The 54963-nt window shown below is 68.4% G+C and carries 59 protein-coding genes and 2 tRNA genes (1 of these 61 cut by a window edge); 23 read left to right on the forward strand and 38 right to left on the reverse strand.

The features are described from left to right. Nucleotides 1–57: 57 nt before the first annotated feature. Nucleotides 58–1179, reverse strand: a complete 1122-nt coding sequence (locus tag DEU35_RS06595; RefSeq protein ID WP_147301837.1) for an SIR2 family protein — start codon at nt 1177–1179, stop codon at nt 58–60. Between the two features lie 791 nt (nt 1180–1970). Here DEU35_RS06595 and DEU35_RS06600 point away from each other — a divergent pair. After that, nucleotides 1971–2786 (forward strand): hypothetical protein, encoded by an 816-nt coding sequence (locus DEU35_RS06600; protein WP_116239009.1) that lies wholly within the window; start codon nt 1971–1973, stop codon nt 2784–2786. A 28-nt stretch (nt 2787–2814) separates the two neighbouring features. On the opposite strand, the gene DEU35_RS06605 is transcribed toward DEU35_RS06600, so the two are convergent. Continuing rightward, a complete protein-coding gene (locus DEU35_RS06605) occupies nt 2815–3123 on the reverse strand; it encodes a hypothetical protein (RefSeq protein ID WP_147301838.1) in 309 nt (102 codons plus the stop codon). An 881-nt stretch (nt 3124–4004) separates the two neighbouring features. Here DEU35_RS06605 and DEU35_RS06610 point away from each other — a divergent pair. Genes DEU35_RS06610 through DEU35_RS06625 form a run of 4 tightly spaced genes read left to right on the forward strand, consistent with a single transcriptional unit; the run spans nt 4005 to nt 6590 of the window. After that, the gene (locus DEU35_RS06610) at nt 4005–4400 is read left to right on the forward strand and encodes a hypothetical protein (RefSeq protein ID WP_116239011.1); all 396 of its coding nucleotides are present in this window, start codon (nt 4005–4007) and stop codon (nt 4398–4400) included. After that, complete coding sequence (locus DEU35_RS06615; RefSeq protein WP_116239012.1) at nt 4397–4717, forward strand: type VII secretion target; 321 nt, start codon at nt 4397–4399, stop codon at nt 4715–4717. The genes DEU35_RS06610 and DEU35_RS06615 overlap by 4 nt, the downstream gene beginning before the upstream one ends. Further along, nucleotides 4717–5994, forward strand: coding sequence for a GH-E family nuclease (locus tag DEU35_RS06620; RefSeq protein WP_116239013.1), 1278 nt, complete (start codon nt 4717–4719; stop codon nt 5992–5994). The genes DEU35_RS06615 and DEU35_RS06620 overlap by 1 nt, the downstream gene beginning before the upstream one ends. Nucleotides 5995–6011: 17 nt before the next feature. After that, nucleotides 6012–6590 (forward strand): suppressor of fused domain protein, encoded by a 579-nt coding sequence (locus DEU35_RS06625; protein WP_116239014.1) that lies wholly within the window; start codon nt 6012–6014, stop codon nt 6588–6590. A 132-nt stretch (nt 6591–6722) separates the two neighbouring features. Here DEU35_RS06625 and DEU35_RS06630 read toward each other — a convergent pair whose 3' ends face one another. Beyond that, the gene (locus tag DEU35_RS06630; protein ID WP_116239015.1) at nt 6723–7070 is read right to left on the reverse strand and encodes an Lsr2 family protein; all 348 of its coding nucleotides are present in this window, start codon (nt 7068–7070) and stop codon (nt 6723–6725) included. A gap of 747 nt (nt 7071–7817) precedes the next feature. On the opposite strand from DEU35_RS06630, the gene DEU35_RS06640 reads away from it, so the two are divergent. The 4 genes from DEU35_RS06640 to DEU35_RS06655 all read left to right on the forward strand — a co-directional run bounded on the left by DEU35_RS06640 (nt 7818) and on the right by DEU35_RS06655 (nt 10843). Beyond that, the gene (locus DEU35_RS06640; protein WP_116239016.1) at nt 7818–8648 is read left to right on the forward strand and encodes a replication-relaxation family protein; all 831 of its coding nucleotides are present in this window, start codon (nt 7818–7820) and stop codon (nt 8646–8648) included. Then, entirely contained in the window at nt 8645–9094 is a 450-nt protein-coding gene (locus DEU35_RS06645; RefSeq protein ID WP_116239017.1) for a hypothetical protein, read from the forward strand. Before DEU35_RS06640 ends, DEU35_RS06645 begins: the two co-directional genes overlap by 4 nt. A 149-nt stretch (nt 9095–9243) precedes the next feature. Beyond that, nucleotides 9244–9639, forward strand: coding sequence for a hypothetical protein (locus DEU35_RS06650; RefSeq protein ID WP_116239018.1), 396 nt, complete (start codon nt 9244–9246; stop codon nt 9637–9639). A 199-nt stretch (nt 9640–9838) separates the two neighbouring features. Continuing rightward, entirely contained in the window at nt 9839–10843 is a 1005-nt protein-coding gene (locus tag DEU35_RS06655; RefSeq protein WP_116239019.1) for a recombinase family protein, read from the forward strand. Nucleotides 10844–10879: 36 nt separating this feature from the next. Here the strand turns inward: DEU35_RS06655 and DEU35_RS06660 are convergent, their stop codons facing one another. The 5 genes from DEU35_RS06660 to galU form a co-directional block, all read right to left on the reverse strand. After that, nucleotides 10880–11086: a hypothetical protein gene (locus tag DEU35_RS06660; protein WP_116239020.1), complete on the reverse strand. Its 207-nt coding sequence runs from the start codon at nt 11084–11086 to the stop codon at nt 10880–10882. Nucleotides 11087–11465: 379 nt separating this feature from the next. Beyond that, nucleotides 11466–11541: transfer RNA gene (locus DEU35_RS06665), tRNA-Ala, on the reverse strand. 150 nt (nt 11542–11691) lie between these two features. Continuing rightward, nucleotides 11692–12753 (reverse strand): large exoprotein, encoded by a 1062-nt coding sequence (locus DEU35_RS06670; protein ID WP_116239021.1) that lies wholly within the window; start codon nt 12751–12753, stop codon nt 11692–11694. 100 nt (nt 12754–12853) lie between these two features. Beyond that, nucleotides 12854–13477, reverse strand: coding sequence for a GNAT family N-acetyltransferase (locus tag DEU35_RS06675; protein WP_103206281.1), 624 nt, complete (start codon nt 13475–13477; stop codon nt 12854–12856). A gap of 14 nt (nt 13478–13491) precedes the next feature. Next, complete coding sequence (gene galU / locus DEU35_RS06680; protein ID WP_103206460.1) at nt 13492–14385, reverse strand: UTP--glucose-1-phosphate uridylyltransferase GalU; 894 nt, start codon at nt 14383–14385, stop codon at nt 13492–13494. A gap of 62 nt (nt 14386–14447) precedes the next feature. Here galU and DEU35_RS06685 point away from each other — a divergent pair, with 62 nt between their 5' ends. From DEU35_RS06685 to mscL, 3 genes are read left to right on the forward strand one after another with little or no spacing between them, the layout of a single operon-like run. Then, nucleotides 14448–15044, forward strand: coding sequence for a 5-formyltetrahydrofolate cyclo-ligase (locus DEU35_RS06685; RefSeq protein WP_103206280.1), 597 nt, complete (start codon nt 14448–14450; stop codon nt 15042–15044). A gap of 17 nt (nt 15045–15061) precedes the next feature. Further along, the gene (locus tag DEU35_RS06690; protein WP_103206279.1) at nt 15062–15331 is read left to right on the forward strand and encodes an FmdB family zinc ribbon protein; all 270 of its coding nucleotides are present in this window, start codon (nt 15062–15064) and stop codon (nt 15329–15331) included. Nucleotides 15332–15365: 34 nt separating this feature from the next. Continuing rightward, nucleotides 15366–15785, forward strand: coding sequence for a large conductance mechanosensitive channel protein MscL (mscL, locus tag DEU35_RS06695; RefSeq protein WP_103206278.1), 420 nt, complete (start codon nt 15366–15368; stop codon nt 15783–15785). 81 nt (nt 15786–15866) lie between these two features. Here mscL and DEU35_RS06700 read toward each other — a convergent pair whose 3' ends face one another. Together DEU35_RS06700 and DEU35_RS06705 are read right to left on the reverse strand one after the other, a co-directional pair. Continuing rightward, nucleotides 15867–16112 carry a hypothetical protein gene (locus DEU35_RS06700; RefSeq protein WP_258873378.1) on the reverse strand — a complete coding sequence of 82 codons (246 nt, stop codon included), beginning with the start codon at nt 16110–16112 and terminating at the stop codon, nt 15867–15869. Between the two features lie 7 nt (nt 16113–16119). Next, entirely contained in the window at nt 16120–19824 is a 3705-nt protein-coding gene (locus DEU35_RS06705; RefSeq protein WP_116239022.1) for an AAA family ATPase, read from the reverse strand. Between the two features lie 202 nt (nt 19825–20026). Here DEU35_RS06705 and DEU35_RS06710 point away from each other — a divergent pair, with 202 nt between their 5' ends. After that, complete coding sequence (locus DEU35_RS06710) at nt 20027–20560, forward strand: methylated-DNA--[protein]-cysteine S-methyltransferase (RefSeq protein ID WP_116239023.1); 534 nt, start codon at nt 20027–20029, stop codon at nt 20558–20560. Between the two features lie 70 nt (nt 20561–20630). On the opposite strand, the gene DEU35_RS06715 is transcribed toward DEU35_RS06710, so the two are convergent. After that, complete coding sequence (locus tag DEU35_RS06715; protein ID WP_180993346.1) at nt 20631–22247, reverse strand: cation acetate symporter; 1617 nt, start codon at nt 22245–22247, stop codon at nt 20631–20633. After that, nucleotides 22244–22597 carry a DUF485 domain-containing protein gene (locus DEU35_RS06720; RefSeq protein ID WP_103206275.1) on the reverse strand — a complete coding sequence of 118 codons (354 nt, stop codon included), beginning with the start codon at nt 22595–22597 and terminating at the stop codon, nt 22244–22246. Before DEU35_RS06720 ends, DEU35_RS06715 begins: the two co-directional genes overlap by 4 nt. A 140-nt stretch (nt 22598–22737) precedes the next feature. Between DEU35_RS06720 and DEU35_RS06725 the strand changes: the two genes are divergently transcribed. Together DEU35_RS06725 and DEU35_RS06730 are read left to right on the forward strand one after the other, a co-directional pair. After that, nucleotides 22738–23589, forward strand: a complete 852-nt coding sequence (locus DEU35_RS06725) for a LuxR C-terminal-related transcriptional regulator (RefSeq protein WP_103206274.1) — start codon at nt 22738–22740, stop codon at nt 23587–23589. A gap of 114 nt (nt 23590–23703) precedes the next feature. After that, the gene (locus tag DEU35_RS06730; RefSeq protein ID WP_116239024.1) at nt 23704–23988 is read left to right on the forward strand and encodes a Fe-S cluster assembly protein HesB; all 285 of its coding nucleotides are present in this window, start codon (nt 23704–23706) and stop codon (nt 23986–23988) included. Nucleotides 23989–24165: 177 nt separating this feature from the next. On the opposite strand, the gene DEU35_RS06735 is transcribed toward DEU35_RS06730, so the two are convergent. Beyond that, a complete protein-coding gene (locus tag DEU35_RS06735; RefSeq protein ID WP_116239025.1) occupies nt 24166–24891 on the reverse strand; it encodes a hypothetical protein in 726 nt (241 codons plus the stop codon). A gap of 131 nt (nt 24892–25022) precedes the next feature. On the opposite strand from DEU35_RS06735, the gene DEU35_RS06740 reads away from it, so the two are divergent. After that, the gene (locus tag DEU35_RS06740) at nt 25023–25835 is read left to right on the forward strand and encodes a hypothetical protein (protein WP_116239026.1); all 813 of its coding nucleotides are present in this window, start codon (nt 25023–25025) and stop codon (nt 25833–25835) included. 40 nt (nt 25836–25875) lie between these two features. Here the strand turns inward: DEU35_RS06740 and DEU35_RS06745 are convergent, their stop codons facing one another. From DEU35_RS06745 to paaA, 6 genes are read right to left on the reverse strand one after another with little or no spacing between them, the layout of a single operon-like run. Further along, nucleotides 25876–26646 (reverse strand): enoyl-CoA hydratase/isomerase family protein, encoded by a 771-nt coding sequence (locus DEU35_RS06745; RefSeq protein ID WP_116239027.1) that lies wholly within the window; start codon nt 26644–26646, stop codon nt 25876–25878. 5 nt (nt 26647–26651) lie between these two features. Beyond that, nucleotides 26652–27776: a 1,2-phenylacetyl-CoA epoxidase subunit PaaE gene (gene paaE / locus DEU35_RS06750; protein ID WP_116239028.1), complete on the reverse strand. Its 1125-nt coding sequence runs from the start codon at nt 27774–27776 to the stop codon at nt 26652–26654. Further along, complete coding sequence (gene paaD, locus DEU35_RS06755; RefSeq protein WP_116239029.1) at nt 27776–28261, reverse strand: 1,2-phenylacetyl-CoA epoxidase subunit PaaD; 486 nt, start codon at nt 28259–28261, stop codon at nt 27776–27778. The genes paaE and paaD overlap by 1 nt, the downstream gene beginning before the upstream one ends. Then, the gene (gene paaC / locus DEU35_RS06760; protein ID WP_116239030.1) at nt 28255–29088 is read right to left on the reverse strand and encodes a 1,2-phenylacetyl-CoA epoxidase subunit PaaC; all 834 of its coding nucleotides are present in this window, start codon (nt 29086–29088) and stop codon (nt 28255–28257) included. The genes paaD and paaC overlap by 7 nt, the downstream gene beginning before the upstream one ends. Beyond that, nucleotides 29085–29390, reverse strand: coding sequence for a 1,2-phenylacetyl-CoA epoxidase subunit PaaB (paaB, locus tag DEU35_RS06765; protein WP_055838158.1), 306 nt, complete (start codon nt 29388–29390; stop codon nt 29085–29087). Before paaB ends, paaC begins: the two co-directional genes overlap by 4 nt. Then, a complete protein-coding gene (gene paaA / locus DEU35_RS06770) occupies nt 29390–30361 on the reverse strand; it encodes a 1,2-phenylacetyl-CoA epoxidase subunit PaaA (protein ID WP_103206267.1) in 972 nt (323 codons plus the stop codon). The genes paaB and paaA overlap by 1 nt, the downstream gene beginning before the upstream one ends. Before the next feature lie 104 nt (nt 30362–30465). Between paaA and DEU35_RS06775 the strand changes: the two genes are divergently transcribed. Further along, a complete protein-coding gene (locus DEU35_RS06775) occupies nt 30466–31128 on the forward strand; it encodes an HAD family hydrolase (RefSeq protein ID WP_103206266.1) in 663 nt (220 codons plus the stop codon). A 106-nt stretch (nt 31129–31234) separates the two neighbouring features. On the opposite strand, the gene paaK is transcribed toward DEU35_RS06775, so the two are convergent. The 6 genes from paaK to DEU35_RS06805 are packed head-to-tail and all read right to left on the reverse strand — an operon-like array spanning nt 31235 to nt 37936. Continuing rightward, nucleotides 31235–32545, reverse strand: a complete 1311-nt coding sequence (gene paaK, locus DEU35_RS06780; protein ID WP_116239031.1) for a phenylacetate--CoA ligase PaaK — start codon at nt 32543–32545, stop codon at nt 31235–31237. After that, nucleotides 32542–33036, reverse strand: coding sequence for a hydroxyphenylacetyl-CoA thioesterase PaaI (paaI, locus tag DEU35_RS06785; protein WP_103206264.1), 495 nt, complete (start codon nt 33034–33036; stop codon nt 32542–32544). The genes paaK and paaI overlap by 4 nt, the downstream gene beginning before the upstream one ends. After that, nucleotides 33033–35081: a phenylacetic acid degradation bifunctional protein PaaZ gene (paaZ, locus tag DEU35_RS06790; RefSeq protein ID WP_181904592.1), complete on the reverse strand. Its 2049-nt coding sequence runs from the start codon at nt 35079–35081 to the stop codon at nt 33033–33035. Before paaZ ends, paaI begins: the two co-directional genes overlap by 4 nt. Next, nucleotides 35078–35953 (reverse strand): 3-hydroxyacyl-CoA dehydrogenase family protein, encoded by an 876-nt coding sequence (locus DEU35_RS06795; protein WP_116239033.1) that lies wholly within the window; start codon nt 35951–35953, stop codon nt 35078–35080. Before DEU35_RS06795 ends, paaZ begins: the two co-directional genes overlap by 4 nt. Beyond that, nucleotides 35950–36753, reverse strand: a complete 804-nt coding sequence (locus tag DEU35_RS06800; protein WP_258873379.1) for an enoyl-CoA hydratase/isomerase family protein — start codon at nt 36751–36753, stop codon at nt 35950–35952. Before DEU35_RS06800 ends, DEU35_RS06795 begins: the two co-directional genes overlap by 4 nt. Then, nucleotides 36746–37936, reverse strand: coding sequence for an acetyl-CoA C-acyltransferase (locus DEU35_RS06805; RefSeq protein WP_116239034.1), 1191 nt, complete (start codon nt 37934–37936; stop codon nt 36746–36748). The genes DEU35_RS06800 and DEU35_RS06805 overlap by 8 nt, the downstream gene beginning before the upstream one ends. 183 nt (nt 37937–38119) lie before the next feature. Between DEU35_RS06805 and DEU35_RS17070 the strand changes: the two genes are divergently transcribed. Continuing rightward, nucleotides 38120–38272, forward strand: coding sequence for a hypothetical protein (locus tag DEU35_RS17070; RefSeq protein ID WP_170210612.1), 153 nt, complete (start codon nt 38120–38122; stop codon nt 38270–38272). Between the two features lie 147 nt (nt 38273–38419). Beyond that, a complete protein-coding gene (locus DEU35_RS06810) occupies nt 38420–38692 on the forward strand; it encodes a hypothetical protein (protein ID WP_116239035.1) in 273 nt (90 codons plus the stop codon). A gap of 70 nt (nt 38693–38762) precedes the next feature. Here DEU35_RS06810 and DEU35_RS06815 read toward each other — a convergent pair. Together DEU35_RS06815 and DEU35_RS06820 are read right to left on the reverse strand one after the other, a co-directional pair. Beyond that, nucleotides 38763–38835 (reverse strand) — tRNA-Arg (locus DEU35_RS06815). 14 nt (nt 38836–38849) lie between these two features. Continuing rightward, nucleotides 38850–39614, reverse strand: a complete 765-nt coding sequence (locus tag DEU35_RS06820) for an NRDE family protein (protein ID WP_116239344.1) — start codon at nt 39612–39614, stop codon at nt 38850–38852. A gap of 184 nt (nt 39615–39798) precedes the next feature. On the opposite strand from DEU35_RS06820, the gene coaBC reads away from it, so the two are divergent. Further along, complete coding sequence (gene coaBC / locus DEU35_RS06825) at nt 39799–41001, forward strand: bifunctional phosphopantothenoylcysteine decarboxylase/phosphopantothenate--cysteine ligase CoaBC (protein ID WP_181904593.1); 1203 nt, start codon at nt 39799–39801, stop codon at nt 40999–41001. Nucleotides 41002–41055: 54 nt separating this feature from the next. Here the strand turns inward: coaBC and DEU35_RS06830 are convergent, their stop codons facing one another. The 9 genes from DEU35_RS06830 to DEU35_RS06870 form a co-directional block, all read right to left on the reverse strand. Beyond that, nucleotides 41056–41721 carry a peroxiredoxin-like family protein gene (locus DEU35_RS06830; protein ID WP_116239037.1) on the reverse strand — a complete coding sequence of 222 codons (666 nt, stop codon included), beginning with the start codon at nt 41719–41721 and terminating at the stop codon, nt 41056–41058. Between the two features lie 166 nt (nt 41722–41887). Further along, nucleotides 41888–43030 (reverse strand): DUF2510 domain-containing protein, encoded by a 1143-nt coding sequence (locus tag DEU35_RS06835; RefSeq protein ID WP_116239038.1) that lies wholly within the window; start codon nt 43028–43030, stop codon nt 41888–41890. A gap of 64 nt (nt 43031–43094) precedes the next feature. Next, nucleotides 43095–46580, reverse strand: coding sequence for an error-prone DNA polymerase (locus tag DEU35_RS06840; RefSeq protein WP_116239039.1), 3486 nt, complete (start codon nt 46578–46580; stop codon nt 43095–43097). A 33-nt stretch (nt 46581–46613) separates the two neighbouring features. Further along, the gene (locus tag DEU35_RS06845; protein WP_116239040.1) at nt 46614–48158 is read right to left on the reverse strand and encodes a DNA polymerase Y family protein; all 1545 of its coding nucleotides are present in this window, start codon (nt 48156–48158) and stop codon (nt 46614–46616) included. Then, on the reverse strand, nt 48158–48874 hold the full coding sequence (locus DEU35_RS06850; protein WP_103206456.1) for a hypothetical protein: 717 nt from the start codon (nt 48872–48874) through the stop codon (nt 48158–48160). The genes DEU35_RS06845 and DEU35_RS06850 overlap by 1 nt, the downstream gene beginning before the upstream one ends. A 169-nt stretch (nt 48875–49043) precedes the next feature. Continuing rightward, on the reverse strand, nt 49044–49601 hold the full coding sequence (locus DEU35_RS06855) for a cysteine hydrolase family protein (RefSeq protein ID WP_116239041.1): 558 nt from the start codon (nt 49599–49601) through the stop codon (nt 49044–49046). Nucleotides 49602–49649: 48 nt separating this feature from the next. Further along, the gene (locus DEU35_RS06860; RefSeq protein ID WP_103206252.1) at nt 49650–50147 is read right to left on the reverse strand and encodes an HNH endonuclease; all 498 of its coding nucleotides are present in this window, start codon (nt 50145–50147) and stop codon (nt 49650–49652) included. A gap of 337 nt (nt 50148–50484) precedes the next feature. Further along, nucleotides 50485–51405 (reverse strand): M23 family metallopeptidase, encoded by a 921-nt coding sequence (locus DEU35_RS06865; RefSeq protein ID WP_258027844.1) that lies wholly within the window; start codon nt 51403–51405, stop codon nt 50485–50487. 240 nt (nt 51406–51645) lie between these two features. Continuing rightward, nucleotides 51646–52344, reverse strand: coding sequence for a metal-dependent transcriptional regulator (locus DEU35_RS06870; protein ID WP_103206454.1), 699 nt, complete (start codon nt 52342–52344; stop codon nt 51646–51648). A 99-nt stretch (nt 52345–52443) separates the two neighbouring features. Here DEU35_RS06870 and serC point away from each other — a divergent pair, with 99 nt between their 5' ends. Beyond that, nucleotides 52444–53565, forward strand: a complete 1122-nt coding sequence (serC, locus tag DEU35_RS06875) for a phosphoserine transaminase (protein ID WP_116239042.1) — start codon at nt 52444–52446, stop codon at nt 53563–53565. A 58-nt stretch (nt 53566–53623) separates the two neighbouring features. Here serC and DEU35_RS06880 read toward each other — a convergent pair whose 3' ends face one another. Both DEU35_RS06880 and DEU35_RS06885 read right to left on the reverse strand, forming a co-directional pair. Next, complete coding sequence (locus tag DEU35_RS06880; RefSeq protein ID WP_116239043.1) at nt 53624–54199, reverse strand: DUF3027 domain-containing protein; 576 nt, start codon at nt 54197–54199, stop codon at nt 53624–53626. Next, nucleotides 54183–54566: a cold-shock protein gene (locus tag DEU35_RS06885; RefSeq protein WP_056229171.1), complete on the reverse strand. Its 384-nt coding sequence runs from the start codon at nt 54564–54566 to the stop codon at nt 54183–54185. Before DEU35_RS06885 ends, DEU35_RS06880 begins: the two co-directional genes overlap by 17 nt. 107 nt (nt 54567–54673) lie before the next feature. Here DEU35_RS06885 and DEU35_RS06890 point away from each other — a divergent pair, with 107 nt between their 5' ends. Both DEU35_RS06890 and DEU35_RS06895 read left to right on the forward strand, forming a co-directional pair. After that, nucleotides 54674–54952: a multidrug ABC transporter ATPase gene (locus tag DEU35_RS06890; RefSeq protein ID WP_103206249.1), complete on the forward strand. Its 279-nt coding sequence runs from the start codon at nt 54674–54676 to the stop codon at nt 54950–54952. 4 nt (nt 54953–54956) lie between these two features. After that, on the forward strand, nt 54957–54963 hold the start of the coding sequence (locus DEU35_RS06895) for a helicase-associated domain-containing protein (RefSeq protein ID WP_181904594.1). It continues 1721 nt past the right edge of the window; 7 of the gene's 1728 nt are visible here — the first part of the coding sequence; its start codon is at nt 54957–54959; the stop codon falls past the right edge of the window.

The raw sequence follows: 54963 nt of genomic DNA on the forward strand, positions 1-54963 counted from the left end.
CCGAGCAATGAGCATGCCAGCAAATGGCAAGTGCAAGATCCCGGGGTCACAACAATGTCAAGCGGAGAATGTCGACCATTCATCCGAAGAGGCGAGGTCGAACGCTCCTCCGCGGTGGAAGAGGATCCGCTGTGATGAGTCACCATCCTCAGCACCCCAGCCGAGAGCAACTTCAACCTCCCGGCGCGAGGGCGAATCACCGAAAGTGGACACGAGGACCGTCGGCTTATCGCTTCGAGACCTAAATTGTTCGCGCATCACGTCGTTCACGCAAGCATCGCGGAACGAATACCCGACGATAAGCCATCGATTGGTCTCAGCAATCGAAGCAGCGAACATCTCGTAGGCGAGAGAGAACGGAAAATCTTCGACATGTGCTTGCTTGTCTCGTTGGTTCGCGAGAACTACAACCGGGCGCACGTTCGTCTGCCCCTCTCGGACGGCGACCCACTGTGAGTGAGTCTGCAGAAAACTACGATCAAGTTTCACGAAACCGGTCCGTTCCCGGTTTGTCCAATAAGTCAACGAACCGTGCAAATGAAGAAGTCGTAGCCGTCGCTCATCCGGTAAGTCGCCTCGGCGGCGGAGCGGAGGCACATTGTACCGAACCCCGTCAGTTGTGACCGACCCGGACCGGTTGCCTTGCGCCATGTCCGCCAGGCTGTCGCGGTACAAATGAATAAGTGCAGCAAGCAGGAGTGTGTCGTAGTTGAGGTTGGCGAAAGTCACCCGACCGTCGAACTTGCCCACGATTGCGCGCAACAGCCTGAACAACCCACTAGCATCGCTGTGTCGCATTTTTGATCGCTCGAAGATTATCTCGAGAACCCGACTGATGCCCGCGTCGCGCACCTGCTCGGCAAAGGTGGTTACCCGGTCTAGCGCTGCCTTGAGGTCTTCGTCTGCCGGCGACGTCAGGGTAGCGAGCTCCCCCAGATAACCCAGGGTGCGGGTTTCGGAGCCAAATGCGCCGACGATGATTTCAAAGTCGTCGTCGGTCGTCGCGCCCTCGGGAAGCGCTCGTCGGGCGATCTCCTTCATCGCGCGGAGAACATCAGATCCGGCGTCGCCTTCACGTTCTACACGTTCAAGCATCTCCTGGGTGATGGAAGCGAGATTCAACTCTGGGTTGTACGCGACGCTCAAACCATTACCTACAAGTACAGACAGGTCACTCACTAGTACAGAGTGTCACACTCCACTTGCACAGCCCAGTAATCTCGACGTGGGGCCGGGTCCCGCAATGACGACGCGGCTGCCGGGAAGTCGCGGGGCGTCGCACCTATCAGCGCTTCACATCGTGTGGGCCGCTTGCTCACCGCTATCTTCGGGGGATGCGCACACAACCTGTTCAACCTGGCAAGAGCGCCAAGCCTGTTGAGGAACCCGCCGAGCTCAGAGGATGGAGGCGGCTGCTCGTGTGGGCGACAATCATCGCGAACCCGAACGAGCCGGAGGCCCCAGACCTACGGACTGAACTAACACCGCTCGAGCTGGCGAATTCGGTACGGAGAAGCTTCTACAAAGACAGGAACTACCTTCGACGCAGACGGAGTCGATGGGCCGCGGGCGCGATCACAATCCGGATGCTGGCTCTCGCATTCTCGTGGGTGGCAACTGTCCTCCTCGGCCTTTCCAACCTGTCCGGACTGGCGGCATGGGGCTTCGCGTTCTCCGCTCTCGTGACTCTGATCACCGCCCTCGAGCCCTTCCTGAATTTTCGGTCGCGTTGGGTTTCCGCGGACGAAGCGCTAGCACGCTGGCATCGGGCCGAGGAAGAACTCACGTCCTACGTTGCGACTACATCTGAAGATAAAATCGCCGCTAGCGAAGTGCTTCGATTCGACGAGATGCGTCGCGACGAATGGATGCGATTCAGTCAAGACTGGTTGGCCAACCGTCGAAGCGCGGCTTCAGAGCCGCGGTTCTAATTTGTGGAACGGCACCGCTAGTTCGGGCACAATGAGCGCGTGGACAGCACCTCGCTAGAAGGCGTGTCGGTCGTCGTGTCGATCATCGCCGCGGCCATCTCCGCGGTTGGCGCCGCCGTGGTCGCATGGCAAGCGGTGCAAACAAGACAGAGCACCCGGGCCGCTATCGAAGCCGTCGACGTTGCCCGTGCCGAGTTGAGTCAGGGGGAAGCGCTGCGCGACGATGCGCTGAAAGCGCACATCGATGCCGAGATGCCGCGCGTTACGGTCACGGCATATCTCCACGCCGAAGTGCTCGATCCTGCCGAACCGCCCGCGTCCATCTTCCTCGACGACCGCAAGAAAGACCGTCTGACTCAGAAGGAGTACGTGCTCCCGCGGGACTCCTCGAAGCTGCTTCAGGCGAAGGGAACGGTCACCGTGATCAACGACGGCCCGAGATTCATGGAAGCGCGGTATCGGTCCGATTCAGATCCATCAACACGCCCACTCGACCTTGCCGTTCCCCCAGGGGAATCGCGAACGGTTGAAGTCTCTCGCACTGAAACGGTGGAGCGATGGGTAGATCTTGCAAGGTGGGCGCAGGGAGACACCTCAATCGAAGGTCCTCATGAGGACGTCATCTTCAGCATGAGCTACCGGTTCCCGGGGTGGGTCGGCGCCGTCGAAGAACACCGGGTTGTGATGGGTGGAACCGCGGTCGAACCGGTGGAGGGCAATGCAAGCGCGTGGCGCCCTGCGCAGCTCAACAGCTCGAGGCAGGATCACGTGTCGCCTGCTTCTCTCGTACTCCAACCGTTCGAGCGTCACTACTTTCGTAATCGGCCTGGTGACGACGTGATGGGCTGGTTCTAGGACTCAGCCTTGCGCCAGCAAACGCGCCTCACACGCTCCGAGCCAGCCGCAGAAGCTGACGAATCGCTCGACTCCCCCGCCGCCCGATCATGTACCCAGCGAGGTCGAGGACGTCGAGCTCGCCCATGTCACGAAGTTTGCGCATGTCCCTGATGGCATCTCGTTTGCCCCAATCGTCGCGCCACCCGTTGTTGCCGTTCCACGCGATGCGTTCGTAGAGTTCCATCGCCTCAGCCGACCGGGTGGGGACGAGGTCCTCGCCCGTATCGAAGTTGAGCGCACGGTTGTGTCTCGCCCATCCGGCGAACTCCCCCGTCTCCCACTCGAGAACGATCACGAAGCCGGCACTTGCCGGGCGGGCCGACGCGAGATCATCAACCGACGGCCAGAAGTAGATCCGCACCGCGGGTCCGTCGATCGCAGCGACCGAGGACTTTCGCGTTCGGTACGGGAGCTTCCCCCATCCGTCTGGCAATTGATCCCTGGTTGCCGCGATACCCATTACGGCAGACGCTCTTTGGAACCAAGGTCCTGTGCAACGGCGAAGACGTGCGATGCTCGGTCGTCTATCGACACTTCTTCGTTCCACGGAACGTAGACGAAGCGCGGGCTCTCTCGCGAGCCAGAGGTAGGCATGCCGCTCAAGGTAGCTCGAACCCCAGACACTGCGCTTCCCGGGACTTCCTCGCGGCAGAGTCGTCGCGCCATCCGCCTGTGGATAACTGCGAACGTCCAGAGACAGTTCTCGCTACTGTGCCGATGAGCGCCAGGCACCAACGAGCAGGAGAGAAGGAATTTAGCGTGGATGATAGAAAGCACGTGGAATTAGATGATTGCCCGGGGTGGTGTGTGGCGGATCACACGAATCAGGTCCACCCGCACGACGCACGCCACTGGGGTGACCTCGGCACCGTCGCCGCGGTGGAGCTTTCTCCGAGAACCAGTAACTCTGACCCGGGAGGGCGCAACCTCCAAATTGACATCGGGATTGAGCGCGCTGTGGGGTCTGGTTCGACGTGTATCTCCCTCACCATTGATGAGCTCGACGAACGGTCGATGCTCATCACCGCAGACAGCGCGCTGCGCCTCTCCCACGCGCTCGCCCGAGCAGTAGCAGCGACGAGCGCGTAGGCGTCCGACTGAAGATGGGAGAAGTCTCATCCAAATCCGGGGCACATCGTCGTATCGTCGAGTGTCCGAAATGCGAAGGGGGCTCGTATGGTCTGGGGTGCTGACGACGCGGTGCAGCGGGTACAAGATGACGTCCATCGGGCGCAGCAGCGCGCGGAGCGGTATCCCGCGCTGCAGTCCGCCATCGACGGCGTGCGAGGCAAGGCTGTCTCCATCCGCCGTGACCTTTCCGTCGAGGTCGACGCTGCCGGCGTGCTGCGCGACCTCCGCATCGGCGACAGTGCCCTCGACCGTGGCGGAGACCGTCTCGCGGCCGAGATCTTCGAGCTGATGGGCAAGGCGACTCGACAAGCTCGTGCCCACACCCTCGTCGCAACGACAGAGATCATGGGTGACGACGATCCGATCGTGAAGACGATCGCGGCGGACCTTGAGGCCCGTAATGCGGGTGATGAGCTCGGTCGGTCCGGGGGTGTCCGGTGAGTGGCGGCGACATCCGGGTCGATGTCGAGCTTCTGCACCAGCACGCGGGCCTCGTTGATCAGCTCGCCTCCGATGCTGCGCAGGCGCTCTCGGCGGTGCAGTCCGTCAATCTCTCCGGTGGTGCGTTCGGGCTGCTGTGCTCGTGGATGGTTCCGCCGGTCAGCAGCGTGTCGCAGGCCGTGGGGTCCGCGATCCAGCAGGGCGGCGACGCCATTGAGCGTTCCGCATCGCAGCTTCGTGACGCAGCTGGGGACTTCCAGCGCTACGAAGAGTCCGTCGTCGATGTCGTTCGCAGCCTTGAGCGAGGGCTCGGCTGATGAGTGACAATCCGCTCGTCGCTGCCCCCGTCGCATCTGAGCCCTCAGCGTTCGGCGGCGCCTATCTTCTGCAAGACGGCGCCGACCTCGCCAACGCCATCCAATCGGGCAACTGGGTCGAAGGCGGCATGGCAGCCTTCTCGACGGCAGTGAACACGATCGCCGCGGTGATCGACCCGATCGGCACCCTCCTTGCGAACGGCCTGGGCTGGGTACTCGACCACATCGAGCCCCTCCGCGGCTGGCTGCAGGATCTCACCGGCAACGCCGCCGAGGTCCAGGCATTCGCGCAGACCTGGGCAAACGTGTCGAACCAGCTCAACCAGGTCGGTGGCGATCTGCAGCACCGGCTTGCGGATCTCGACGACATGAGCGGTGAGACCATCACCGCCTACCGTGCTCACGTGCAGGCCCTCGCGGACACCGTTGCGTCAACCGGCACCTGGTCGGGGGCCGTTGGATCGGGCCTCGAGATCGCATCCACGCTCGTGCAGGCGGTCTACGAGCTAGTGCGTGACGGTATCGCGCAGGTCGTGGGTACGGCTATCAGCGCGCTGATCACTGCTGGCGCGACCCTCGGACTCGGCACGCCAGTGGCAGTCGGGCAAATTGTGGCGCGGGTTTCTTCCGTCGCGACGCGCGTCGGCCGCTTTATCGAGAACCTGCTGTCGTCGGCTCGGAAGCTGATGCCGCTGTTCGACAAGCTCTGCTCTGTACTGGCGAAACTGTTCCGCCGGGGCCATGGTGGCGCTGCCGAGGACGTCCACCTCTCAAGCAGTGGTACAGCGGCGCCCACTCCGGATGGCTCCGTCAACGGCACCGCGCACATGCCTACCAGCGCGCCAGACCCGTCGGGCGCGAGCGCCCCTTCCCCCTCGCAGAGCGGCGCGCCAAACCCAGTACCCCAGCCAGCAACACCTCCGATCGTGCCCACACAGCCCGTTCCGGCAACGCCTTCGAGACCCGTGAGTTACAAGCGGCCCAGCGGGTACCGCAAGGGAGTGCGAGATACTGTGTATGAGCAGAACCGTGGGCCGGACGGCCACGTGCGAAACCCGCGCGATCAATCGATCATCGGGCCGGACGACAAATGGGACATGGGGCACAAGCCCGGCTTTGAATTCCGGCATCACGCCGCGTCTGCGGAAGAGCGCGGAATCCCGAGGTCGCAATTTCTTGACGAACATAACGATCCGAGCCACTATCGTCCGGAACTCGGAAAGCACAACCGCGACCATCAAGACGAACTTGGGCGCGAGCAGTATCAGGGCCCCTAAGCGAGGATTAGCAACACATGATCGATTCGTACATCGCCCGCGACCGCTCGCTCGTCGGTTTCGGGCGTCCGGGGTTGGAACCGTTCATTGGAAAGTACGAAACGGCGGAGTCGGGCCATTCCGTGGGAGGCTTTGCCGTTGCTGACTGCCCGGACGGGGGCCTGACGTCATGGAGCACGGTGGGCGCCAGCTTCATCGACACCGGATACCGCACCGCTGCGGGAAAGCCGGTGACATCAGAGTTCGTCGGCTGCGCGGGTAGCGACTGGGAACGTTTCGGCGGTGGGCTCGCATTCTGCGCGTTCTACGTCGCAGACGGCGGCCCATCCCGGTACGGGACGGTCATTCGCGGCGCGTTCCAACACGCTGGAGCTGACGTGACAACCCAGCATGGTTTCATCGTCCCCCCGTTCTGCTGGGAGAACGAGTTCCCCGCGTACGAAGACGAGAACGTCTACACGACGTGGCTGCAGGTGGTGCCGATTACCGACGAGGAGGCCGCGTTCGCGGAAGCTCGTGATGGAGATGCCCTCGAGGACCTGTTCGAACAGCGTCAACCTGACCTCTTCGATCTCGGCCGCGCCAGCTTGGTCTGACCGGAGAGCCACAAGGCCACGCGGGTGGGTTGCCGGGGACTATCACGAGCGCATTCCAAATCGCGTTAATGCGTGCAAAGTAGGACACCCCCGGTCTCTACGGAGCCGGGGGTGTCCTACTGTCCGAACCAGTTACGCCGTAGCCGCCTTGTAAGCCTCGATGACGCTACCCGGGACGCGCCCACGATCGCTGACCGTGTGGCCGTTAGCCCGAGCCCACTCACGGATCGCGCCGAGGTCAAGGTCGCTCTTGGAGCGAGCCGCACCGCGGCTGGCTCGACCGGCGCCGGCGGACCCAACCGGGCGTGCTGCGTCAACGAACGGCGTCAGCGCCTTGTAGAACTTGTCGGCGTTGCTGTCAGAGAGGTCAATCTCGTACGCGCGTCCTTCAACGGAGAAGGTGATCTGCTTTCCTTCGCCCTGCTCGAGAACGGTGCCGTCAAGGTCGTCGGTGATCTGCGCAATGTGTTTGGTAGCCATGGTGAGCAAAACCTTACACCCGAAGGTAACAATTCACGATCGATTTGGATCGAGCCATTCGAAGCTGCAATATCAAAGACAGCTAACTCGACCATCCGTGCATCTCTTGTCCTTCAGCTGGCGGAGCGGCAGTAACCGGCGTATGGCCGTTCGCTTGCAGACTTCTACTACCACGCGCAACGATCGAGGGGGCTGACCAGAGCGCTCAAACCTCTCGCGTGCAGAACGCCCACCTCGTTCTCGTTTGCCACCTCGCTCACGGGTGGCTACTTGCGAAATGACCTCGTGGCGAGGGACTTGAGCCCCCAGCATCGGACTGACTGGACGAGCTTGAGTAGTCAGGATTCCGAGTCGAATCGAACCAGCACGGATTCCAGGGTGGTGCCTAGGCGTTGGCAGACCGCCCGGGTCTCAACCACATCGAGACGCCGTTCACCGTTCTCATACTTGCTGACGAAGGACTACGGGACGCCGAGGTCGCTTGCAAGGTCAACCTGACGGATGCCCGCTTCCTCGCGAACCGTGCGGAGGAGCCGCTGCAGCCGCCGCATTTCTTGGCGGTTAGTAGTTGGCTCCACATGCCCAATTGCAGGCCGCGACTGGAGAGAAGCGACCCTGTCGGGTCGCCCGTCCGGTCACGTTGCCCACCAAGCCCCTCGTTCCCCGTGTTTCCGCCGCTGTTAGTCGGTTGCGGCTGCGGACTATCCCGCCCCTGGCGGGATCCCCTGTGCCGGGGAGGGCCCAGTCATGAGCAGCATCGGACGACGCACCCTGCAACACATCGCAGACAGCCTCAGCCCCAGGGACTGGGCCATCCTGCGCTTTCTTTCCACCCAGAAGTTCGCAAGCACCACCCAGCTCTGCCGCATGCACTTCACCACCCACGCGACCAGCGGCGCTGCCACCAGGGCGTGCCTCCGCGTCCTCGACCGGCTCCTCGAGCGTCGTCTCGTCTCCCGCCTCGATCGACGCATTGGCGGCATCCGCCACGGCTCCGCCGGATTCATCTGGCACCTCGACGTCGCCGGCGAACGCCTCACCAGACCCCGCGGCGCACCCCGCCGCCACGTCGGCGACCCCACGACAGCGTTCCTCGACCACCACCTCCAAGTCACCGACACCGTCGTCACCCTCAACGAACTCAGCCGACACACCGCCCTCGACCTCGCCGCCGTCCACGTCGAAACGGACGCCTGGCGAACCTTCCTCACCAGCCACGGCACCACCGCCGTCCTCAAACCCGACCTCTACGCCCACCTGTCCACACCCGAGTTCGACGATCACTGGTACCTCGAGATCGACCGCGGCACCGAAAGCACGCCCGTACTCATCGCCAAATGCCGCCTGTACGCGGCTTACAAGGCCACCGGCCGCGCCCAAGCCGAACACGGCGTGTTCCCCCGAGTCCTCTGGATCGTGCCCACACAGCGCCGCGTCCAGCGGCTCGAACAGGCGATTTACGGCGACCCCACGCTGCCAAACCGGCTGTTCACCGTCATCACGCCGGACCAGCTCGCGGCCACCGTCGACCCCGGCACCGACATCGAGACACCCGAATCACGAAAGGAGGAGTCATGAGCCCCGAAACACCACCACCCGCAGACCACGGCCCTGAGAAGAAGGAGTGGGGCGACGACCGATTCGGCCCGGAGGCCCAAGCCTCCGTCGACCGCTCGCTCAGCACGCTTCGTGACCCAGACGATGCCCTCCGTCTCCTCTCGCTCGTGAGAGAGGGCGGGGCAGGCGCCGCCGCTTACCTCCTGCTGCCGGACACGAACATCGCCGCCGCCAACCTTGAGGAGGCATTTCACGACGCGTACGTCGATGCGTGGGAGCACTTCGCCGAGTTCCGCCGCGACGTCCTCGACGGCCTCGGCTGGCTCGACGCCGTCAAGAACGTCATGGACGAGCAGGGCATCCCCGATGACCACCTGCGCTGGAACCACGCCGTCGTCGACGAACGCATCGCCGCCACCTACGACGCCGTCCGCCTCGACGGCTGGTGGCACATCTTCTACAAGTAGCCCAGGTCACCCCACAGACTTCGCCCCGCCACGCAGCACTATCCCGGGGCGGCACCGGCTTCACCTCCCGCAGGTGGGGAAATCCAACTAAACAGACCGGGGACCGGTAGGGAACGGCTTCGGTGCTTCAACCGAAAGGCGGCGCACCAATGCACATCACGTCAATCTACAAAGAGCACTACCTCGGAGAGACCTACAGGGTAGGGGTCGCCTACCTGAGGGCCCGCAAAGAGGGAGACGACCGGGCACCCCGCCGCGTCGGCGACTACTCCATCGCTCGGCAACGAGAGTTCATCGCCAAAACCGCTAGAGCCGAGGGCGTGATCATCGTGGCCGAGTACATCGAGTACGGCGACGAACCGGGGTACCGGCCCGCCTTCACCAGCGCAGTTGCCTTCATATCGGAAACCCACGTCAGGGACCTCTACGCAGCCCGCGACGAGTACCTGACCTGGCGGCGTAAGGACTTCCATCTGTTCATGCACCACCTGAGCGAGAACATGATCACGTTCGTACCCGCCATCGATCGGTGGAGGCAACACTAACCGTCACCCGTGGGGCCAGACGCGCAGCCAGCCGCCTGACCCCATGCCCACCAACAGACCACACTCACGACCCGGCGGACTGACTTTTCCCCAGGTCAGCGTTGACAAAACCACATCGCCATACATCTCGACTTAAGAGGTGAGATGAGCGTAAATCAAGGAGCTAAGTCCGCCAAGAAGCGTCCAGAAAGGAGCGATCATGTATGAAGCCGCAGCCCCGCCCGGGGCTCTCACTGTCGCCAAACTCACCGCCGTCTCGTACCTACGGGTTTCGACGAGTCAACAAACCGAGCGTGATGGAGATCCTGAGGGGTACAGCCTGCCCGCCCAGCGAGAGGCCAACCGCCGCAAGGCCGAGGCGCTTGGAGCCGAGATCATCGAAGAGTTCGTCGACCGCGGCGAATCTGCCCGCTCCGCTGACCGACCGGACCTGCAGCGCATGCTGACGTTCATCGCCAAGAATCCGGTGAACTTTGTCATCGTCCATAAGGTCGATCGGTTGGCGCGCAGCCGAGCCGACGACGTGACCATCAATCTCGCCATCCAGCAGGCGAACGCCCGACTCGTGTCTGTCAGCGAGAACATCGATGAGACGCCGTCGGGGATGCTACTCCACGGCATCATGAGCTCAATCGCTGAGTTTTACTCGCGCAATCTCGCCAACGAGGTCGTGAAAGGAATGAGCCAGAAAGCAAAGACTGGCGGCACGCCGGGGCGCGCGCCCATCGGCTACCGCAATAGCGCTGCAGTCAACGACGAAGGCCGTGAGGTCCGCACCGTCGTGCTTGACGACGTGCGTGCACCTCAGATCTGCTGGGCATTCGAGGCCTACGGATCCGGCGAGTACACGCTCACCCAGCTACTGAAAGAACTTACTGCGCGGGGACTGACTACTCCCCCGACGCCGAAGAGAGCGTCCCGACCACTCACGGTTAGCCAGCTTTATAGCGTGCTGAACAACCCGTACTACCTCGGCATCGTCACTTTCCAGGGAACAAGCTACCCGGGACGACACATACCCCTGGTCGATCAGGCCACCTGGCAGAAATGCCAGCAGGCTTTCGCGTCACGGTCGACCGGTGAGAAGGCTCGCATCCATAACCACTATCTGAAGAGCTCCGTTTTCTGCGGCCAGTGCAAGAGCAAATTCATCATCCACTACTCCAAGAACTCCGCAGGAGTGATCTACCCGTACTTCGTTTGAATCGGTCGCCACCAGAAGCGCACGGACTGCACGATGTCAGCCATCAACATCCACGATGTCGAGCGGCAGATCGAGAACCTCTACAAGCTCGTCGCCCTCACTCCCGAAGGTGCGGCAGTGATCAAATCCCGACTCAAAGCAACCATGGAAGCCGGTGCCGCAGAAGCCAAGCGCGCACAGCAGATGCTCCTCACTCAGCAGACACGCCTGATGGAACGCAGCAAGAAGCTGCTCGACGGCCACCTCGACGGCACTATCCCTGCTCAGCTCTACCGCGAGGAACAGCAGCGCGTGAACGAGGAGATGACCGTCGTCGGCGAACGCCTCAACGCCCTCAAAACGGAGTTCGAAGTACTGGAGCAGAACCTCGACGATGCGATCACCCTCGCAGAGAACTGCTACGAGGCATACCGCCGCGCCCCTGATGCGCTCCGCCGCACTTACAACCAGGCGTTCTTCACGCGCATTCTGGTCACCCGCGACGAGAGCGTCGAAGGGGTACTCGCCGAGCCGTTCGCCTGCATCGTCACGACGACGGAAACCACATACGGCGCCTCTCCCGAAGGAGAAGCGCCGTATGAAGGCGGCTCTTACAAGGTCATTTGTTCTAAAGAGACCGATTTGGTGGACCTGAGGGGATTCGAACCCCTGACCTCCTCGATGCGAACGAGGCGCGCTACCAACTGCGCCACAGGCCCGGAAACCTCGTAAACACTATCACGTCATCCGCGCTCACCTCGACGCGCGTCGGCATCGTCGGGCACGCGAGGAGCGGCGTATGCCGCTGGCAGCATCGGTCGAGAAGGCGGTCGACGGAGCACGCCCGCCACCCGCGGAAGAGACCGGCGTCACTCCCCCGACGCGCGACGCGCCAGGAGCCGCTGAACGTGATCCTGGATCTCGGAATCATCCACGTACCCCATCGCGGCATACGGCGACGGAGCGGGGGCGACAGCGGCCGGACGGGCCGTCTCGATCGGGGTGGGGGCCTGCTGGGCGGCGAGCTCGCGCGCGGCCTCCTCGCGAGCGGCGGCACGCAGCGCCTCGCGAGCGAGCTGCTCGTCGACGACGGCTGCTGCGCGAGAGCCGGCCGATGCCACCAGGGGGCGCGGCAGCTCGCGCGGAGTCCAGGTGGGACGCGGCTCGGGCACGAGAGCCACATCCTGCACCTCGACGGCGACGGTGCGCTTCACCGCGGTCGCAACCACCGCCGGCGAAGCCGTGCGCGCCGCGACGACCGAGATACGGCGCAGAACGATGAGGGATGCCAGAACGACAGCAACCCCGGCGATGAGCAGCGCGGGTGCTCCCCCGGCGATGACCGGCCCGAGACCGACCAGGGCAGCAGCGAGACCGGCCAGAGCCACCGTGGTCACGCCGAGACGGAAACGACGACGGGCACGCGCGCGACGCGCCTCGGGCCGCGCAACGGCCGCGGCGCGCTCGGCGTGCGCCCGCTCGACGGCGGCGGCACGCTCGGCGCGGGTCTTCTCGAGGGCCGCGGCGCGTTCGGCTCGAGCGACCTCGACGGCCGCGGCACGCTCGGCACGAGCCAGGTCCACGGCCGCGGCGCGCTGCTCCTTGACGACATCGCGGTCACGGGCACTCTCGAGGCGAGCGACCTCGAGCCGCGCCTTGGCCGCAGCGAGCTCGGTCTGAGCCTTCTCGGCCTGGATCTGGCGCGCGAGCTTCTGCTGTTGGTGGGCCGTGCGGGCCGTCAGTTCGAGCCGGACCTCACGCGGCGTCTCGGCCGTCTCGGCGAGCACACGAAGGGCCTGGTTGAGGCGCACGGCATTGCGTTCGGCGGAGGTGAAGCGATGACGGCTCTGCCACGACGGAAGCAGGTACACGAGCCAGAGCGCGACCGCGACGAAGAAGATCACGCCGCCGCTGAGAACCTGCCCACCCATGCCATAAAGGTAGGTCACCGAGAGATCACACCTCGGCATCCCCCGGCGTGTCGTGACGAGACTTTCGTCGATGGAGCGAGAAAGGCCGGAGCCGGGTCGCTCAGTTGCGGTCGGCCGGCGGAACGCGCGCCGCGTCGGGCGGCACCTGCCCCCGCACGAACCGGTCGAGCACCCCGTAAGGAACCTCTTCGCGCACCAGGGCGAAGGCGTAATGGTCACGCCAATCGCCGTCGATGTGGATGTACTTGCGCCGCAGGCCCTCGTACCGGAAGCCGAGCTTCTCGACGACGCGCAGGCTCGCGTGATTCTCGGGGCGGATGCAGATCTCGACGCGATGCAGGTTCAGCTCGGTGAAGCACACGTCGGTCGCCATCGCCACGCCGATCGTCGTGATGTTGCGGCCGGCGAACTCCTCCGCGACCCAGTAGCCGATGGTCGCCGAGGCCAGCGACCCACGCGAGACACCCCACACGTTCAGCTGCCCGGCGACGTCGTCGTCCCACGCCATCACGAAGGGGACGCCGACGCCGTCACGGTACTGCTGCAGAAGACGACGGATGCCGAGGCGCATGTCGAACGACACGGGGCCGTCGGGACTGGTTGCCTCCCACCGCTTCAGCCACGAGCGGTTGTCGATCAGCTGCTGCTGGAGGACGCGCGCATCGCGGTTGCGGATGAGACGGATCGACACGTCGCCGTGCCGCCGAGGGACGGACAGATCCATGGCATCCTGCCGGGTCAGAGACCCTGCGCGAACTCCTTGAACCACGGACGGAGGGCGGGGCCGAGGTCGTCTCGGTCGGCCGCGAGCTGCACGATCGCCTTGATGTAGTCGACGCGGTCGCCCGTGTCGTAACGGCGGCCGCGGAACACGACACCGTAGACGCCACCGCCGTCGCCACCACCGGTCGCGAGCTCTTCGAGGGCATCGGTCAGCTGGATCTCGCCGCCCTTGCCGGGCTGGGTGCGCTCGAGGATGTCGAACACGTCGGGGCCGAGCACGTAGCGACCGATGATCGCGAGATTCGAGGGGGCGTCTTCGGCCTTGGGCTTCTCGACGAGCTGCGTGACCTTGACCACGTCTTCTTCGTCGGTCGCTTCGACAGCGGCTACACCGTAGAGGTGGATGTGCGCGGGGTCGACCTCCATGAGCGCGATGACGGTGGCACCGCCGCGCTTGTCGTACTCCTCCATCATCTTGGTGAGCAGCGGGTCGCGCTCGTCGATGAGGTCGTCGCCCAGCAGCACGGCGAACGGGTGATCGCCCACGTGACTGCGGGCACGCAGCACTGCGTGGCCCAGGCCCTTGGGCTCACCCTGACGGACCATGTGGATGTCGGCGAGGTCGGACGAGTGCTCGACCTTGGCGAGCTTGTCGTCGTCGCCCTTCTCGCGCAGCTTCGCCTCGAGCTCGGGCATCGAGTCGAAGTGGTTGGCGATGTTGTTCTTGTTGCGGCCGATGATGATGAGCACGTCCTGGATACCGGCGCCGGTGGCCTCTTCGACGACGTACTGGATGGCCGGCTTGTCGACGACCGGCAACATCTCTTTGGGCATCGCCTTCGTGGCGGGCAGGAAGCGCGTACCGAGTCCGGCGGCCGGGATGACGGCCTTGAAGGGCTTGTGAGGCATGGGCATACCCTAGCGGGGTCCTGCGCCACCGGCGGCAACGCGCCCGCCCCTAGACTTATCGCATGCCGGATCGTATCGAGCAGGCCAAGCGCGCACTGCGCGCCGATCTGCGCGAACGCCGCCAGACCATCTCCGCGCACGCCCGCGAGGTGGCCGAGGCCGGCGTCGCAGAGCAACTCGACGCCCTCGTCGCGCGTCTCGGAGCCCGCAGCATCTCCTGCTTTCTGTCGACGCCCACCGAGCCCGGCACCCACGCCTTCGTGCGCGCGGCCGTGGATCGCGGCATCCGGGTCCTGCTCCCGATCACCCGCGAAGACGGGCTCCTCGACTGGAGCGTGGCCACCGCCGACACCGAGATCACCGAGGGACTGTTCGGTCTTCCCGAGCCGGTGGGAGACGTGCTGGGGCCGATCGCGGTCAACGACGTCGACCTGCTGATCATCCCCGCGGCCGCCGTCGATCGACAGGGCATGCGCCTCGGGTGGGGACGCGGCTACTTCGACAAGACCCTCGGCTCGATGGAGAAGTGCCCGCCCGTCTACGCGGTCATCTTCGACACCGAGCTCATCGACGACGTGCCGCGCGACGTGCACGACCAGCCGGTGACGGGCGTAGTCACCCCCACGCGCACGCTGCCGCTCGCCGCCCACACCTCCTGAACACCCGAAGGACGCTCATGCCCACCTACTCCTACGCCTGCAAGCAGTGCGGTCACCGTTTCGACGCCGTGCAGTCGTTCTCGGATGCCGCCCTGACCGAGTGCCCCGAATGCGGCGGCGAGGTGCGCAAGCAGTACGGGTCGATCGGCGTGACCTTCAACGGCTCGGGCTTCTACCGCACCGACTCACGCGGTTCGTCCTCGGGCGCAAGCGGTGGCGGCTCGTCCACTTCTTCGACATCATCGAAGTCGGAATCGACGTCGTCCGCCTCGCCCTCGGCTTCTTGAGCCCGAGTCGGCGCGGCCTGAGAGGAACCAGCGCATGATCAAGGGATTCAAGGAGTTCATTCTCCGAGGAAATGTCATCGACCTCGCCGTCGCGGTGGTCATCGGAGCCGCGTTCACCGCGGTCGTGAACGCCATCGTCAGTTCGGTGATCACCCCGCTGATCTCGGTGTTCTACAAGCCCGCAGAGAACGGCGAGGTCGGCCCGTCGATCACCGGCATCTACGGCCAGGAAGTGGTCTTCCCCCTGCCCGCCCTGCTGTCGGCGATCATCAGTTTCTTCGCCGTCGCGCTCGTGGTGTACCTCGTGTTCGTCTACCCCATGAACCGGTGGAAGGCCATCGCCGCCGCGCGCGCGGGAGTCAACGAGCCCGCCGCGGACGAGCCCAAGCTGCCGACCGAGCAGGAACTGCTGGTGCAGATCCGCGACCTGCTGGAGCGACAGAACAAGCTCTGAGCCGACCGACGGATCATCGACACGGCGCCCGCGCCGGGACCACGTCCCGGATCGGGCGCCGTGTCGCGTACGCCCTGCGGGTCAGTAGTGCGGGGGGACGTCGCGCATCATCCGCTCGTCGTTGGGCCCGGATACCGTGGGCCGAGCACCTACGCCGCGCCCGGGGTCGTCGGCGGGCGCGGGCTCCGCGGTCGTGCCCGGGGCGGCGAGCAAGCGCGCACGCCGCGCACCGCGCACCCGGACGACGGGCTGACGCTCGGCGCCGGACTCCATCGCGCCCGCGTCGGGAGCGGCGGCCCGGCCGGCGGCATCCGGTGACTCGCTCATCGCTCGCTCAGTCGGGAAGATCGAGCGATTCGGTGGTCGCGTCGGGTGCGGCCGCGCCGGCGGGCGCGATGCCGAGGAGCTCCCCGATGCGGGAGGCCACTCCCGCGGGGTCGCTGTACAGGTCGAAGGCGTGCACACGCACGTAGTGCCAGCCGAGCCGGCGGAGGATCTGCGGTCGCAGGCGGAGCGTCTCGCGCAGCGACTCGCCGATCGTCTCGGGGTCGCTCTCGGCGACGACGGCCTTGCCCTGATAGCGAGCGACGATGGGGAGCAGACCGCGGTAATCGACGTCGACCTCGATGCCCAGTCGGCGCAGTTCGCGTGCCAGGGCGCGCGTCAACGGGTCGGCGAGGTCTTCGAGACGGGCCTCGCGGTTGCGCGAGGCGAGGTTGCCGAGGATGCCCATGAGGGTGGCAGCGCCGTGCTCGAGACGGCCGTCGTCGAACGCCGAGGGGCGGATGGACGACACGATCACCATCGAACGACGCGCACGCGTCATTCCGACGGTGAGGAGCCGTTCGCCGTCGGGCGTCGACAGGTCGCCGAAATCACTCAGCACGCGGCCGTGGCGCGTGAGACCGAAGCCGAGCGAGAACACCACGCGGTCGCGACTCTCGGCCACCGACTCCTCGAGGGTGAGCACGGCGAAGGGCTCCGCGGCATCCCGCGAGATGAACTCCGCCACGTCGGACCGGCCGGCCAGCGCCGCGACCACCGAGGCGCGCACGCGCTCGGCGTGCGTGCGGCTCGCGGTGACGACCATGAGCGACTCGGAGGCACGGTTGACCGCGTGCTCGACGACGAGGGTCACCACACGAGCGACCTCGGCGTCGGGGCTCTCGACGGCACCGCTGACGGGATCGGGGGCGCCGACACCGCCCTCGACGTAGTCCACGCTGAGGCTGCCGCGACCGAGGTACGAACCCGCCCACGGGAGCGAGACGATCTCTCCCCCGTAGAAGGCGTCGTTCACCAGCTGGGAGAGGTCTTCGCCGCCCGCGCGATAGCTCCGCGTGAGCGTTTCGACAGGCAGGAGCTCGGCGACGCGCTCGAACACCGAGGTGCCGTCGAACGGCACCTCGTCGGCCTCGTCGGGAGTGCCGAGGATCGACGCGCTGACCCGGAAGGGCGTCGGCTTCTGCACTACCGGGTCACCGAACAGCACCACCTGACGGGCGCGCCGCAGAGCCGGAGCCGCTTCGGCGAGGCAGAGAGCGGCGGCATCCGCGATGATCACGACGTCGAAGGCGAGATCGGTCGGGACGTCGGGCACCTCGTAGGGCGACGCGAGCCATACCGGGGCGAGCGTGCGCAGCAGGGTGGGGGCGGCATCCGACATCTCCTGCGCGGTGTGCAGGCCGTCTTTCAGCACGCGCTTGAGAGCGGCCGCCTCGTCGGAGTGGTCGACGATGCCGATGCGCCACTGCGTCGCGAGCTGCGCGGCCAGCAGGGGACCCGCGGCGGCGGCATGCGCCTCGTCGACGAGACGGAAGTCGCGCTCGAGGCGGTCGACGACGCTCGTGTTGGCACCGAGCAGGGCACGGTCGGTGCGGAGCAGATGCTCGAGGGCCGACTGCCACCACGCGAACTCCAGCTCGGCGCCGACCCGCTCCTCGGGAACGTGGCGAACCGAGAGTTCGACGAGCAACTGCTCGAGGCCCAGGCGCGCGAGCTCGGAGCGCAGCTGGGCCCGCTCGACGAGGTTGTCGAAGAAGGTGGACTCGGCGGCCAGACCCGCGAGCGTGCGGACGAGTCTTTGAACGGGCAGAGTCGCCAGACGCTCCGAGCCCTGGCGTCCGAGGATCTGGTCGAGCTCGCCGAGCAGGGCGTCGGTGCGCTGCCACGCGACGTTCACGTCGGCGAGACCGAGAGGCACCTCCGGCGTCACGCCGGCCTCGACCACGCGCTGCCACTCCGTGCGCTGCTGCTGGATGCGCACGAGCGCCTCGTACATGTCGGGCACGTGCACGCCCGGACGCACGTACTCCTTCGACAGACGCTTGAGACGGCGACGGTTCGGACCGCTCATCGCGGAAGCGTCACGGCGCGGCGAATGGGCGTCGATGAGCTCGCCCAGCGGGCGCTCGAACACCGTCGGGCTGAAGCGGTCGAGCGACTCGCGGATCCCCTGCAGGAGCTTGAGGTACGAGCCGAGTTCCGACACCGTCTGGAACGGGCGCATGCGCGTCTGGGCGATGAGCTCGTAGCCGCGCTCGAGCAGGCGAGGCACGTCGCTGGTGTGGAGCTTGCCGGCCAGGTCATGCGCCGCCCGCGCGTCTTCGGTGCGGGAGAAGCTCACGCCGTACCAGGGCGAGTCGTCGGGGCCGAAGCGGAATTCGCCGAGGCGCGCCGCCATCGCGAGGGCCCGGGCGGCGGCATCCCGTCGTCCGGCCAGACGCTCGAGGGTCGCCAGATCGAAGCGGGCCTCGGTCGAGGGGGCGGGAGAGGTGGATGCCAGCGATGTCAGCGCGCGGAGGATGTCGAGCGCCGAGACGCCCAGGGCCAGATGCGGCTCGGTCACGGCGGAGCGGTAGTCGCGCAGGACCGTCCGCAGGCGCACGAGGGCATCGTCGATCTCGGCGACCTTGGGCTGCTCGGCCTTCTCGTTGCGGCCGATCGCGCGGATGAGATCGCGCCGGACGTGGTGGGGCGAGACCGCCAGGCCGGTGAGACCCACTCCGGCGAGACGGTGACGGATGCCGTCGAGAGTCGACCGACGAGCGCTGACGACGAGCACCCGCTTGTTGTCGTGGACGAGCTGCCCGATCGCGTTGATGACCGTCTGCGTGCCGCCGGTTCCGGGAAGCGTGTGCACGACGAGCGACTGACCGGCCGCGATGCGCGCGAGCACGCGCTCCTGCTCGGCATCGGCATCGAGCAGGAGGGTGTCTGCGGCGGGCGTGCGCTCGTCGGGGCCGATCACCTGCGGGTCGTCGCGGCGGACCGTGATGCGCGCGCGGTCATCGGGGTGGCCGGCGAGCGCGTTCAGGAGCGTGTGGTCGAGGTCGTGCGTGTCGCGGGCCATGCCCGAACCGACGTCGGCGAAGGAGGAGATCACCAGACGCGGGTGCACGACGAAAGTCGGCACGTGAGAGGTGAGGCGACGGATGTGATCGATGACGGGCTGCGGCTTGAACACGCCCTGGTCGTACGCGAGGCCCGCGAGGGCGGCGGGATCGATCTGGATGCCGAGGTGCGTGCGGAAGGCGCGGGCGAGTTCGGGGTTCATCACGAACGCGCCGTGCAGCTTGAGCTCGAAATCACCGTGGTGGCGGCGGATGGCGAGCGGGCGGAGGAGGACCGGAGCGGACCACTCCACGCCACCGATCTTCCAGGCCGACAGGCCCACGGCGAGGTGCACCGGCTCCAGGCCGCGGGCGGTGCGGAGCTCGACGTTCTTGGCCGTGATGCGCTCGGCAGCCATGCGCGCGGTGCGCAGGGCGACCTCGTCACGGAAGAGGTTGGACAGCATGGTCGCGCGGCCGGTGATGAACTGCGGAAGCGAACCGGGGTGGGCCTTGGTGATGTCGATGCCCGCGTCGCGCGCATCGTCGAAGCGCAGGAGGGTCGAGCGGCCGCCGAGGGCCGCCGCCTCGGCGCGGATGCGATCGCGTTCGGGGTCGGCCACGTGGCGAACCACGATGCCGGGTTCCGACAATCGCAGCTCGCCGGGATCGACGGACGACACCGTCTCGTCTCCGTCAGTGCCCATCACGGCACCGTCCTCAGCTCGCCACACACCTGTCAGACTAAGCCGGGCAGTGCGGGATCGTGCGCAGCGGGCCCGAGTTTCGCGGTAATCGGCGACACGCCGCGTCATCGGCTCTTCCTCCACAGGCGGAGAGTTCGCGGCATCCTCCCCCTGCGCCCTCGATCCGTCCGCAGGGCCGTGGCACGGTCACGAGGATGGACGTATGAACAGAGTCACCAGCACCGCACATGACAGCCCCGTCGGGCCGATCCTGCTGACCTTCATCGACGACGCCCTCGTGCGGTTGCACGTCGCCCACGACGGCCTCGATGTCGCGCGCGCCGAGATCGCACAGCGTCTCGGGGTCGTCCCCGACCCCGATGCGTCGATCGGACGAGGAGTCGTCGCGCAACTCGACGAGTACTTCGCGGGCGCGCGGCGGTCGTTCGACGTCTCCCTCGATTGGCGTTTCGTGCGCGGCTTCACGCGCGCCGCGCTCGAAGCGACCCTGCAGATCCCCTACGGCGAAGTGGCGTCGTACGGTGAGGTCTCCATGATGGCCGGAGCCCCGCGGGCCGCGCGGGCGGTGGGAACGGCGTGCGCCTCGTCTCCGTTCTCGATCGTCGTCCCGGTGCACCGGGTCGTTCGCGCCGACGGCTCGATCGGCGAGTACGGCGGGCATCCCGACGTGAAGGCGTATCTGCTCACGCTCGAGAGCGACGCGGTGCTCGGAGAAACCCTGCACGCCTCGGCCTGAACACGACGGGGCGTCCGCGCCCGGGCACGACGACGCCCGGCCCGCCGCAGCGAGACCGGGCGTCGGTCGGTCAGTGGTTCGACGCCTTCTCGGCGCCGTATCCCGTGAGAGATCGGACGTCCATCTCCGCCGCCTTAAGCGGGTCTTCGGGCGTCCGCGAGGTGACGGAACCGAGCCAGCCGAGGAAGAATCCGAGCGGGATCGACACGATCCCGGGGTTGTTCAGAGGCCAGATCGCGACGCCCGTGTTGGCGAACACGCTCGTCGCGGTCCCCCAGAACACCGGTGAGAGGAAGATCAGGACGAGCGCCGAGCCGAGACCGCCGTACATGCTCCAGACCGCGCCGCGGGTCGTGAAGCGTCTCCAGAACAGCGAGAACAGGATCGTCGGCAGGTTGGCCGACGCGGCCACCGCGAAGGCCAGCGCCACGAGGAAGGCGACGTTCTGCCCCTGCACGCCGATGCCGCCGAGGATCGCGAGCACACCGATCACGATGACCGTGCGTCGCGCGACCTTGACCTCGCCGTCCGGCGGCACATCGCCCTTCTTCACCACGTTCGCGTAGATGTCGTGCGCGAAGGAGGCGGCCGCCGTGATGGTGAGACCGGCCACCACCGCGAGGATCGTCGCGAACGCCACCGCCGAGATGAACCCGAGCAGGAGCGGTCCGCCGAGAGCCAGCGCGAGCAGCGGCGCCGCCGCGTTCACTCCGCCGGGTGCCGCGAGGATCGTCTCGGATCCGACCATCGCACCGGCGCCGTAGCCCAGGACGAGGGTGAGGATGTAGAAGAGCCCGATCAGCCAGATGGCCCACACGACCGAGCGACGCGCTTCCTTCGCGGTCGGAACGGTGTAGAAGCGCATCAGCACGTGCGGCAGACCCGCGGTACCGAGCACCAGCGCCAGCGCGAGCGAGATGAAGTCCCACGGATTCTTTCCGTACTGCAGGCCCGGCGCCAGGACGGCATCACCCTTGGGAGACGCCGCGACGGCGCTCTCGAGCAGCGTGTTGAGATTGAAGCCGTTGATCGCGAGCACCCAGACGGTCATCACGATCGCGCCGCCGATGAGCAGGAACGCCTTGACGATCTGCACCCACGTGGTGCCCTTCATGCCACCGATGAGGACGTACACGATCATCAGGATGCCGACCACGGCAACGACGATCGACTGGCCGACGCGCTCCGTGATGCCCAGCAACAGCGACACGAGGCCGCCGGCTCCGGCCATCTGGGCGAGGAGGTAGAAGAAGCAGACGGCGAGCGTGGTGATGGCCGCGGCCATGCGGACCGGCCGTTCCTTGAGGCGGAACGACAGCACGTCGGCCATCGTGAACTTGCCCGTATTGCGCATGAGCTCGGCGACCAACAGCAGGGCGACCAGCCACGCGACGAGGAAGCCGATCGAGTAGAGGAACCCGTCGTAGCCGTTGATGGCGATAGCGCCGACGATTCCGAGGAACGACGCCGCCGACAGATAGTCGCCGGCGATCGCGAAGCCGTTCTGCGGGCCCGTGAACGAGCGGCCCGCCGCGTAGTAGTCGGCCGCCGTCTTGCTGTTGCGACTGGCACGGATGACGATGAACAGCGTCACGGCGACGAATGCGCCGAAGATCGAGATGTTCAGCACGGGGTTGTTCTCGACGGTCTGCACGGCCGCCTCGACGCTGGCGAAGATCTCGTTCACGAGCGGGTCCCGTCCGCTCGCTCGAGTTCGGCGCGCAGCGCCTCGGCGCCCGGGTCGAGTCGCCGGTTGGCGTAGGACACGTAGCCCATGGTGATGGCGAATGTCGTGACGAACTGTCCGAGTCCGAGCACGAGCCCCACGGTGATGGCGCCCGAGACCGGCTGCGCCATGAATTCCGGCGCGAACGACGACAGCAGAACGTAGACGAAGTACCAGACGAGGAACGCCACCGCGAGGGGGAAGACGAAGCGGCGCTGGCGCTTCTTCAACTCCCGGAACGGGGCGGACTCCTCGACCGCGATGTAGTCGACGCCGCCCTTGTGGGCTTCGTCGATGCGACGGTCCGTCATGTGGCCTCCTTGCCTCATGAGTACGGCGCAACGCTGCGCCGAACGGGGGAAAAGTCCGGGTCGGCCGCTGCTTCCCCGGTGATAGGGTCGACGCTACGAAACGCGGCGACGAAGCCGTCACCCCCGGAAGTAGGTAGTGCGTGACTGCACCCTCCACCCTTCGCGACGATGCGGCTCTCGTGTCGCACGCGGTGGTCGAGCTCGCCCGTCGCACGCATTTCCCCGTCGCTTTCGGCGGCCTGGAACACGACGGGGCGGTCCATGTCACCACGATCGTCGGTGCGCGCACGCGCAGCATCGAGGGGCTCGTCGTCCACGCCTCGCGGGGTCTCGGCGGCCGCGCGCTCGTCGAGCGGCGGCCGCGCATGACGCTCGACTACCGCACGTCGCGCTCCATCACGCACGATTACGACCGCGCCATCCTCGGCGAGGGCATCGCGACCCTGTTCGCCGTCCCCGTGCTCGTCAGCGGAGCGGCGCGCGGGGTCCTCTACTGCGGGTCGTGGGCGCAATCCCCGGTCGGTGACGTCGAGGCACGGCCCGCGTTCGACGTGGCCGGCGAGCTGGGAACCGAGTTGCGCGTGCGCGCCGAGGTCGACCGACGCCTCGCTTCGGCTCCCCACCCCGAGGGCGGTCTCGGAGCCGGCGTGCGCGAGGAGATCCGCGAGAGCTACGCCCAACTCCGCGGCATCGCGGCGATCGTCGGAGACGACGAGGTGCGGCGCCGCCTCGAGGCCGTCGAGGCCCGCCTCGCCGCTCTGACCGGGGACGCCGGCGACACGGCATCCGATCCCGACATCCACCTCTCGCGGCGGGAGATCGACGTGCTCGCGTGCGCCGCCGTGGGGTCGACGAACGGCGAGATCGCGGCATCCCTCCACCTGCGCGAGACCACCGTGAAGTCGTACCTCGCCTCGGCGATGTCGAAGCTCGACGCGTCCACCCGGCATGCCGCGGTGACCCGGGCACGTCGGGCCGGGCTCCTCCCCTGAGAGCCGTTGCGAGGCCGGTGGGAAAACCCTGGCAATGGCCGCGTGAGCTTGAGAGCGACGCGGATTCTCGGCATCGTTGCTGGCTCCTGTCGTCGATCAGAGAAGGAGAGTCACATGCTGACGCTCACCGAAGAGGCCACGACCGCCGTGAAGACCATCACCGCCCAGTTCCCGGATGCCGCTCAGGGCGGCGTCCGCATCGAGGGAGCGGGCTCCCCCGAGTCGCAGTTCGCGCTGTCGGTCGTCGACGGCCCGCAGCCGGATGACGCCGTCGTCGAGAACGCCGGAGCGCGGGTCTTCCTCGACAGCGACGCCGCAGCCGTCCTCGACGACCGCGTGCTCGACGCGCAGATCGACCCGCAGGGGTCGGTGCAGTTCGCCGTCACCAGCGTCGCGTGACGCGCTGCGTCGCGTGATCGATGCCCCGGCTTCGTGCCGGGGCATCGTCGTGTGCGCGGGTCTCTGCGCGGCACCGGCGCCCGAGACCGCATCTCGCTGGCGTTCCGGCGTCAGCGCGCAGCCGACTCGTCAGCGAAATGCCGTCTCGCGAGGCGGGGCGGGGCGGATGCCGCGACCTCAGCCCTCGAAAACAACGACCTCGTCGTTCGCCGCGTCGTAGACGAACTGCAGCGCGGTGCCGGCGGGCAGATCGGTGTTGCGGAGTTCGGGCGTGCCATCGCTGAGCAGCATGGTGGCGCTCGGCGGGAACACACCCGCGCCGCACGAGGGGATCATGTACCGGCCGTTGTAGGACGTGCCGTTCCCCAGCTCCTGGAGCAGCGCGGGCTGCCAGACGGTCATGCACTTCGACGCGCCCTCGCCGGTGTCGAACGAGGCGTAGACGGCGACGCGGAACCCCTGGAACTGCGCGTACGACGTCACACCGCTCGAGAGCCCCTGTGTGAACGAGCTCGGCGGACTGAAGTCTGGATCGGGCGCGAGTCGGGCGATCTGCGTCGCCCCCACCTGCAGCGGGTCGGTCTGCACACGCTGCACGACGACGAGCGCCGTCGCGGCGCACGCGATGACGAGGACCGCCGCGGTCAGCAGGATCGTGGTGGAACGGCGCAGGCGCGGCATCCGGAACCTCCGCCGCGGTGGGTCGACCGGCTCGTCGACGTCGCCGGGGTCGACCGGCTCCTCTTCGACCTCCGACGGCGCGGGAGCGACATCGTCGGAGCTGCGGCTCTCGAGTTCGATGAGCCGCCGCAGAGCGGCCGGGTCCGAGGAGATGTCGGCCCCGGGCGCGTACGCCCTTCGGCGCAGGGCCGCGAGTTCGTCATCGTCGCTGATGCTCGGCATGGGTCGATTCAATCAGTGCGCCCCCGACCGCGACGCTCTGGCGTGGTCCGTTCGTGCGTTTCGCGTCTGGCCGCCGTCGTGGGCTCGCCGCGGAGAACGACGCACGGCGCTGCCGGTGCCATACTGCGGGAGTGTCCGGTCGTCACGCCTCCCGCGGTGAGATCATTCGAGGTCTCGCCCTCGCGATGGTGCTCTCGCTCGCGCTGATGTGCAGTGCCTGTTCCCGCGTGATCCACCGCGACGACGTGATCGGCACCTGGGAAGCGCGGGACGGCGATCATGTGGCTCAGCTGGTGCTACACGGCGACGGGACCCTCGACGCCCGAGGCGTGCCGCGGGCTGCGGTGTCGGACTTTCCGGATGTCGACCGTGAGGTCGAGTTGAGCTGGACGGACACGGTCGCCTTCTCCGGACGGTGGTACTTCTCGGAGGCGACCTCCGAGAGTTTCGACACCGGCGACGTCTACGCCACGGACATCGTGGGCGCCGACAACGTCTCCCTCCACGCGGCGCCGGGTGGCCTCGCCCTGCAGTATGGCTACGTCGAGCGGGGGCAGACCCTCGAGTTCCGCCTCAGCGACGAAGCGCCTACCCCGGTCCCCGCCACCCTCTCGCGAATGGACCTCCTGGGCACCTGGCGCTCCGACGATGCGGGCACCCTGACGCTGTCGGACGACGGCACCTTCACGTTGACGGATGCGCCTCCCCCGCTCACGACGCAACTCGACCTCCCCGGGTTTTCCCCGCTGTTCGGGCAGTGGTCGGTGCCGCAAACGGTCCTCCCTCTCGACGAGGACGCGTACGTCGTTCTGTCCTTCGACGTCGCGTTCCTGACGGCCGATGGCTCGTTCGTCACCGCCCTGGCGAAGATCACCCCGACGGGGGACGGTTACCGGCTCGGCTTCCGTGACGATCGCTTCCCGTGGGTGCGGGAGGCAGACTGACGATACCGCCACGAGACCACGTCGTGCGGATGCCGAGGCCTCATCGCCCCGTGAACTCCGGCGAACGCTTCGCCTGGAATGCGGCGAAGCCCTCGCGGTAGTCTTCGGTCGCCGCCAGGGCTGCCTGGGCGCGGTTCTCGAGCGCCATCGCCTCCCACAACCCCAGACGCTCGTCGCGGATCGCGCCGACGATGCGCTTGCTCGCCCGGAACGCCCGCGTCGGACCGGCAGCGGCCGTGCGGGCCGCCGAGGTCGCGGCATTGTGGACCTCCTCCGCCGGAAATGCGCGCGAGAAGAGTCCGGCGCGGACGGCTTCGGCCCCCGACATCAGTCGACCCGTGTAGATCAGGTCGAGCGTGGCGTGGGCGCCGAGGCGCTCGACGAACAGCGCGTGACCGCCGGAATCGAGCGTCGCGCCGAGGGCGGCGAAGGGCGAGCCGATCTTGGCGTCCCCGGCGACGTAGACCACGTCTGTGGCGATGAGCAGGCCCAGGCCGACACCCAGGCAGGCCCCGTGGGCGGCCGCGAACGTCGGCGCGGGAAAGGTCGCCATGCGACGCAGCAGAGGCGCCAGCGTGTCGTCCAGGTAATCCGCGACGTCGTCGGTGCGGGGGTCGACCCCCGAGATGTCGCGCCCGGCGCAGAACGACGGCCCCTCACCGCGCAGCAGCAGCGCGCGAGCACCGTCGGCCTCGGCCCGGTCGTAGGCATCGGCGAGCGCGTGCAGACCCTCGAGGGCCAGGGCGTTGCGACGGGCGGGGGCGTTCAGGACGATCTCGGCCACGCCGGCGTCGAGGCGGTAGTCGATCATCGCGCTCAGCCGTCGTAGTCGACGCTGACGACGTCGGAGGTCGGATGCGACTGGCAGGTGAGGACGTACCCGCGTTCGATCTCGTCGGGCTCGAGCGCGTAGTTCTCGGTCATGGTGACCGCGCCCTCGATCACCCGCGCGCGGCAGGTGCCGCACACCCCGCCCGCGCACGCGAAAGGGACGTCGGGGCGCACGCGGAGAGCGGCGGCGAGGATCGTCTCGTTCGCGGCGACCGGGCTGTCGACGTGCGCCGACTGCCCGTCGAGGGTGATCTCGATCGAGCGCACCGGTTCATCGGCGCGGACTCTCACGGGGCGCGCTCCCCCCGTTTGGGCGGGAGCGTCGCCGTCTCCCGCGGTGAACAGTTCGAAGCGCACACGATCGCGGGCGACACCGACCTCGGCGAGGGTGTCGCGACAGAGCTCGACGAGCGCGAAGGGCCCGCAGAGGAACCACTCGTCGACGGATGCCGGATCGATCAGCCGCGACAGGATCAGGCGCAGACGCTCCTCGTCGATGCGGCCCGAGAACACCGGCGCCGCGCGCTGCTCGCGCGAGAGCACGTGGTGCAGCGTGAGACGAGAGGGATAGCGGTCTTTGAGATCGGCGAGCTCGTCGACGAACATGACATCGGTCGAGGACCGGTTCGCGTACACGATCGTCATGCGGGCGTTCTCGGAACGCTCGAGCACTCCGGCGGCGAGCGCCATGATCGGGGTGATCCCGGAACCGGCGGCGATCGCCACGACGTGCCCCGTCGCCGTCGACGCCCGCGACACGAAGGTGCCCGCCGGGCTCATGACGTCGATCTCGTCGCCGGGCCGCAGCCCCTCGTGCGCCCAGGTCGAGAAACGTCCGTCGGGGTCGCGCTTGATGCCGACGCTGATCGCTCCGCGCACCGGCGGCCGGCAGAGCGAGTACGACCGGCGCAGGTCCTGTCCGTCGACGCGGGCGCGCAAGGCCACGTACTGCCCGGGTGCGTAGTCGAACGCCTCGGCGAGCTCCTCGGGAACGGCGAAGGTCACCTCGATCGCGGTGGGGGTCAGGGGGCGCACGTCCGCGACGCGAAGGGTGTGGAAACGGGCGCGGGTGCGCGGGGTGGCCGGGGTCTCGGCATCCATCATCGTCATCAGAGGGCCTTGAAGTGGTCGAAGGGTTCGAGGCAGGCGCGGCACTCCCACAGCGCCTTGCACGAGGTCGAGCCGAAGCGCGAGACCTCCCGCGTGTCGAGGGAGCCGCAGCGGGGGCAGGCGACGCTGAGCCTCAGCCGGATGGGGCCGGCCGGCGCGCGGCCCGAGGGCGGGGCGATGCCGTACTCGGTGAGCTTGCGTCTTCCGGCGTCGCTCATCCAGTCGGTCGTCCACGCGGGGGTGAGCGTCGTTCGGACGACCGCCCGATCGAAACCCGCCGAGGTGAGGGCCAGCACGATGTCGTCGCGGATCGCGTCGACCGCCGGGCACCCCGAGTAGGTCGGTGTGATCGTGACGGTGACGGTGTCGCCGTCGAAGCGCACGTCGCGCAGGACGCCGAGGTCATCGATCGTCAGCACCGGCACCTCGGGATCGACGACGGCGGCGACCACCTCGCGGGCGTGCTCCAGCGTCGCGGTCACCAGGTCGCTCCCGGGTGCCGGCGCGCCAGCACCTGCATCTCGGCGAGAAGCGGACCGAGCGCGGGGTGGTGGACACCGCGGCGCCCCCCGGCGGACGAACCGGGGGTCGTCGGCACGGGCACGTCCTCCTGCGCCAGGACAGCGTGGAGGACCTCATCGACGCGAGCCCGGAGCATCGACGGCCGTACGGCGACACCGCCGAGACGGTCGTGCAGGGGCTCGTCGCGGAACAGCTCGTCGAGATACGGCCACGTGTCGTCGAGGCCGACCAGCAACCGCCGCCGTGACTCCTCGGTGCCCCCGGCGAGCCGCAGCGTCCACTGCACGGCGTGATCGCGGTGGTAGTCCACCTCTTTCTCGGCCTTCGCCGCGACGGCGGCGAGGACGGGATCGGCGGATGCCGCGAGCTCCCGGTACAGCTCGAGGAGATAGGTGGATGCCAACAGCTGGCGGGCGATCGTGTGCGCGAAGTCGCCGTTGGGAAGCTCGAACAGCCAGGCGCTGCGGAACTCCGGCTCGTCGCGCCAGTAGGCGAGATCGTCTTCACTGCGACCGTCGTACGAGCCCGCGTAGCGCAGGAGCGAGCGCGCGTGACCGAGCAGGTCGAGGGCGATGTTCCCGAGAGCCACGTCCTCCTCGAGCTCGGGGGCACGGGCCACCCATCCGCAGAGGTTCTGCGCGAGGATCACCGCGTCGTCACCGAGGCGCATCGCGTACGCGGCGACATCGGGGTCGGTGGCGCGGTCCTCTCCCCCGGCCAGCTCCGCGGAGAGGTCGAGGGCGTCGAGCGAGACGTCGCCGTGCACGTCGCGGTCGGTCGAGGTGCTCACAGGTGCGGCACCCCCTCCGACGCGGTGTAATACACCGCGTGCCGGTAGTTCTTGCCCGCCGGCGACTCGAAGAAGGCGCCCTTGGCTCCGGGGTCGCTCGTGGTCACGGCATCCGAGGGGACGACCCACACCGACACGCCCTCACCGCGACGGGTATACAGGTCACGGGCGTTGCGGACGGCGAGCTCGGCGTCGGGGGCGTGGAGCGAACCGACGTGCACGTGGCTGAGGCCGCGGTTCGCGCGCACGAAGACCTCCCACAGGGGCCAGGTCTCGGCGGGGCTGCCGCCGGGGGTGGCCATCAGGCGGCCGCCTTCGCGCTCTTCTTCGCCGCGTACGCCGCCGCCGCCTCGCGCACCCAGGCACCTTCCTCGTGCGCGTCGCGGCGGTGTTGCCGGCGCATCGTGTTGAGGGGGCCACGGCCGGCGAGCACCTCGTGGAACTCGGTCCAATCGATCTCGCCCATGTCGTACTCCCCCGTCTCGTCGTTGAAACGCAGGTCGGGATCGGGCAGGGTCACGCCCAGCACCGCGGCTTGCGGCACGAGCATCGAGACGAACCGCTGACGCAGGACGTCGTTGCTGAAGCGCTTGATGTTCCACGCCATCGACTGCGCCGAGTTGGGCGAGTCGTCGTCGGGGGGTCCGAACATCATCAGGCTCGGCCAATACCAGCGGTTCACGGCATCCTGAGCCATCTGACGCTGCTCGTCGGTGCCCTGCATGAGGGTGAGCAGGATCTCGAACCCCTGACGCTGGTGGAACGACTCCTCTTTGCAGATGCGCACCATCGCCCGACCGTAGGGACCGTACGAGGCGCGGCAGAGAGGCACCTGGTTGCAGATCGCGGCGCCGTCGACGAGCCAGCCGATCGCGCCCATGTCGGCCCAGGTCGGCGTGGGGTAATTGAAGATCGAAGAGTAGCGGGCTGTGCCGTCGACGAGCTGCTGTGTCATCTCGTCGCGCGTGATGCCGAGGGTCTGCGCGGCGGAGTAGAGGTAGAGGCCGTGCCCCGCCTCGTCCTGCACCTTCGCCAGAAGGATCGACTTGCGCTTGAGGCTCGGGGCGCGAGTGATCCAGGCCCCCTCGGGCTGCATGCCGATGATCTCGGAGTGCGCGTGCTGCGAGATCTGGCGGATCAGCGTGCGGCGGTACCCCTCCGGCATCCAGTCGCGCGGTTCGATCCGTCCGTCGGCCTCGATGAGGGCGTCGAACATCGCTTCGCCGTCGCTCTCACCGCTCGCGGCATCCGTGGGGGGTGCGGTCATCGTCATCGTCGACTCCTTTTACAGACCGATCGTTCAGTAAAACTGTAGCGGAGGGTGCGCGAGGCCGCAACGGGCCTGCCCCCTCGCCCCCGGCGGTGTGGGGTGGAGCCATGGCAGACACCGCGATCTTCGACGTGGACGGCACCCTCGTCGACACCAACTACCAGCACGCCCTCGCCTGGTACCGCGCCTTCCGGCGGTTCGACGTCGTGCTGCCGATCTGGCGCATCCACCGGGCGATCGGCATGGGCGGCGATCAGCTCGTCGCCTCCCTCACCGGCGACGACGTCGAGAAAGACCACGGCGAGGCCCTGCGCGACGCGTGGACCGAAGAGTTCGAGCCGTTCCTCGGCGAGGTGAAGCCCTTCGACGGAGCACACGACCTGCTCGTCGAGGTGAAGAAGCGCGGATTCCAGGTCGTACTCGCCAGCTCCGGCAAGAGCGACCATGTCGAGCATTTCCTCGACCTCGTCGACGCCCGCGACCTGGCCGATGCCTGGACCACCTCCGACGACGTCCAGGCGAGCAAGCCCGCCCCCGACCTCGTGGAGACGGCGCTGGATCGCGTGCCCGGCTCCAGCGGCATCATGATCGGCGATTCGCCGTGGGACGCCATCGCTGCGGCGAAGGCGGACATCGCCACGATCGCGGTACGCACGGGCGGGTTCTCTGCGGAGGAGCTTCGGGATGCCGGGGCCTCCCGCGTCTTCGACAGCCTCCGCGACCTGATCGCCGGTCTGGACGACACGCCGCTCGCGCGACCGCGTTCCTGACGACCCGGCATCGCGCCCGCGCGCCCAGACCGCCCCCGTTCGTCGAGATCGACGCCGAACGACTGCGGCCTCGGCAGATCGATACGTCCTCGACAGCAGGCCGAGCTCAGCGCAGGTCGTACACGCGCTGGTACTTGCCCTCGCTGCGCGGAAGCGAGCCGGGCTCCTCGACGCGCACATCGACCGTCGTGCCGATCACGACCTTGATCCGCTGTTGCAGCACGACGCCCGCCGCCTCGCACACCTCGCGCTCCAGGGCCGGGTGCCTCTCGATACGGACGGTCATGGCATCCATCCTCCCCTCGCGGCGCAGCTCGAGCACGAAGTGCGGGGTGAGCTTCTCGATGCCCAGCACGATCTCCTCGATCTGCGTCGGGAAGAGATTCACCCCGCGGAGGATGATCATGTCGTCGTTGCGGCCGGTGATCTTCTCGATGCGGCGCATGGCGGGGAACGTCGTCCCGGGCAGCAGCCGGGTGAGATCGCGGGTGCGGTAGCGGATGACGGGGAACGCCTCTTTGGTGAGCGAGGTGAAGACCAGCTCGCCGAGCTCTCCATCGGCGACGGGGGCGCCCGTGTCGCCGTCGATCGTCTCGGGGAGGAAGTGGTCCTCCCAGATGTGCGGGCCGTCCTTGGTGAGCGCACTCTCGGAGGCCACGCCCGGGCCCATCACCTCGCTGAGGCCGTAGATGTCGACGGCGGTGAGGTCGAGGCGCCGTTCGATCTCTCGGCGCATCTCGTTCGTCCACGGCTCCGCCCCGAGGACCGCGACCCGCAGTGACGTCGAGCGCGGGTCGACGCCCGCCGCCTCGAGCGCGTCGGCGATCGTGAGGAGGTAGCTGGGCGTGCAGAGAATGGCATCCGGCTGGAAGTCCTGGATGAGCTGCGCCTGACGAGACGTCTGTCCGCCCGACATCGGGATGACCGTCGCCCCGAGGCGCTCGATACCCGCGTGTGCGCCGAGGCCGCCGGTGAACAACCCGTAGCCGTAGGCGTTGTGCACGCGATCGCCGGGACGGATGCCGGCTGCCGAAAGCGACCGCGCGACGAGATCGGCCCACCGGTCGAGGTCGCCCGCGCTGTACCCGACGACCGTGGGACGCCCGGTCGTGCCGGACGACGCGTGAACGCGCCGAACGTCGGCCATCGGCACCGCGAACATGCCGAAGGGGTAGGTCTCGCGCAGGTCGGCCTTCGTGGTGAAAGGCAGCAGGCGGATGTCGTCGAGCGCGTGGATGTCGTCGGGATGGACGCCCGCCGCATCGAACTTCCGGCGGTACAGCGCGACGTTGTCGTACGCGTGGCGGACCGTCCACTGCAGGCGTTCGAGTTGCAGAGCGCGCAGGCTCTCGAGCGGAACGCCGGTCGGATCGACGGATGCCAGGACGTCGGGGCGTGAGGGAACGGTCATGGTCATCGGGACACCTCCGTGGTGGAGAGCGCGGCGCGGCGCTCGGGCTCGGGGTCGTAGGCGGATGGGGGGCCGGAGGCCTCTGCGGAGTCGGCCTCCGGCGTCGGCGGACGCCGATCCGTCGTGATGCTGCGGCCGCGCACCTCGGCGACCAGGTCGCCCGTCTCGTCTGTCACGCGGATGTCGTAGAGGCCCGTGCGCCCACTGCGCGCGCGGCGGACGGCGGTCGCGGTGAGCGTCTGCCCGGCCGTCGTCGACTTCAGGAACGAGATGTCGGCGCCGCCCGCGACGGTGACCCGCTCGTCTTCGTTGCACGCGATCGCGAAAGCGGTGTCGGCGAGGGTGAAGACGAGCCCGCCGTGGGTGATGGCGAAGCCGTTGAGCATGTCGTCGCGCACGGTCATCGACACCCGCGACTCCCCCGGCGCGTCGTGCTCGACGACCATGCCGAGCATGGCCGACGCCCGATCGCGCTGCATCATCGGCCGGGGGCTCATGCGGGAACCGCCACGGGGGCCCACGTCTTCGCCACGAGCGTGAGCACGTCGTACTGCGCGACGATCTCGTCGTGCTGGTTGCGGATCACGGCATCCCACCGCACCTCGCCGTACGCGTCGGTCTCGCGCGGGGTGATCTGCTTCGCCGTCAGGGCGACGCGGATGCGGTCGCCGGGTGAGACCGGGGTCACGAAGCGCAGGTTCTCGAGGCCCGAGTTCGCGAGGACCGGGCCCGGCGCGGGGTCGACGAACAGTCCCGCCGCCCACGACACGAGCAGGTAGCCGTGCGCGACACGACCCGGGAAGAACGGATTCGCCGCGGCGGACTCCTCGTCCATGTGCGCGTAGAACGTGTCGCCGGTGAAGTTCGCGAAGACCTCGATGTCGTCGAGGGTGACTTCGCGCTCGACCGACTCCACGGCATCCCCGATCCGAAGGTCGGCGAGGGGCTTGCGGAAGGGGTGCGCCCCCGCGGTGTCGGTGTCGGCTCCCGGATGCCACACCCCGGTCAACGCGGTGAGCATGCGGGGCGAGCCCTGGATCGCGGTGCGCTGCATGGAGTGCAGGACCGAGCGGATGCCGCCGAGCTCTTCGCCGCCGCCGGCGCGACCCGGTCCGCCGTGGACGAGGTGCGGGACGGGTGCCCCATGCCCGGTGGAGGTGCGGGCGTCGTCCCGGTCGAGGAAGAGCACGCGGCCGTTCATCGCGCCCATGCGCGTGAGCAGTTCGGTCGCGACGTCGGGGTCGTGGGTGGCGACGCTGGTGACCAGCGATCCCCCGCCCCGGCTCACGATGGTCGCCGCTTCGGCCACGTCGGCGTACTCGACGATGCTCGCGACGGGACCGAAGGCCTCGATGTCGTTGACGGCCGGGGTCGCGGCATCCGCGAACGCGAGAAGCATCGGCCGGAGGAACGCGCCCTCGGCGGGCACGCCCCGCGGCACGTCCGCCGAACCGACGACGAAGCGTCCCCCGGCGTCGGTGAGCGCCCGGACCTGGCGCAGCACCTCGTCACGCTGCTCGACCGAGACGACCGGTCCCATCGTCACGCCTTCGACGCGCGGGTCGCCGATGACCACGCGCTCGGCGATCCTGTCGCGCAGCGCGCGGGCCACGGCATCCGTGGTCCCCGTCGGCACGATCGCGCGGCGGATCGCGGTGCACTTCTGTCCCGCCTTGGTGGTCAGTTCGACGAGCAGCTGCTTCACGTACGCGTCGAACTCGGGCGTGCCGGGGACGGCGTCGGGGCCCAGGATCGAGGCGTTGATCGAGTCGGTCTCGCTCGTGAAGCGCACACCGGGCTTCGCCCGGGCGCGCAGCCGCTCGGCGGTCGAGGCGCTGCCGGTGAAGCCGACGGTGTCGCCGAGGTCGAGCAGATCGAACAGTCCCGGCACGCTGCCGCTCACCAGCTGCAGCGAGCCCTCGGGGAGCAGGCCCGTCTCGACCACCATCCGCACCCACGCCTCGGCGATGTAGGCCGTGGGGGTCGCGGGCTTGACGATCGTGGGAAGGCCGGCCAGGAACGCGGGCGCGAACTTCTCGAGCGCGCCCCACATGGGGAAGTTGAAGGCGTTGATCTGCACCGCGACCCCCGAAAGACGCGTGTAGACATGCCTCCCGAGGAAGGAGCCGTCCTTCGACAGCGGCTCGATCGGTCCGTCGAGCACGACCGTCCCCGCGGGCAACTCCCGGCGGGCTTTCGACGAGAAGGTGAAGAGCACCCCGATGCCGCCGTCGATGTCGCTGAGCGAGTCGCGGCGGGTCGAGCCGGAGCGCTCCGACAGGGCGTAGAGCTCGTCACGACGCTCGTTCAGCGCGATCGCGAGGTTCTTCAACACCATCGCGCGCTCGGGGAAGGTGAGGGCGCCCAGGCTCGCCCGCCCCTCGCGACGGGCGTACGCGACGGCGGCCGCGAGGTCGAGGCCCTTCGTGCTGACGCGGACGATCTCGTCGCCGGTCGACGCGTCGCGGACGATCGCGGCATCCGGATCGTCGGCGGGCGTCCACCACGAACCGTTCACGTAGCTGGGGAGAAACGTCATCATTCGCTCCATTCGTAGAATCCGCGGCCGGTCTTGCGACCCAGGTGGCCCTGGGCGACGAGGTCGCGCAGCAAGGCGGGCGGGGTGAAGCGCGCACCGAACGCGCGCTCGAGTTCTTCGGCGATGCCCAGCCGTACGTCGAGACCGACGATGTCGGTGGTGCGGAGGGGGCCCATCGGATGCCGATACCCCCGCTCCATCGCCGTGTCGATGTCCTGCGCGGAGGCGACGCCCTCTTCGAGCATGCGGATGGCCTCGAGACCGAGAGCGACCCCGAGGCGGCTCGACGCGAAGCCCGGCGCATCGCGCACGACGACAGCGGCCTTGCCGATCGCCTCCACCCACCGAGTCGCTCGCGTCACGACCTCGGGCGCGGTGTCGGCACCCGTCACGACCTCGACCAGCGCCGAGGCCGGCACCGGGTTGAAGAAGTGCAGGCCGAGGAACCGTTGCGGACGCCGCATCGCTCCGGCGAGCGCGTCGATCGAGATGGAGGAGGTGTTGGATGCCACGACGGCGTCGTCGCGCACGGCGCCCTCGATCCGTGCGAGGGCGCCGAGCTTCAGGGCCCGGTCCTCCGGCACGGCCTCGATGACGAGGCCCGCCTCGGCGAACGCGCCGGTGTCGACGCTGGTCGTGAGGGCGTCGGCATCCGGAAGCCGCGTGCCCCGCGCTGCCGAGCGGGTGAGAGCGGCCTCGACGCGGCCCCGCGCCTGGGCGGCGGCCTCCGCATCGCGCTCGACGACGTGCACGCGGGCTCCCGCGATCAGGAACGCGTGGGCGATGCCGGCCCCCATGCGGCCTCCGCCGAGCACACCGACGACGACGGGAACGGATGCCGTGTCTCGGACCGTTGCGGTAACGGGGGAGGTCATCTCTTCTTCCTCTCGAGGAACGCGGTCATGCGGGCGTGCTTGTCTGCGCTGTCGAACAGCTCGGCCTGCAGCTCGCCGTCGATGGCGGGGTGCGCGTTGCGCGGGGCGAGCAGGGCACGCTTGGTGAGGATCGTCGCGCGGGCGGAGTTCGCGGCGATCCGGTCGGCGACCGCGTGAGCGGAGTCGAGCAGATCCTGGGGCTCGTGGATGCTCGAGAGCAGCCCCCACGCGAGCGCTTCGTCGGCGTCGATCACGCGGGCGGTGAGCAGCAGCTCGCTCGCGCGGGCGTGTCCGACGATCTCGGGCAGGCGCCACGAGGCTCCCGCCGCGGCGATGATGCCGAGACCCGGTTCGGGGTTGCCGAAGCGCACGCGAGGTGTCCCCAGGCGGATGTCGGCGGCGTAGGCGAGCTCGGCTCCCCCGCCCAGCGCGAATCCGTCGACGGCGGCGACCACGGGCATGGGCAGGTGGCGGATGCGATCGAACACCGTAGCGTTGATCCCGCGGAGGGCGTCGTCGCCGGTGCGGTCGCGGAGCTGGGCGATGTCCGCCCCCGCGGCGAAGATGCCTCCCGCCCCGGTGAGGATGAGGGTGCGCGGGCGCTCCTCGAGGTCGGCACAGAGGGCGTGCAACTCGTCGACCATCGCCTGATCGATCGCGTTGCGGCGGTCGGGTCTGTCGAGGGTGGCGACGACACGGTCGTCGCGGGCGTCGATGCGGAGCCGGGCGGGCGAGCCTGACGCATCGGCGTCGGAACCCGGCGAAGCCTCCCGCCCCCTGGCCAGGGGCGACTCAGCCATGGGCCCGCTCCAGGATCATCGCCGTGCCCTGCCCCACCCCGACGCACATCGTCGCGAGGCCGTACCGCGCGTCCTCGCGTTCCAGGCGGCCGAGCAGCGTCACGATCAACCGCGAGCCGCTCGACCCCAGGGGGTGACCCAGCGCGATCGCCCCGCCGTCGGCGTTGACGATCTCGGGGTCGAGCCCGAGTCGCCGCACGCACGCGATCGACTGCGACGCGAAGGCCTCGTTGAGTTCGACGGCTCCCAGAGCGGATGCCGACAGCCCCGCCTTCGCGAGGGCCTTCTCGGTCGCGGGCACGGGACCGAGCCCCATGACCTCGGGCGCCAGCGCGGCGGAGGCATGCGCGACGATCCGCGCGCGCGGACGCAGTCCGAACCGTTCGACGGCGGCGGCGCTGGCCACGACGATCGCGGACGCCCCGTCGTTGAGCGAGCTGGAGTTGCCCGCCGTCACGACCTCGCCGCCCTTGACGACGGGTCGGAGTCGCGCGAGCGCGTCGAGCGAGGTGTCGCGACGCGGACCCTCGTCGGTGTCGACCATGCCCCGGGCGGTCTCGACGGCCACGATCTCGGCGCGGAAGCGACCGGCATCCTGAGCCTGGATCGCCCGCTGGTGGCTGCGCAGCGCGAAGGCGTCCGCGTCGGAGCGCGAGACGCCGTCGACGCGGGCGACCTCTTCGGCCGTTTCGGGCATGGCGAAGGTGGCCTTGTCGCGCGCGGCGAGGCGCGGATTGGTGAAGCGCCAGCCGATCGACGTGTCGTACGCCGCCCCGGGTTTCGCCCACGCCTTCTCGGGCTTCGCCTGCACCCAGGGAGCACGAGTCATGGATTCGACGCCGCCCGCGACGATCACGTCGGCATCGCCCGCGCGGATCGCCTGCGCGGCGAGCGCGATCGCGCTCATGCCCGAGGCGCAGAGGCGGTTGACGGTGAGCCCCGGGATGCTGTCGGGAAGCCCCGCGAGCAGAACGGCCATGCGGGCGACGTTGCGATTGTCTTCGCCGGCCTGGTTCGCCGCACCGAGGATGACCTCGTCGACGGCCTCGACGGGAACGCCCGCGCGAGCCACCGCTTCGCCGACCACCAGCGCCGCCAGATCGTCGGGACGAACGGATGCCAGAGCCCCGCCGTACCGTCCGACCGGGGTGCGCACACCTCCGATGAGAAACGCGTCCGCCATCGCCACCCTCTCCCCCGCCGACTCTGGCGGGGCCCGTCCACCTCACCCGCGAGGTTTTCCGACCGATCGTTCAGTAATCATGGCAGAAGGCGTCTCCCGAGGCAACGGCGCCCACCTCACATTGCCGCTATGGGCGAGCGTTCACACCCCGTCGGCTCATGTGGTCATTCGCATGGTGCACGTGTGGTTGCCCGTGTCACCGCTGCAGCGCTCCCTCGAGCCGGGGGCCTCATCTTCGACAAGAACAAGCGAATCGCGATCGTCCGCACGGTCGAGGTGCACGGCCGCAAGGTGCTGCGCTCGGTGACGTTCGATGCTGACCCGGCGCGGCGTTAGCTCATCGGCTACTTCCCCAAGGATGCGACGAGCCTGGCAGTGGGGTGCACCTCGTCCGAGTACGTGAAGAAAGCCACGAGCCCGTGGTCTCCCCCTTCGGCCTCACTCCCATCAAGCGCGCGTGCGTCCTCGCGCACGAGCTCGGTCATGCGTTCCACGGTCACCAAGGGCGCGACGGATCCCGCCGCCGAGGCCGCGGCCGATGCGTACGCGGCCGCCCTGCTCGTCGCCCCCGCTCACTACGCGCGGCTCGAATCGATCGGGCTGAGCACCGGCGAGGTCGCCGAAGAGTTGGGGGTTACGGTCGAGATGCTCCGTGCCTTCGTCGAGCACCACCTCGTGCGCGTCCGCGGCGCCGCGTACACGCGGCCGCGGCTCGGAGCCCACCAGCACGGTCATCTCGCACGCTGGGCGTCATGAGCCCATGACGCCGCTCGCTTGAGTGCGATCGCGACGAGAACACGACCCTGTCGAACGTGTCCCCTCGGTGTGCCCCCGACAGGATTCGAACCTGCGACGCCCGCGTTAGGAGTGCGGCGCTCTATCCCCTGAGCTACGGAGGCGGGATCACCCCAGCCTACTGCGACGCTTCCGCGCGCGCGGCGCCGGACGGACGCGCGAGCGAAACGCTCTCACGCAGGGCGTCGACGAGGCCGGCATCCCACCGCCCCGGCTCCGCGAGCGTCGCCTCGCGCAGATCCACCCCGTCGGGGCCGATGCTCGCGACGCAGACCAGGAGCGACTCGAGCACGAGCCCGTCATACGCGTCCCGGCGCAGGACAGACGCCTCGGGTTCGTGCGTGGCCCTCTCGATCACGCCGAGCCATGGCATCCACCAGTCGTCTCCGGCAGCAAGGCCCGCCCCGCGGAAGGCGTCGAGCCAGCGCGCGATCCGCGGGGTGCCCGGGTCGTCGACGGCGTGGTGGGCGACCATGTGCGTGCCGGGGGTCAGCGGCGTGCGACGCGAGACGAGGCCGTCCCACTCCACCAGGTGCGCACCCGTGGCATCCACCTCCACGAGATTGAAGCCGCGGGTGGCGGGACGGTTCGGGATGCCAACCCCCACCGCGTCGAGGGGAACGCTGCCACGGCTGACGACCTCATCGTCGCGGCGGTCGGAGAGGTCCTCGCGATTGAGCAGCACCGCCAGCCGCCGAGCGGTCGGATCGACTGCGAGCCAGGCACCGCCGGCGCGGTCGTCTCGCACGCCCACGATGTCGTCGCGCTCGGGCCACCAGGGTCCGATGCCGCGCCAGGGGCGGTCGCGGTCCTCGTCGCGGACGGCGAGCACCCGCACGGGTTCGCCGGGAGCGGTGGGGACGTCGATCACGACGGTGCACATTGCCCCCACGCTACCCTCGCGAGGCAGGCGTCGGGCAGGTCCGAGGGCGCCGGCGTCCGTCAGGAGAACAGACGCGGCGCGGGAACGGGCCCTTCGACTCCGAACCCCCCTGTTCTGGTCATTGTCCCTGTTCTCGTCGCACCGCCTGCACCCGTCGCGGACGCCGACCTGGAAGACTGTGACGATGTTCGTCGTCGTCGGAGTGACCGGGGGCATCGCCGCCTACAAGACCGTGAGCCTCGTGCGCCTCCTCGTGAAGGCGGGACACGACGTGCACGTCATCCCCACCGAAGACGCTCTGCGCTTCGTCGGCCTGCCCACCTGGGAGGCGCTCAGTCGCAACCCGGTGACGACCTCCGTGCATGACGACGTCGCGCGCGTCCGACATGTCGCCCTGGGCCAGTCCGCCGATCTCGTGATCGTGGCACCCGCGACCGCGAACACCCTCGCCGCGATGACGGCGGGATTGGCGTCCGACCTGCTCGGCACGACCCTGCTCGCGACGACCGCCCCGGTGGTCGTCGCCCCCGCGATGCACACGGAGATGTGGCGGCATCCGGCCACCGAGCACAACATGAACGTGCTGCGCGCTCGCGGCGTGCACGTGGTCGGACCCGCCGACGGCGTCCTCACCGGCGGCGACTCAGGCCCGGGGCGCATGTCGGAGCCCGAGGAGATCGTCGCCGTCGCCCTCGCTCTGGTCGAACGCCCCCGTGACCTCGACGGACTCTCGATCGTCGTGAGTGCCGGGGGCACGCGCGAGCCCATCGACCCCGTGCGCTTCCTCGGCAATCGCTCGAGCGGACGGCAGGGGGTGGCGATCTCGCGAGCCGCTGCCGATCGCGGCGCATGTGTGACACTCGTCGCCGCCCATCTCGACGCCGACGTCCGTCCCGACCCTCGCGTCGAGGTGATCGCCGCGGGCACCGCTGACGAACTCGGACAGGCGATGGATGCCGTGGCACCCGACGCCGATGTCATCGTCATGGCTGCGGCGGTGGCGGATTACTCCGTCGCCGCGGTGTCGGAGCACAAGCTCCGCAAGCAGGACTCCCCCGGCGGCCTCGTCCTCGAACTGCGCGAAAACCGTGACATCGTCGCGGGGCTCGTGTCCGCTCGGCGGGTGGGGCAGACGATCGTCGCTTTCGCGGCCGAGACGGTCGCCGACGACGCGGAACTCCTCGAGCGGGCTCGCGTGAAGGCGGCCCGCAAGGGAGTCGATCTTCTGGCCGCGAATGCCGTGGGCTGGACGCGCGGTTTCGAGACGACGGGCAATGCGCTGACGATCGTGGATGCCGCGGGCGAGATCGTCGCGATCACGTCGGGCTCGAAGGACGACACGGCGCACGCTGTGCTCGACGCTGTTCTGGCGGTGCGCCGCCGCTGAGGGAGCGGTCGAAAGCCGCCCGCCGAGGCCCGACGCCCCGGCGGACGGCGACGGTCAGTTGTCGCCGAGGCGGTCGACGGCTCCGACGATGTCGGTGACTTCGGTACGCGAGGTGTAATCGACGTGGACATCCGCGAAACGGATGCGTCCGGACCGATCGATCACGTACACCGAGGGGAAGGGCACGCGCGCCGTCGCGTCTGCGTTGCTGTCCGAGACGGCGAATCCGAGCTCCGTGTGCGCTTCTTGGGCGTGCGCACTCGGTTCCGTGACGATTCCGAACCGGTCGGCCAGGACGTTGCCCGGATCGGACAGAACCGTGAAATCGAGGCTGCCGTTGCCCTGGCTCTGCGCGGTGCCGTCGGCGGTCTGGGGTGAGATCGCCACGAGCTGCGCCCCTCGTTCTTCGAGCGCCGGCAGGAGGTCCTGCTGGTAGGTACGCAGGGTGATGTTGCAGTACGGGCACCACGCGCCGCGGTAGAAGACGACGACGGTCGCGGCGCCGTCGAGGACGGACGAGAACGAGACCGCCGCGCCGTCGGCGGTCAGCAGATCGGCGTCCGGAGCCGTGTCGCCCTCTCCGAGCGCGCCGTCCGGCACACCGGCGGCGCGAAGCTCGCTCTGCTCCCCGGAGAAGACCGCGGCGAGGCGATCGCCGATCTGTGATTCGAAGCCGACGTTGAAGTCGTCGACCTGCTGAGCGATGGATGGTGTGGACATGCGTGGCCTCCCCGGCGGTACCGACATCGGGCATCGGTTCGAGGAGCGTATGTCAGTCGAAAGAGGCCTCGGGCGACGATGTCGCGGAGCGGAACATAACGTCACGCAACGTCATCGACGAAGAGAAGGGGGCACCACCGAATCGATCGGCAGCACCCCCTTCGCGTCAGTAGCCGTAGCTGCTGGAGAACTCGCTGATGAGCGCCGTCATCTGTGACACCAGCACGACGATCCAGACGATGAACGCGATGACCACGGCGACGTTGACCGCAATGGACGCCCAGATCGGGGCGAGCCCCGAACCGGTGCGGCGGCGCAGGATGACGCCGCGGCCGATGATGTACACCAGCCCCGAGCCGATGGCCAGCACGAAGAAGCTGAAAGCCCAGTGGAAAGGGCGATCGACGCCGCGTGCGCGCAGCTGACGCCAGTCGAGGAAGGCGAACAGCACCGTGAGCGCCGAAACCACGATGCTCACGACCGACGTCACCACGGTGATGAGTGCGGTCGCCGCGTTGGTGCCGGCCATCGACGCGGGACCCGAATCGTACGAGTACACGCCGGCGTAGAAGGCGTCACGGAAGTACGACGACCAGTCGAAGATGACCACGCCGAGCAGGCTGAGCAGCGGCAGGAAGACCATCAGCCACACCCACACGGTGTTGGTCTTGATGTCGCGGCGGGGGGCGGCGGTGTCGTAGGTCACCGGAGGTGCGCTCGGGTAGCCGGGAGTCGCGCCGTAACCCGCACCTGCGGCGGCCGCACCCGCACCGTACGCCGGAGCGGCGGGGTACGACGGGGCGCTCGGGAACGCCGGAGCCGACGTGTACGCCGGGGCCTCGGGAGGAGCGACGGGAGCGGCGGGCGGCGTCACGGGCGGGACGCTCGTGCCGGTTGCGGTAGATGAGGCCCCTGCCGGGGTCACGGCTGCGGGACCGTCGTGCGGGTCGAGGCTCGCCGAGATGTCGTGCGACGACCCGGTGGCGTGCGCACCACCGGACGGGGAGTCGCTATCGAGTCCCTCCGCGGGGCTGTGGCCCGCCGCGGACTGGTCTGCAGACGTGGAACCGTCAGCCGACGAGGATGCCTCGGCGAACGCGGACCCGGGGGACGCGGCGGACTCTTCACCGGTGCGCGATCCCGCCCCGGAGTCAGCGGCAGCGTGCTGTTCGGTCTCGCTCGGCGCGGCCGGCTCGCCGCCCGCGGAACGTACCTCATCGGTCCAGCTCGTGCCGTTCCAGCGGCGTAGACCACCGCCCCCCGCGGGGTCGGGATACCAGCCGTCGGGCGGAGTGGGAGTGTCAGTCATGTCGTTTCCCCTGTCAGGTGCGGAACCGGGCGAGATGGCCCGAGTCTAGTGATGGCATCCGACGTCATCGGAAGTCTCGCGACGCGTGCGCCACGCCCACCCGGAGATCGGTGAACCCGTCGGCGATCACATTTGTCACTCCCTCGACCGAGCGTTCGAGCATCCCCCGCACGATGAGAGCGGGTGATTCGCGTGCGATCCGGCGGTATCTGTTCCACACGCCGACCGAGCAGATGATGTTCATCAACCCGTGCTCGTCTTCGAGGTTGAGGAACGTGATCCCGGATGCCGTCGCCGGCCGTTGCCGGTGGGTGACGAGCCCGGCCACCTCGATACGCCGATCGGTTTCGCAGGTGCGCAACTCGCGCGAGGTCAGCACCCCGCGGGCATCGAGAGCGGCGCGGAAGTGGGTGAGCGGGTGGTCGTCGGCCGACAGCCCCGTCGCCCAGAGGTCGGACGCGAGGATCTCATAGCTCGACGGATCGGTGAACAAGGGCGGCTGCACGGCCACCAGCGAGTCGGGAAGAAACTCCGGGCGGTCCAGAGCGGCCGAGCCCGACAGCCAGATCGCCTCGCGCCGCGTGTGCCCGAGGCACTCGAATGCGCCGGCCGTGGCGAGGGCCTCGAGCTGCGCGGTCACCATCCCCGTACGGCGAACGAGGTCGCGCAGATCGCGGTAGTCCCCGTTGGCCTCTCTCTCGGTGACGATGCGCTCGGCGACCGTGGCACCGATTCCGGTGACCCCGGCCAGCCCGAGACGCACGGCGAATCCCCCGTCGCGGCGATGAGCGCGCGTCTCGTCGGCTTCGGAAGGGTCGAACTCCCCCGTCGGCGATTGAACCGCGTGCGCGCACGCGTCGAGCCCGGTCGGTACACCTCTTGCCGGATGGGGCTCCGATCCCGTCTCCGCCGCCGGGCCCACGGCATCCGCCCGCTCTGTTCCGGTCCTTCCCGGCGTGTCATCGACTCTCTCGAGGGTGGCCTCGACTCCCGAACGCAGGAGGTCGGGTCGACGCACCTGCACCCCGTGGCGGCGGGCGTCGGCGGTGAGCGTGGCGGGTGAGTAGAACCCCATGGGCTGCGCGCGCAAGAGACCGGCGAGGAACGCCGCCGGGTAGTGCAGCTTGATCCAGGAACTGGCGTAGACCAGCAGAGCGAACGACAGCGAGTGCGACTCGGCGAAACCGAAGTTGGCGAACGCCTGGATCTTGGCATAGAGCTCGTCGGCGACCTGCCCCTCCAGACCGTTCTCGGCCATGCCCGCGTACAGCGTCTCGCGGAGGGAGTCGATGCGCTCGAGCCCATGCTTGGAGCCCATGGCCCGGCGAAGCAGGTCGGCGTCTTCGGCGGAGCAGTTGCCGATGGCGACGGCCATCTGCATGAGCTGTTCTTGGAACACCGGCACCCCCATCGTGCGCTCGAGCACCGGCTCGAGCTTGGGGTGCACGTAGGTGATCGCCTCCTGTCCGAGCTTGCGACGCACGAACGGATGCACGGCCCCGCCCTGGATGGGCCCGGGACGGATGAGGGCGATCTGCACCACGAGGTCGTAGAACTTCCGCGGCTGCAGTCGAGGCAAGAGGCCCATCTGGGCGCGCGACTCCACCTGGAACACCCCGATCGAGTCGGCTCGGCACAGCATGTCGTACACCGCCTTCTCTTCCTTGGGCAGTGTCGACAGCTCCCAGTTCTCGCCCGTCGCCCCGCGGATGAGGTCGAAGCAGTACTGCAGCGCCGCGAGCATGCCGAGGCCCAGCAGGTCGAACTTGACCAGCCCCATCCAGGCAGCGTCGTCTTTGTCCCACTGGATCACCGTGCGGTTCTCCATGCGCGCGTGCTCGATGGGAACGACCTCGCCCACCGGGCGGTCGGTGAGCACCATTCCGCCCGAGTGGATGCCGAGGTGCCGCGGTGCCTTCAGCAGCTCCGACGCGAACTCGATGACCTGGTCGGGGATGTCGTGGTCGGCTCCGGTCTCGAGCGTCGCCCCCCACCGCTCGACCTGCTTCGACCAGGCGTCCTGCTGCCCCGGGGAGTGCCCGAGTGCCCGGGCCATGTCGCGCACGGCGTTCTTCGGTCGGTACTGGATGACGTTCGCCACCTGGGCCGCTCGCTCCCGCCCGTACTCGCCATAGACCCACTGGATGATCTCTTCCCGGCGGTCGGAATCGAAGTCGACGTCGATATCGGGCTCTTCGTCGCGCAGGCTCGACAGGAACCGCTCGAACGGCAGCTTGTAGAAGATCGAGTCGACCGCGGTGATGTCGAGCAGATAGCAGACCGCGCTGTTGGCCGCCGAGCCGCGCCCCTGGCACAGGATGCCGCGCCGACGCGCTTCGGCGACGATGCCGTAGACGATGAGGAAGTAGCCCGGGAAGTCCTTCATCTCGATGACACCCAGTTCGCGCTCGATGCGGCGCCGGTCGTCGTCGGACAGGTTGGGGTACTTCCGCGGGACGGCCTCCCACACCAGGTGCCGGAGCCACGACATGGGGGTGTGCCCCTCGGGCACCTTCTGCTTCGGCAGGGCGGGCTTGGCCCGACGCAGCGGGAAGGCGATCTCATCGGCGAGCTCGACCGTGCGGGCCACCGCTCCCGGATACCGCCGGAACCGCGCCGCCATCTCCACCCCCGAGCGCAGGTGCGCCCCGGCGTGGGCCGGGAGCCAGCCGTCGAGCTCGTCGAGGCCGCGGTTCGCCCGCACCGCGGCGACGGCGGCCGCGAGCAGCTCTTTCTGCGGAGCGGCGTAGTGCACGTTGTTGGTGGCGAGGATCGGCAGGCCCCGCTCGGCGGCGAGACCGGCGAGCACGTCATTGCGTCGGGAATCGAGCGGATCGCCCTGGTCCATCAGCTCGACGTAGACGGCCTCCACACCGAACAGGGTGATGAGGGTGTCGAGTTCGCGCGCGGCTCCGACCGGGCCCTCGAAGGCGAGAGCCTGCCGCACCGCCCCCTTGCGGCATCCGGTGAGCACCGCCCACTGCGGGTCGCTGGGTCCTCCGGCGCGCTCGGCGAGGTCTTCGAGGTCGTAGACCGGTTTCCCTTTCTCCGCACCGGTGAGGTGGGCGTGGGTGATGGCCGCGGCAAGGCGGTGATACCCCTCTTCTTGACGGGCGAGGACGAGGAGGTGCGAACCCATCGGGTCGGCTTCCCCGTTCTGGGGGCCGGAGAGCCCGAGCGAGAGCTCCGCACCGAAGACCGTGTTCACCGCGCGCTGTTCGGCCGCTTCGGCGAACCGCACGATGCCGTAGAAGCCGTCGTGGTCGGTGAGGGCGAGTGCGTGCAGGCCCAGACGTTCGGCCTCTTCGACGAGTTCTTCGGGAGAAGAGGCGCCGTCGAGGAACGAGTACGACGAGTGCGCGTGGAGTTCGGCGTAGGGAACGGTGTCGGCCGGGCGTTCGATCGAGGGCGGCACGTAGGCCCCGCGCTTGTGCGACCAGGCCGGGCTGTCGCCGCCGTCACCGTTCGGTGGAGCGCCGGTGGGGCGGCGGGCGTCGCTGAGCAGGCGCTCGAGCTCCGACCACTTCACGGGAGGGTTGGTCCAACCCATCAGCGCCCCTCCGCCCGGGGACCGGGTCGATGATCAGTCATACCGCCCCTCCGCTCGCCACTCGCCCTCTTCGACCACCAGGAGCCACGCGCCCCCCTCGGCATCCACCACCTGGAACCGATGCGCTTTGCGAGCGCGCAATGCGTCCCACCCCCGCTCACTGATCGGCCATGGGCCCGCCCACTCGCGGATGCGGCGTCGCTGCCCCGCGGTCTCGAGGACGGCGGGTGGAGCACTCACGACATCGCGCTCCCCGACAGTGACCGGAGCCCCCGCGATGTCGGTGACTTCCACCAGGCGTGGTTCGGGGTACACGGTGGCGGGCAGGGGGTCGGGGAGACTGCCGGGCCACGGCCGTGTCCGCACCTTCTCGGCGACCACACGATCACCCCACGGTACGAGCACCTGGCGCTCGGCGAGCCAGCGACCACCGCCGATCGTCGGGGTCACGACCCCGCGGTGACCGAGTATGGCCTGCACCCGAGAAAGGGCATGGTGTACGCGTTCGTCGGGTCCGGCCCCGAACAGTCCCTTGGCGTGGTGCGCCGCGACATCGACGGCCTCGGGCTCGATGTGGACACCCGCGACACCGCTGCAGAAGATTCCCTGTGCGTCTTCGGCGAGCTGCCAGCGCACACGGTCGACCACCCCCGCAGCGTCGAACGAACCGGGATGCAGCCATACGCGCTCACTGCGCTCGCCCCGTTCTCCCGTGAGCACGACCCGTAGCTCCGTACAGACGAGGTCGTGCGCGCCGAGCTGGGCGATGAACTCTTCGGCGGCCACGCGCATGCCGAACGCGATCTGGTCGGCGAGCTCGAGCGGTGGTTCGAACGCGACGTCGCGGTGCAGCTCGGGCGGGGGCGTACGCGGCTGGACCGGTTGGGAATCGAGTCCCCCGGCGAGCGCGTGCAGACGCACTCCCCTCTCGCCGAATCGCTCTCGTACTCGCTCGACCTGGAGCGCGGCCAACTGGCCCAGGGTATGCACGCCCAACCGCGCCAACAGGCTCCCGAACTCGTCGTCTTCGAGGGTCGCGATCGAGAGGGGCGCGAGGAAGGCTCCGGCCGCACCGGGCTCGACGATACGGACGGGATCATCCACAGCCGCCGAACGTGCCGCCTGCTCAGCGGTGAACACCCCGTCGGCGACGCTCGCGCGCACGCCCCCGAACCCGTCGTCATCGAGCAGCCGGACCAGCACGCGAGCTGCCTCGAGTTCCCCGCCGTAGTACCGCGCCGGACCCCGCGCCCGGAGAGCACAGAGTCCGGGGCGCACGACCTGCACCCCGGGAGCGCGCTCCTCGACCCGGGCGACGACCGGGGCGAATGCGCGTACGTCCCGTACCGGGTCGGCCGGCACCACCTGCAGCCCCGGGCACAACGCCTGCGCGTCTCGGCGTTTCTGCCCGCGTCGCACGCCCTGCGCCCGAGCCGCCCACGAGCACGCGACGACGACGTTATGGGCGAACACCGCCACCGCGGCATCCGGTCGAGGAGGACTCACGGCCTCGCGCACGAACGCCGTGATGGGCCAGTCGGGGAACCACAGCACGAGGCTGCGCGTAGGAGCGTGCATCAGCCCACTGCCCGTACGGGAACAGCATCGCGGTCACGCGAAACCAGACGCTCGGCCGGGGAGCCCAGCAACTCGATCGACCCGTCGGCCGCGGGCAGCAGCATGCGGGCGCGGCGGGGATTCGGCGAACGGCGGCTGGTCACCGATACGGTCAGCTCACGACCGGCCAAATACCCATGCCCCTGGCCGATCCCCGACCATCGGGGATCGGCGACGTCGATCACGGCCTCGACCTGGGGCCAGGCCCCCTGCACGAGCAGCACCGAACCGCGATCGCGCAGGCGCGCGGCCAACCGCGTGGCCTCGGCGCCCCCGCGCGCGGCCGCCGCTCCCGAGGGTGGGCGTACGGCCACCACGGGAAGCACCTCGGTAATCGTCGCCGTCACGGCCAACCACCGGGGGCCCGGATCGGGGATGAAAACGAGACGATCGAGATCGAGACCGTACTTCTCAGCGGCCTCGGCACCGAGCTCGGGCATGCCGATCACCCCGCACCACGCCCCGTCTTGGGAGGGACGGGCCATGAGCGCCAGCAGAAGAGAGGCCGAACGTGCCAGGGCGTATGCGGACCCCGACCGCAGCCCCCCACCGGGCAGCAGTGCGGAGAACGCCGGGTGCGTCGGCAGGACGGGGGCGTCCATGCGCCGCCCCTGCATGCGCTCGAGGCGATCACGAAGCGCAGGGATGTCGGGTACGGCCTGTACCTGGTCTCTCACGATCGCCCTCACTCCCACAGGTTAGAACATCTGTTCGATGACCTCAATCCCTGTGTGTCGAAGATACGATCGACCTCCGACATTGCGCAGAAGCTCCGATCGAATGATCGAACGAGCACGCCGATCCCCCGGCATCCGGCCGAGAACGGCCCCCGCACGCATGTCTGCTTCAGACCAGATCGACCGTCGCGGCGATCCGCGCAAACCCTCCCTGCTGCAGCACGAGGGCGGTGTTCGCCATGAGCTCGGCGGCAGGACGGGTGACGGTTCCGAGCCCCGCGATCTCTGCACTCAGGTCGAAGGTGCGCGTGGCATCCAGCACCACCGTCACGTCGTAGCCGAGGTTTCCGGCCATGCGCGCGGTCGTCTCGACGCACATATTCGTCTGGATGCCGCAGATCACCAGTTCTCGGATGCCGTGCTCACGCAGCCACGCGTGCAGATCGGGATCGCCGTAGAACGCCGAATTGACGTTCTTCGACACGAGGAGATCCGCCGGAACGTCGGCGACCGCCTCGACGAGGGCGTTGCCCTCACCGTCCGGGTGAAGAGGAGAGCCAGGGGACGCAGACTCGTGCCGCACGACGACGATCGGCTCCTCCGCACGCTGCCACGCATCGATCAGGGCGACGACGTTGCGTTCGCAATCGGGGTTGGCCGTCGGCCCCCAGAAGGCGAGGTCGTCGAATCCCCTCTGCATATCGATCACGAGAAGAGCACGAGTCATACCCCTCATCCCACCACACGCCCCCCACAAGAGCGGTGGATGCCGAACTCAGGCCGCCAGTGCCAGATACGGCTCCCAGAGCGGGTCGCTCTTGTCCACGCCGCGCACGGTCCACGACGAGCCCCGCGGAGGTGCGGGCACGAGCCGCAACTCCCAGCGCATCTCCTGCGGGGTACGATCGCCCTTCACGTTGTTGCAGAGCAGGCAGCAGGCCACGAGGTTCTCCCACGTGTCTTTACCACCGCGGGAGCGGGGAAGCACGTGATCGATCGTCGACGCGGCCTTGCCGCAATATCCGCACCGGTGCGCGTCGCGGCGCAGAACTCCACGGCGGGTGACCGGAACCTGGCGGGCGCCCGGAACCCGCACGTAACGCGTCAGGATGATCACCGCCGGGCGATCGTAGGTTCCGCGGGCAGCCCAGACCGGGTCTTCGTCGACGCTCTCGACGACGGTGGCCTTGTCGTTCATGACGAGCACGAGGGCTCGTTTGAATGACACGACCGCGAGGGGCTCGTAGCCCGCATTCAGCACCAGTGTGCGCATTTCTCGTCCTCTCGAATGGCCGAGACGGCTTCTCGGATGTTCGACTCGCGACGACGGCAGGCGCGAAAGGGTATGAAAAAGGCGCTGTCTAGACAGACAGCGCCTGAGAGGTCGCGGCGAAGCCACGGCATCCGATCACACGATGCCGAAGAACGAGCAGCCCGAGCGCATCCATGGTGCGGATGCGCTGACTGGTGTTCATCGGCATGTCCCTTCGGTTCTTCCGACGTCGGTGACAGGCTAACCCACTGCGACACGCCCGGGGTCGGCCGAGGGGGGAAACAGAAAGCGGCGTGTCGGAGAACGATGTCCCCGGCACGCCGCCTCGAGAGAAGAATCAGCCGGCGTTCTGCTGCAGCCAGGCGTAGGGATCGACCACCGAGCCGTTGATGTGCACCTCGAAGTGGAGGTGGTTGGCGGTCGAGCTGCCCGTCGATCCGACCAGGCCGATGAGCTGGCCGGGGGCGACGGTCTGGCCGGCCTGCACCTGACGGCTGCCGTAGGTCATGTGGCCGTACGTGGTCGACACCTTCTGGCCGTTGATCACGTGCTCGATCACGATCGCGACGCCGTATCCGCCGTAGCTCTCCTGCGAGACGCTGACGACTCCACCGGCGGCGGCGAAGATCGGTTGACCGCCGGGAGCGAGCAGGTCGACGCCCTGGTGATAGCCGGAGTCCCACAGACCGCGACCGAGTGTGTAGCTCGTGAGCGGCCAGCGCACCTCACCCGATCCGGGTGCGGTCATGTTCAGATCGATGGAGCTCACCGAGGTCGACGCCTTCGAGGCGTTGGCGGCGAGCTGGCGCGCGCGCTCGGCGGCGGCGGCAGCAGCGGCCTCTTGATCCTTCTTCTTCTGGATCTCATCGGCCGTGGTGGCCGAGTAGCTGCTGCGGTCGAGGGTTTCGGCGGCCGCGTCGGAGGCCACGACGAGCGACTGGTTGTCGGCGGCCGACATCTCTTGCAACGTCATGGTGTCGGCGGCAGGCATGGTCGCGGCGTAGGCGGGGATCGCGACGGTGGCGACGAGGCCCGCGACCATCGAGAGGATCACGGCGCTGCGCAGCGGTTTGCCGACGCGGCGCGACGACGAGGCGCCACGAGCGGGAGCGGTACGAGCGACCGGGGCGGTCGCGGGAGCCGCGGCCTGCAGGACGCGGCTCGTCGGTCGGGCGACCGCGGCGCGCGTGCTCTTGCGAGTGGGTCCCGTCGCGGCCCCTTCGGGTAGGTCCGCTGCGGGCTCGTTGTGTTCAGCCAAAGTTCCTCCGGCGCCTCTGCGTCTTCGGGGACGCTGGCTCGTCAGCACTCGAATGTGGGGCACGATGTGCGGGCTGGTCCCTGCGCGGACGACGAGCCGATGAGGCAAACCGCGAGGGGTCCGACGGCGGGCTTCTCGCCTGTGGACTTTCTGAGGCTACCCGAAGATAACGAACAAGTCACGCCTCGGTAACCGCTCCCAGGCGATGCCCGGCCGGACCTCTGCGGAAAACGGCCGGGCTCAGTCCTCGGCGACGAGGAAGATGTGAGAGGCCACCTCGACGGGCAGCTCGAGTCCCTCGTCGACGCCGTCCATCTGGACGAGGACGTACCCCTCGTTGAAGCGGTAGTCGCCACGAGCACCCGGGAGCACGCCCGCGGCCTTCAGCTGCTGCAGGAGTTCGGGATCGACCTGAGCGGGCTCGGCGAGCCGGCGCACCGTACCGGCGATGGGCCCACCCGCGTCGGTCAGCTTGCGCACCAGGCCGATCACACCGACGTCGAAGGTGGCACTCGCGGCGTCGCCCAGCTGATCGAGACCCGGGATCGGGTTTCCGTACGGCGATTCCGTGGGGTGGCCGAGCAGTTCGACGAGCCGGCGCTCCACCTGCTCGCTCATCACGTGCTCCCATCGGCAGGCCTCGTCGTGCACATAGGCCCAGTCGAGGCCGATGACGTCGCTCAGTAGGCGCTCGGCGAGCCGGTGCTTGCGCATGACATCGACGGCTTTCTGGCGGCCGGAGTCCGTCAGCTCGAGGCGGCGGTCTTCCGATACCACCACGAGACCATCGCGCTCCATGCGACCGACCGTCTGGGAGACGGTGGGTCCCGAGTGCCCCAGGCGCTCGGAGATGCGCGCGCGCAGCGGCACGATCCTCTCTTCTTCGAGCTCCAGAATCGTGCGCAGGTACATCTCGGTGGTGTCGATCAGATCGGTCATGCGGGTGTCCTCGATGTCGCGCGGCAAGTCCTCTCAGCCTACCGACCCTGTCCGACATGAGCGCGGGCGGCGTCCGGGGGTGACCCTAGAATCGGTGCCATGCCGCACGTGGAACTGCCCGCCGAACTCCTGCCCACCGACGGTCGCTTCGGGTGCGGCCCCTCCAAGGTGCGCGGTGCGCAGCTCGAGGCCCTCGTCACCCGCGGCGCGTCGATCCTCGGAACCTCGCACCGCCAGGCGCCGGTGAAGAACCTCGTCGCCAGCACGCGGGAGCGCCTGTCGCAGCTGTTCCGTCTGCCCGAGGGATACGAGATCCTCCTCGGCAACGGCGGATCGACCGCTTTCTGGGACGCCGCCGCGTTCGGACTCATCGAGAACCGCAGCCAGAACCTGGTCTTCGGCGAGTTCGGTGGCAAGTTCGCCGCGGCCGCCACCGCCCCGTGGCTTCAGGCACCGGATGTGCGCAAGGCCGAGCCCGGGACGCGCTCGTCCGCCGAGGCCGTCGCCGGCGTCGACGTCTACGCCTGGCCGCACAACGAGACCTCGACGGGCGTCGCCGCCCCGATCCGACGTATGGACGCGGATGCCGGCGCTCTCACGGTCATCGACGCGACCAGCGCTGCGGGAGGCATCGACGTCGATGTGTCGCAGGCGGACGTCTACTACTTCGCGCCCCAGAAGAACCTCGGCTCGGACGGCGGGCTCTGGTACGCCGCCGTCTCGCCGGCCGCGATCGAGCGGATCGAGCGGATCGCGGCATCCGACCGCTACATCCCGGAGTTCCTCAGCCTGAAGAACGCGCTCGACAACTCGCGTCTGCAGCAGACGCTGAACACCCCCGCTCTCGCGACGCTCCTGCTCCTCGACGATCAGCTCGGATGGATCCTCGACAACGGCGGCCTCTCCTGGGCCGGCGCCCGCACCGCCGAATCGTCCAGGGCCCTCTACGAGTGGGCCGACGCGAGCGCGGTGGCGAAGCCGTTCGTGAGCGATCCCGCCGACCGCTCTCCCGTCGTCGTCACCATCGACTTCGACGACCGCATCGATGCGGCGGCGATCGCCAAGAGCCTGCGCGCGAACGGCATCGTCGACACCGAGCCGTACCGCAAGCTCGGCCGCAACCAGCTTCGTGTGGCCACCTTCGTCTCGATCGAGCCCGAAGACGTGCGCCGTCTCATCGGGGCGATCGACTACACGATCGAGCGCCTGCCGCAAGCCTGATCCGCTCATGACGAAGGCCGTCCCGCCGAGGCGGGACGGCCTTCGTCATGAGCGGCAGTCAGTAGCTACGATCGCCCTCGTCGTCGTCAAAGTCGTCGTCATCCGAGTCGTCGTCATCCGAGTCGTCCTGGTCGTCGCTGCTCGCGGAGCCGCCGTCGAGCTCGTCGATGTCGACCCCGTCCAGATCGCCCGCGTGGAAGCGCGCCTTCGGCTCGTGCTCGTCGTCTTCGTCGTCCGACTCGTCGTCGACGTCCTCATCGAGGTCGTCGTCCTCGTCGTCCTCGTCGTCGTCGTCGACAGCCAGCGCGACCTGCGCCGCCTGATATTCCGCCAGACGGGTCGCCCACGGCACCCAGTCGGGAGCCAACAGCGCCCCGTCGCCGGGCAGGAGCTCGACCTCGAGCACGGTCGGCTCGGAGTCGTCCACCACGGCCACGCTGACCGTCCAGAACCAGCCCGGGTAGCCCGCGAGTCGGGTATGGAAGCGCAAAGAGACCGCGCCGTCCTCCTCGGCCGTGTATCCGGCCGCGGGGCCGACGGTGTCGGCCGGAGTGATCTCGTGCAGAGCCGCGAGCGCCAGGTCGTGAGCGCCGGTCAGGCGCTCATCGACGGGCTGCTCAGGCTTCGAAGTCATCGGCGACCTTGCGCAGGACCGCGGCGATCTTCTGCGCGTGAGGACCGTTCGGGTAGCGACCGCGTCGCAGATCCCCGCCGATGCCGTCGAGCAGCTTCACGAGGTCTTCGACGATGATCGCCATGTCGTCGGCGGGCTTGCGCGAGCGCTTCGACAGGCTCACGGGAGCATCGAGAACGCGAACCGAGAGCGCCTGCAGGCCGCGCTTTCCGTCGGCCACACCGAATTCGAGGCGCGTCCCGGCCTTCGGTCCGGGGGCTCCGGCGGGCAGGGCGGTGGCGTGCAGGAACACGTCCTGGCCGTCATCGGTGACGATGAAGCCGAAGCCCTTCTCGTCGTCGTAGAACCTGACCTTGCCGGTGGGCATGGACACCTCGCTGGATGAATGCGCGGAGAGCGCGGCGGAACACGGGACCCGAACGGATCCCGGTCTTCCAGCCTACGGCACCGCCGCCAGGCAGTAGGCTGAGCCCGATGAGCACCCGCACCTCCGGTGGCAGCACACCGGGCGACGACGTCCCCGTCCGCCGCATCGATCGCATTCTCGCGTTCATGTCGTTGGGCCTTCTCGCGCTGTCGATCGTGTGCTTCTTCGCCATCATCATCGGCTCGAGTTCCGGCGCCGACATGGGGACGGGCGTCTGGCCGGTCATCGGTCTGCTCGTCTACATCGCTCCTCCGGTGGCCTTCGCGTGCCTGCTCGCCGTGCTCATCATGAGCTTCATCCGTAGGGCCAAGGCCAACAAGGCCTGATGACGTGCCCG

The sequence above is a fragment of the Microbacterium sp. AG157 genome (assembly GCF_003385695.1).
Taxonomy (GTDB): domain Bacteria; phylum Actinomycetota; class Actinomycetes; order Actinomycetales; family Microbacteriaceae; genus Microbacterium; species Microbacterium testaceum.

Coding starts and splice junctions, on each gene's coding strand:
- DEU35_RS06645 (WP_116239017.1), top strand. CDS start 8,645: ATGAGCCCCGAAACACCACCACCCGCAGACCACGGCCCTGAGAAGAAG.
- DEU35_RS06845 (WP_116239040.1), bottom strand. CDS start 48,158: ATGCACGCTCCTACGCGCAGCCTCGTGCTGTGGTTCCCCGACTGGCCC.
- DEU35_RS06855 (WP_116239041.1), bottom strand. CDS start 49,601: ATGACTCGTGCTCTTCTCGTGATCGATATGCAGAGGGGATTCGACGAC.
- DEU35_RS06805 (WP_116239034.1), bottom strand. CDS start 37,936: ATGGCGGACGCGTTTCTCATCGGAGGTGTGCGCACCCCGGTCGGACGG.
- DEU35_RS06690 (WP_103206279.1), top strand. CDS start 15,062: ATGCCCACCTACTCCTACGCCTGCAAGCAGTGCGGTCACCGTTTCGAC.
- DEU35_RS06620 (WP_116239013.1), top strand. CDS start 4,717: ATGAGTGACAATCCGCTCGTCGCTGCCCCCGTCGCATCTGAGCCCTCA.
- DEU35_RS06840 (WP_116239039.1), bottom strand. CDS start 46,580: ATGGGTTGGACCAACCCTCCCGTGAAGTGGTCGGAGCTCGAGCGCCTG.
- DEU35_RS06705 (WP_116239022.1), bottom strand. CDS start 19,824: ATGGGCACTGACGGAGACGAGACGGTGTCGTCCGTCGATCCCGGCGAG.
- DEU35_RS06735 (WP_116239025.1), bottom strand. CDS start 24,891: ATGCCGAGCATCAGCGACGATGACGAACTCGCGGCCCTGCGCCGAAGG.
- DEU35_RS06640 (WP_116239016.1), top strand. CDS start 7,818: ATGAGCAGCATCGGACGACGCACCCTGCAACACATCGCAGACAGCCTC.
- DEU35_RS06870 (WP_103206454.1), bottom strand. CDS start 52,344: ATGACCGATCTGATCGACACCACCGAGATGTACCTGCGCACGATTCTG.
- DEU35_RS06800 (WP_258873379.1), bottom strand. CDS start 36,753: ATGGCTGAGTCGCCCCTGGCCAGGGGGCGGGAGGCTTCGCCGGGTTCC.
- DEU35_RS06655 (WP_116239019.1), top strand. CDS start 9,839: ATGTATGAAGCCGCAGCCCCGCCCGGGGCTCTCACTGTCGCCAAACTC.
- DEU35_RS06830 (WP_116239037.1), bottom strand. CDS start 41,721: ATGTCCACACCATCCATCGCTCAGCAGGTCGACGACTTCAACGTCGGC.
- mscL (WP_103206278.1), top strand. CDS start 15,366: ATGATCAAGGGATTCAAGGAGTTCATTCTCCGAGGAAATGTCATCGAC.
- DEU35_RS06625 (WP_116239014.1), top strand. CDS start 6,012: ATGATCGATTCGTACATCGCCCGCGACCGCTCGCTCGTCGGTTTCGGG.
- paaZ (WP_181904592.1), bottom strand. CDS start 35,081: ATGATGACGTTTCTCCCCAGCTACGTGAACGGTTCGTGGTGGACGCCC.
- paaK (WP_116239031.1), bottom strand. CDS start 32,545: ATGACCATGACCGTTCCCTCACGCCCCGACGTCCTGGCATCCGTCGAT.
- DEU35_RS06820 (WP_116239344.1), bottom strand. CDS start 39,614: ATGTGCACCGTCGTGATCGACGTCCCCACCGCTCCCGGCGAACCCGTG.
- paaB (WP_055838158.1), bottom strand. CDS start 29,390: ATGGCCACCCCCGGCGGCAGCCCCGCCGAGACCTGGCCCCTGTGGGAG.
- DEU35_RS06610 (WP_116239011.1), top strand. CDS start 4,005: ATGGTCTGGGGTGCTGACGACGCGGTGCAGCGGGTACAAGATGACGTC.
- DEU35_RS06685 (WP_103206280.1), top strand. CDS start 14,448: ATGCCGGATCGTATCGAGCAGGCCAAGCGCGCACTGCGCGCCGATCTG.
- paaE (WP_116239028.1), bottom strand. CDS start 27,776: ATGACGATGATGGATGCCGAGACCCCGGCCACCCCGCGCACCCGCGCC.
- DEU35_RS06885 (WP_056229171.1), bottom strand. CDS start 54,566: ATGCCCACCGGCAAGGTCAGGTTCTACGACGACGAGAAGGGCTTCGGC.
- DEU35_RS06650 (WP_116239018.1), top strand. CDS start 9,244: ATGCACATCACGTCAATCTACAAAGAGCACTACCTCGGAGAGACCTAC.
- coaBC (WP_181904593.1), top strand. CDS start 39,799: ATGTTCGTCGTCGTCGGAGTGACCGGGGGCATCGCCGCCTACAAGACC.
- paaA (WP_103206267.1), bottom strand. CDS start 30,361: ATGACGATGACCGCACCCCCCACGGATGCCGCGAGCGGTGAGAGCGAC.
- DEU35_RS06630 (WP_116239015.1), bottom strand. CDS start 7,070: ATGGCTACCAAACACATTGCGCAGATCACCGACGACCTTGACGGCACC.
- DEU35_RS06710 (WP_116239023.1), top strand. CDS start 20,027: ATGAACAGAGTCACCAGCACCGCACATGACAGCCCCGTCGGGCCGATC.
- galU (WP_103206460.1), bottom strand. CDS start 14,385: ATGCCTCACAAGCCCTTCAAGGCCGTCATCCCGGCCGCCGGACTCGGT.
- DEU35_RS06880 (WP_116239043.1), bottom strand. CDS start 54,199: ATGACTTCGAAGCCTGAGCAGCCCGTCGATGAGCGCCTGACCGGCGCT.
- DEU35_RS06810 (WP_116239035.1), top strand. CDS start 38,420: ATGCGTTCCACGGTCACCAAGGGCGCGACGGATCCCGCCGCCGAGGCC.
- DEU35_RS06670 (WP_116239021.1), bottom strand. CDS start 12,753: ATGGGTGGGCAGGTTCTCAGCGGCGGCGTGATCTTCTTCGTCGCGGTC.
- DEU35_RS06890 (WP_103206249.1), top strand. CDS start 54,674: ATGAGCACCCGCACCTCCGGTGGCAGCACACCGGGCGACGACGTCCCC.
- DEU35_RS06775 (WP_103206266.1), top strand. CDS start 30,466: ATGGCAGACACCGCGATCTTCGACGTGGACGGCACCCTCGTCGACACC.
- serC (WP_116239042.1), top strand. CDS start 52,444: ATGCCGCACGTGGAACTGCCCGCCGAACTCCTGCCCACCGACGGTCGC.
- DEU35_RS06700 (WP_258873378.1), bottom strand. CDS start 16,112: ATGAGCGAGTCACCGGATGCCGCCGGCCGGGCCGCCGCTCCCGACGCG.
- DEU35_RS06720 (WP_103206275.1), bottom strand. CDS start 22,597: ATGACGGACCGTCGCATCGACGAAGCCCACAAGGGCGGCGTCGACTAC.
- DEU35_RS06745 (WP_116239027.1), bottom strand. CDS start 26,646: ATGATCGACTACCGCCTCGACGCCGGCGTGGCCGAGATCGTCCTGAAC.
- paaI (WP_103206264.1), bottom strand. CDS start 33,036: ATGAGCCCCCGGCCGATGATGCAGCGCGATCGGGCGTCGGCCATGCTC.
- DEU35_RS06730 (WP_116239024.1), top strand. CDS start 23,704: ATGCTGACGCTCACCGAAGAGGCCACGACCGCCGTGAAGACCATCACC.
- DEU35_RS06835 (WP_116239038.1), bottom strand. CDS start 43,030: ATGACTGACACTCCCACTCCGCCCGACGGCTGGTATCCCGACCCCGCG.
- DEU35_RS06795 (WP_116239033.1), bottom strand. CDS start 35,953: ATGACCTCCCCCGTTACCGCAACGGTCCGAGACACGGCATCCGTTCCC.
- DEU35_RS06860 (WP_103206252.1), bottom strand. CDS start 50,147: ATGCGCACACTGGTGCTGAATGCGGGCTACGAGCCCCTCGCGGTCGTG.
- DEU35_RS06675 (WP_103206281.1), bottom strand. CDS start 13,477: ATGGATCTGTCCGTCCCTCGGCGGCACGGCGACGTGTCGATCCGTCTC.